The sequence below is a fragment of the Mycobacterium sp. E2497 genome (assembly GCF_001668695.1).
Classification (GTDB): domain Bacteria; phylum Actinomycetota; class Actinomycetes; order Mycobacteriales; family Mycobacteriaceae; genus Mycobacterium.
In genome coordinates, this window is sequence record NZ_LZKD01000122.1 from 1 (window position 1) to 54464 (window position 54464).

A 54464-nucleotide genomic window follows, 5' to 3' on the forward strand; every position below is an offset into this window, starting at 1 on the left:
GTTGTCGAGACTGGACTTGATGAGGGCACGCGCCTGCGGCGCCGTCCGACAGCACTGGGCGAGAACGTCGCGCGCGGCTTCCATCAGGTCGTCGTGGGGAACCATCCGGGCGACCAGACCCCAGTCAACCGCCTCCTCGGCGGACAACACCCGGCCGGTGAACATCAAATCCCGCGTGCGAACAGGTCCGATCACCCTGGCGAGCATGTGGCTGTAATAGGTGTCCGCAATTCCGCGGTACAACTCGGGCACTCGGAACGTCGCCCGGTCGCTGACCACAGCCATGTCACTGCAAAGCGCGATCTGGAGTCCGCCACCCTGAGCGAGACCGTTCACAGCGGCGACGACGGGCTTTGCCGACTGGCGCAGAGTGTCGAACGGTGTGACGTCCATGCCCAACGTCGCGGCGAAGTCCATCCAATTGTCCTCGGCGCCTTGGGCGAGATCGCCGCCAGGGGCGAATACATCGCCTGTGCCGGTGATCAGCAGCCCCGCGAGGTTCTCGTCCGAATTGACCCGCGAGATGGCGTAGCGAATACCGAAGTACATCGCCGGAGTCATCGCATTGCGTGCCGCCGGGCGGTCGAGCACCAGGACCGCGAAGCCACCCTCGCGTTCGAATCTCAGAAAGGGCGTGCCCAGCCAGTCACCGTCAGGCGGGCGGGGGCTGAGTTCGTTGAGTTCGGCCGACATATCACTCCTCGATCGTTGAATTCCGCGTTGGGTCACTTGCTGAAAAACTTCAGCGGTCGCTCGACGAACTCGAACACCACGCCATCCGGTGACCGCAGAAACGCGATGTACAGCCCGTCGATCTTGGTTCCCGGTAGCGGGCACCACACCGGATCACCCACCTGTTCAACCGATTTCGGCACAGCCGCCAGCGCCTTCTCCACGTTCTCGACCCGCAGTGCGCAACGATACAGACCTTGACGGTTGCCGCCCCACGGCACCGGTGCGTCAGTCGCCGTTTCTGGATGCTGGACCACCGTGACGGCGAACCGCTGTCGGTCCTCGGGGAGCGCGAACCGCGCGACCAGACATTCGACCGAATCGGCAGAACCTCTGGGCGCCAATTGGTTAGCCGAAACCGGTACCGTCTTCGGCGCTTCCACTTCGACGAAGCCGATCGCCGTTAAAAACTCGGCGGTGGCGGGGGCGTCAATGGCCATGATCTGCACCCCGGAGAACAGGGCCCCGTCCGACGCATCCAGATCGCCTGGGGCCTGGGCCAACTCGACGACAACTCCGTCGGGATCGAGTGCGAGTACCGATTTCGCGTCCGAGATGAGCCCGTCAACCGGATCGCCGACCGATAGTCCCGAATCGCGCAAGGCCACAATCGCATTGTCCAGATCGGCGACCCACATGAGCGCCGCGCGAATGCCCGGTCTGGTCGGTTCGGTGCGTTCGTCGCGCGCCAGCGGCGGGGATTCGAACTCGATCGCCTCCAGCGCACAGCCGTTGCGTCCTCCCCGCGCATCGTAGAGGAACGCAGTGGAACAGTACGTTTCGTCGTCGATGCCGAGGATGGCGCCGTTGGTTGGCACCGTCGGGTCGGTGCGCATCCTCGCCGACAGTCCCAGAATGCCCGAGTAGAGTCGCTCGGTCGCGTCTAAGGACTCACAGTTCAGATTGACGTGCAGGAATCTGCGGGCCAGGTCATCGGATGCCACTACAGCACAACCGATTTGACTTTGAGATCGATGATGTCGTCCTCGCTGAAGCCCAGCTCGGCCAACAGCGCATCGGTGTGCTCGCCGTGTCCCGGCGCGCATCTCAATTCCAGAGGCGTCTCGTCGAACTGCACTGGGCTGCCCGCGAGCGCGAATTCATTGCCGTTGGCGTCGGTGGTGCGGGGCAGGTAACCGTTGGCCAGCACCTGTGGGTCGTCGTGGATCTCGCGCGCGGTGCGCATCACGTCCCACACGCCGTCGAAGCCCTTGAACGCCCCCTCCCAGTGCGCCAGGTCATGCTGGCCGATCGTCTTTCGCAGTTCGACGATGCACTCGGCGCGGTTTTGGAACCGCACCATGGCGTTGGCGAACCGCTCATCGGCGATCAGGTCGGGCCGCCCGAGTCGCGTGCAGAAGTCGGCCCAGAACCGGTCCGCCTGCAGCAGCACGAAGGCGAGATGGCGCCCGTCGCGCGTCTGGTAGATGCTGGCCACCGGATTGGGCATCTCCGCCAACTGGAACTTCGGGATGTCGTGTCCGGTGATGCCCGCGCCGACGATGTCGGGGCCCAACTGCCAGATCGCCGAACTGAGGAGCGACACGTCCACCACCGACGGCTCCCCCGTGCGTTCGCGCTTGTACAGTGCGCCCACGATGCCGGAGGCGATGGCAAACCCGCCATACACGTCGCCGAATGCGGGCCGCTGCACCGGCGGGTACGAGCCGTCACCGGCGGCGTAGGCCTCGCCGATCCCCCCACGTGCCCAATAGGCGGCCAAGTCGAAACCGCCCTGCGTCGCGAGGTCGCCCTTGGTTCCGTAGCCGTGGCCGCGGGCATAGATGATTTTCGGGTTGCGGGCGCGCACTTGCTCGACGTCGATGCCCATCCGCTGGCGCGAGTCCGGCAGCAGATTCGTCAGGAACACATCAGCGGTTTCGATGAGTTTCATCAACACCTCGAGACCCTCGGGGCTCGACGAGTCCAGGCCGATGCTGCGCTTGCCCCGGTTCGGCTGCTCGATGAAGTGGTTGACGCCCCCGGCGCCCGTGACGATCCCCGAGCTGATCAGCCCGCGCTGTGGATCACCGGTCTCCGGGTGCTCCACCTTGATGACATCGGCGCCCCAGTCGGCGAGCACTGCACCCGCTGCCGGGACGAAGCTCCACGCGGCGAGTTCGACTACGCGAACCCCATTGAGGATGTCGGTCATGCGAGGGGATATCCGATCGTCTTGGTTTGCAGGTACTGTTCGAAGCCCTCGTGGCCGTTCTGGCGCCCGATGCCACTCATCTTGTAGCCGCCGAACGGCGCGTCGGCGCCGTAATACATGCCGGTGTTGATCATCAGCGAGCCGGTGCGGATGCGACGCGCGACGGCCATGGCCCGCTCGGTGGAGCCCATGATGGCGCCGGCCAGACCGTAGCGGGAGTTGTTCGCCAACTCGACGGCGGCGTCGTCGCCGCCCTCGTACGGGGTGATCGAAAGGACCGGGCCGAAGACCTCCTCCTGGAAGATCGTGTGAGCCGGTTCGACGTCCGCAACGACCGTCGGCGCCACGAAGTAGCCGCGGTCCAATCCGTCCGGCACCCCCCCACCGACGGTGACGCGGCCACCCTCGCGCTTGGCGGCCTCGATGTAGTTGAGCACCCGGTCCCGCTGCTTGGCCGACACCAGCGGTCCGCAGAAGGTGTTCGGATCCGACGGGTCACCGACGCTGAGCGCACCGAAGGTGGCGGTGGCCACCTCGACGGCTTGCCCGTACAGCGAGCGCGGCACCAGCATTCGGGTGGCGAGCGCGCAGCCCTGGCCGGAATGCATCAGCGCGCCAATGCATCCGGGCAACGCCATGTCGAGATCGGCGTCGTCGAGCACCAGGTACGCCGACTTGCCGCCGAGTTCGAGCATGTTGCGCTTCATCGTGTCCGCGGACAGGCGCTGGATGAGCTTGCCCACCGCCGTCGAACCGGTGAAGGACACCATGTCGATCCGCGGATCGGTGGCGAGTACCTGAGCGACGTTGTTGTCGGACGCCGCAACGATGTTGACCACACCGGGCGGGATGTCGGTCTTCTCGGCGATGATCCGGCCCCACCGCAGCGCGCTCCACGGCGTCTCGATCGCCGGCTTGAGGACCATGGTGTTTCCGGTGGCCAGAATCTGGCCGACCTTGTTGCTGATGATCTCGAACGGGAAATTCCACGGGGTGATGGCTCCGACCACCCCCATCGCCTCCTTGACGACGACGCGGTTGTACGGAACCCCCATCTTGGCGTCCTGGTCGAGCATCCGCTCCCACGCGAACTTCGAGATGTACTCCGCGGGCCACCTCACCGCGTCGGCCAACGGCCACTCCAGTTGCGCGATATAGGTCATCCCCACCGTCGACCCGACCTCGGCGATCAGTTCGGCGCGGATGTCCTCCTTCTCCTCCTGCAACGCGTTGTGCAGCTGCAGCAGGCAGCGCTTCCGGAATTCGTGGTCGGTCGACCAGTCGGTGCTGTCGAATGCGCGCCGGGCGGCCGCGATCGCCTGTTCCATGTCCTCGGCGCCCGCATCCGTGCAGGTTCCGAGCACCTCTTCGGTCGCCGGGTTGACGTTGTCGACGGTCTTGCCCGTGGACGAGTCCCGCAGCCTGCCGTCAATATAGAGACGAGTTTCAGGGTTGAACTGGACGGTTGTTGCGTCAACCGGCGATGCCGTCATTGGCATTTCCTCCTGCTGGACTGTGGGCGCGGCCTAGTGTACCTCTTATAGATAACTGTTTAGCTGATTCGAGCCTAGGCTGGATCCCATTACTGAACAAGGGGTGCGCAGTGCTTGACGCCGTCGACGACACCGGGAGCGGTGTCGACTACGTGTCGCAGGTCGCGATCTTCCGCCAAGATCTACGCCAGTATCTGCGCAGCCTCGACTGCGCCGACGAATGGCGCGCCGCTGCGTACGCGACCGCCGAGGACGGGCTCGAGCATGATGCGGCGGTAATGGCACGGTTGCACGCCGATGGCTGGAACCGCTACGGCTGGCCCGAGGTGGCCGGTGGCTTGGGCGGCAACGAGATTCACCGTGCCGTCCTCTACGAGGAACTCGCGAACGCCATGCTTCCGATCCCGGCGCAGGCGTGGACCTTGGAGGTGATGGGCCCGGCGATCCTGAAGTTCGCCCCACACCTGGCCGGCGAGTACCTTCCCCGCTACCTCGACGGCACCGAATGGTGGGGACAGGGCTTTTCCGAGCCGGAGTCCGGCAGCGACCTGGCCTCCCTGCGCACCCGGGCGACCGACGACGGCGAGGGGGGATTTGTCGTCAACGGCCAGAAGATCTGGACTTCTCAAGGCGGCACGGCCAAGCGGCTCTGCGTCCTCGTCCGCACCGGGTCGCCGGAGAGCAGACACCGCGGCCTGACGATGATGCTGATCGACACGGACGCACCCGGCGTGACGGTGCGGCCGATCGCGTTGGCCAGCGGGCGGCGCGAACTCGCCGAGGTGTTCTTCGACGACGTCCGGGTGCTACCGGAACGGCTGGTCGGCGAGGTCGGCGCCGGCTGGGCCGTGACGATGTTCCTGATGCAGTACGAGCGCGGCATGTACGGCTACGCGGCGCTGAACAAGGTGCTGATGGAGTTGGGACGGCTGCGCGAATACATGGTCGCCCGTGGGACGGGTTCGGCCGAGCGGGAACGGTTCGCGCGCGTCTATGTCGACGTCATCACGGCGCAGGCGCGTGCCGCCACCACCGTGCGCAAGCTGGCCGCCGGCGAGTCCGTGGGCCCCGAGAGCAGCATCGACAAGCTGCTCTGCAGCGAGGCCGAGCGCGCGGTCAACGACCTGATCCTTGACGTCGCGCGAGACCACATGATGGTCGGCACCGGGGGTGGCACCGCCGAGCTCGACACCGCCCGCGCGGAGTGGTGGTACTCGCGGGCCGCCACGATCATGGGCGGCACCGCCGAGGTTCAGCGCGGGCTCATCGCCGACCACATTCTCGGGTTGCCGAAGGAAAGGCGCGCATCGTGACCCTGCGCATGCGAGGGGCAAATCCAACCGACGAATCGTGGCCCATGATCGAAGAGGCGGTTTTCCGCCTGTTCGAGGAAATCGCGGCCAAGCAGGACCATGTCGCCATCGGTCCGCTGCTGGCCGAGCTCGGCTGGTCGGACATTGAATCCGAATACCCGGTGGACGCGTGTGCGCTGTTGTTCCGGGCGCAGGGGCGGACCCTGGCGCTGACCGACGCGCTGGACCGCGTCATGCTGGCCGAACTGGCGTCGTTGGTGGATTCGCCGGTTGATGCCGTCGTGCTGCCCGCGCTGTCCCACGGGTCCACGCCCAGTTCGAACGAGGGTCACGTAAAAGGCATCCTGCTCGGTCCGCCACGCGGCCGCGTCCTGGTTCCGGTCTCTGGCGCCATGGGAACGGTCTCCGTCGCCGTCGTCGACGCCGACCAGCTGCGAAGTGAACGACTCGACACATTCGACGCAAGTGTGATCTGGAGTCACGTCGAGGGAGCCGCCGACGGCCACCTCATCGAGGCGTCAACCGAGTGGGGCCGCGCGATCGCGGCGGCGCATCGCTCGCTGGCGACCGAACTCGTGGCGTTGGCGGACCAGGCACTGCACATCGCCGTCGAACACGTCAGCGTCCGCGTCCAGTTCGGTTCGCCGATCGGCTCGTTGCAGTCCCCCCGCCATGCCCTGGCGGCTGCCGCGGCCAAATTGGAAGGCGCGCGGGCACTTCTCGAGGACTCGTGGCGCTACGGCGGGGTGTTGTCGGCCCAAGCCGCGAAGGTTGCAGCGGGTCGGGCACACCGCGGCGTCGCCGATGCCGTCTTGCAGGTGTGCGGGGCGGTCGGGTTGACCGCCGAACACGACCTCCATCGATACGTGAAGCGAGGCTTTCAGATCGATGCGCTGTGCGGCTCCTACTCGCAGCTGGAGTCGCTGCTGGGCGACCGCCTGTTCGACACCTTCGCGCCCGGACGCGCCCTTCCCGCGATCATCAACCTGGACTGAGGAATCATGCGCCGCAACATTTTCGACGAGGTACACGACGACTTCCGCGCCACCGCGCGGGAGTTCTTCGAGCGAGAGTGCGTTCCCAACGTGGAGAAGTGGGAACGCGACGGCAAGGTCAGCCGTGAGGCGTGGCTGGCCGCGGGCGAGCATGGTCTGATCGGCTGGGAGTTCGACGAGAAGTACGGCGGACTCGGTGTGAAGGACTTCCGGTTCAACCAGATCATCTCCGAGGAGATGTTCATGACCGGCTCCGTCGGCATCGGCCTCGGTGTCCAGAACGACATCCTGATGCCGTATCTCAACGGCTTGACCACCGAGGAACAGAAGGCGCGTTGGCTGCCGAAGTTCATCTCCGGGGAGTACATCGGTTCGATTGCGATGTCCGAGCCGGCGGCGGGGTCCGATCTTGCCGGCATCAAGACCACCGCCCGCGACGAGGGCGATCACTGGATCGTCAACGGGCAGAAGACGTTCATCAGCAACGGTCTGCTGTCGAAGCTCGTGCTCGCAGCGGTGAAGACCGATCCGGCGGCGGGGCGCAAAGGCATCAGCCTGCTGATGATCGAAGACGGTATGGAGGGTTTTACCCGCGGTCGCAAACTCGACAAGATCGGGCAGTTCTCCGCTGACACCGCAGAGTTGTTCTTCGACAACGTCAGAGTGCCGAAGGAGAACCTCGTGGGGGAGCTGAATCGCGGCTTCTATCATCTGGTGTCCAACCTGCCCTTCGAGCGAGTCGGTGTGGCCTGCTATGCGTTACCCGCAGCGCGGCGAGCACTCGAGCTCACCAAGGCTTATGCACTGGAGCGCACGGCCTTCGGCCAGCCGATCGGTACGTTCCAAGTCAACCGGCACTTCATCGCCGAGATGCAGGTGAAACTCGATGCCGCGCAGACGTATCTCGACCAGTGCGTGCTCGCGGTCAACGAGGGCGCCCTCTCCGACGCCGACGCGGCGGGCCTGAAATGGTGGACCTCCGAGGTGCAGTGGGAGATCCTCGATCGGTGCCTGCAGCTGCACGGCGGCTACGGCTACATCAACGAATACGAGGTGGCGCGGCTGTGGCGTGACTCGCGGGTGCAGCGGCTTTATGCGGGCACCACGGAGATCATGAAGGACCTGATGGGCCGCGCGATGGGCTTTTGACGATGAGCTTGCTCACTGAGGGTGCGCGCTGACGGCTTGGGCAGGCCCGGTCGGCTAACCTTCAAACAGTTAGTTGATTACGACTATCCGTGGAGGGTCGATATGGAGGTCACCAGCCTTCGCGAGCCGAAGATGGCCGATCGCGTGGCCACCGTGCTGCGCAGGATGTTCATCCGCGGCGAGATCGCCGAAGGGACGATGCTCCCCCCGGAGTCCGAACTCATGGAGCGGTTCGGCGTGTCACGGCCGACGTTGCGCGAGGCATTCCGCGTCCTCGAGTCGGAGTCGCTCATCGTCGTGCAGCGTGGCGTACGTGGCGGCGCCCGGGTCACCCGCCCGCGGCGCGAGACGCTTGCCCGTTATGCCGGAGTGATTCTCGAGTACGAGGGCGTGACGCTCAAAGACGTCTACGACGCGCGAATGGCTCTCGAGACGCCGATGGTCGTGCAGCTGGCCAAAGAGCGCAACGCAAAAGTGATCGCGGAGTTGGAGAAGATCGTCGAAGCCGAGGAGCAGTTGAAACCGGGCAGCGATGCCGTGGTCCAACTGACGGACTTCCACGCCGCCATCGCACGCCTGTCGGGCAACAAGACCTTGCAGATCGTCAGTGACATGCTGCATCACATCGTCGAGAAGGCGAATCGCTCGCTGCAGCCCACCGAAGGTGCTCGCGCAGAGCAGGCGGTCCGCCGGTCCGCGAAGACCCACCGCATGGTGCTGGACCTGATCAAGGCGGGCGAGGCCGAGAAGGCCGGCGAGCTGTGGAAGAAGCACCTGCAGAAGGCGGAGGAATTCGTGCTGACGGGTTCCGAATTGTCCACCGTCGTCGACCTTCTCGAATGACGGATGTGAGCCGGGACGCCGGCCATGACATCGAGACTCCGATCCATCTGCTTCGGCGGTTCGGGATCGAGGTATTGATCGCGGATCAGGAGTCCGCCGTCGTGGAGATGTCGATGCCGCTGGCGGGCATGCGCAATCCTTTCACCAATCTGCCGACCATCGGCCCACTCGGCGTGCTCATCGATGCGGTCAGCGGATTGTCCAACCACTTCCGGCATCGCGGCGCCGAGTGGACGGTGTCCACGGAATTGGCCATCGAGCTGAGTCCCGAGGGAAGCGAGCGGGCGACCGCGATCGGCGCTTCCCCCGTCGTCGCGTCCGGACGGCCGCTCGGCCCTCGCGACAGCGGGACAGCGCTTTCGGTGTGCACCCTGACGTGCGACGGCGTTGTCATCGGCGGGGGTACCGTGCGGTCGTACTACGTCGCGCCCGACGCGCTCGACCTGAGCGAGCCGACCGAGACGGTGGCCAAGAGTCACAACACCTCTCTGGCAGAACTCATGGCCGTGGAGCCCCTGCCGCCTGCCGACGCCGTGCGCGTCCTGCGCCAGCACGTAGACCCGTTCCTCAACAACGCCGTCGGCGTCATCAACGGCGGAGTCGCTTCGGCGGGACTCGAATTGGCCGCGTCCGCGGCCGTGAACACCGGTGGTGCGCCGATGCGCACCGCGTCGGTGCGGGTGAACTTTCTGCGTCCGTTCTACGCCGGCGACCGGTCTCGCTACGTAGCGGGGCCGCTGCGCATTGGGCGCAGCACCGCCGTCGCCGACGCACGCGCAATCGGAGACGACGGCAAGCCCGCGCTGACCGCCCGCGTCACCGCCTACCGCTAGCGACTACTTGTCATATTGTCGAGCGTGGGCCCTACGGACGAAAAGTGTTGGAAATGTGTCCATTTCCCCCACGTTCGACGTATTCACGAGCCGGACGAACGGCCCAAGGTGCTCGTGCCCATTTATGACTCACGGCAGTAGCGGCTATTTCTTGGATCGCGCACGGAAGGCGGCGACTCGCTCCTTGAACTCCGGTGTCGAGAACGACGTCAGTTCTTCGGCGAGGGCGTACTCCAGGACACCTTGAGCAGCCCGGGCAAGGTGCATGTTCAGCGCCACCTTCGATGACCGCAGAGCCTGCGGCGGCAGTGCGGCGAACCGCTCGCCGAGTGCCAGCGCCTCCTCGAGCACCGCGTCGTCGGGGACGACCTTGGTGACCAGATTCAGCTTCTCCGCGATCGACGCGGTGATCCGATCACCAAGCAGCACATACTCCTTGGCTTTCATCATGCCGATCAGCAGGGGCAGCATGGCTGCGCCGCCGTCCCCGGCAGTGAGCCCAACGGCGACGTGCGGGTCGGCCAAGTAGCTGTTCTCCCCCATCACCAGCAGGTCGGACAACAGGGCAATCGAACAACCCAGCCCCACCGCCGGTCCGTTGACCGCGGACACCAAGGGCTTCGGAAAGTTGATCACCTCGAGGAAGACGGTGCGGGCCTCGTGGATCTGAAACGCGCGCGCCACCTCGTCTTCGATGAGGCGGCCGAACATCACCATATCCCCGCCTGCCGAGAACGCCTTGCCGACACCGGTGGTCACGACGGCCTTGACGTCGACGTCGGCGTCGAGCACCTTCCAGATGGTGGCGAATGCGTGGTGCACCTCCTCGGTGACGGCGTTGAGCGCCTCCGGCCGGTTGATGCTCACGACGTGAACGTTGCCGCGCTTTTCCACCAGCAGCCATGGGGCGAACTGCTCGTAGCCGGCGAGGGTGGCGATGTCGGAAGCCGTCATGTGATTTCCCGTCAGTCTTTCTTGTTTGAAAGGATGGTCACCGCGGAGACCGCGGTTGGACCGCCGATGTTGTGCGCCAAGGCAAAACGGGCGCCGTCGACCTGATTCTCCGCCTGGCCGCGGAGCTGGTTGAACAGCTCGTAGCACTGCGCGACGCCGGTGGCGCCCGGCGGGTGTCCCTTGGCCTTCAAGCCGCCGCTGGGATTGATCGGTATCGAGCCGCCCACGTAATTCTCGCGCGCCTCGACCAGTTTGTATGCCTCGAACCTACTGGCGAAGCCGAGGTCCTCATAGCTGATCAGTTCCACCCCGGTGAAGCAATCGTGCACCTCGGCCACGTCGATGTCACTCGGCGTCACCCCCGCCATCCGCATAGCCGACTTCGCCGCCCGCACGGTCGGCGGAAAGGTGGTCATGTCCTGCTTGTGCTGATGCATCACCCGATCCATACCGATGCCCACCCCGCGCACCCACACCGGGCGATCCGTGTAGCGATCGACTACGTCCTCGGCAGCCAAGATAACCGCCGCCGCCCCGTCGCTCTGCGGTGTGCAGTCGTAGAGGCCGAAGGGTTCCACCACGATGGGTGCGGCGAGCGCCTTCTCAACACTGATCTCATAGCGCAGTTGGGCTTTGGGGTTTTTCAGCGCATGGAAGTGGTTCTTCACCGCGACCATGGCCATGTGTTCCTTGGTCGCCGGCGACTCGTGCAGATACCGGGTGACGTGCAGCGCGAAGTTCGCAGGAGCCACCAGACCGAGTGGGTAATCCCAGGCGTTGTCGCGGGTCATCGCCGCCCAGTCCCAGAAGGTGGTGTTGGAAGCGGTCTCGCGCACCTTGTCCGCCCCCACCACGAGGACCACGTCGTAGAAACCCGACGCGATGGCCATGGTCCCGTTGCGGATCGCGTCATTGCCTGTGGCACAGGCATTCTCGACGCGAGTGACGGGTATGTCGGTGAGGTCCAGGGTATCGGCGAGGATGCCCGACGGGAAGCCGTCGGTGGTCGAGAGCTCGCCGAACCACGCCGCCTCGATCTCGGACTTCTCGATGCCTTTGTCGACGTTGCCGACGGCTTCGGCGTAGGCCATCGGCACCAGGTCCTTGATGCCGAGTTCGAAATGTTCGGCGAACGGGGTCATGCCCGCACCGACGATGGCGACGTTCCTCATGCCTCGACTCCCGCTCGCTCCGGTCCTCGCTCGTTCCTCGCTGCGATCCTCACTCGCGCTCGTCTTCGGGTCCTCATGCGAGAATTCCTTCCTTGCTACGGCCGGGCCAGAACGCGTATCCGTAGTCGGGTATGCCGGCGCGGATGGCGATTCGTCGCAACACCACCGCACCGGACTGCCCGATCGTCGTCTCCCCCGCGGCAACCCCGGTCACCTTCATCAGCACCCGAACCGGGCTGTCGTCGAGTTGCACGACGGCCAACGAGTATGGGCTGGGGAGATCCGGCACCGGGATCCGAATGGTCGTGTGGGTGTAGACGGTGCCCGTTCGCGGCAACGGCTCCAGCCGGTATTCGGCGGCGAGGACACCGGAATTGTCCACGCGGACGCGGGGCGGGAACTGCGGGGCGGAATCGACGCCGGGCCGTTCGTCGAATATGGCCGCTTCCCAACGGATCTTCGGCTCGAATGCACGGCTGTACGCCGGCAGGGAGATGGGAATGCCCACCCCCTCGGCGATCCGACTGGCGGGAAGCTCGCGAGCGGGCACCTCATCGCGGACAATCCGCGGTCCGGGCGCGCCGCTGAGTTCCGCCACGCTCATCGTCGACTGTTCCGCCGCGAACACCAGGCCGGATGTGCCGCTGCCGATCGCCTCGGCGATCACCCTGATGACCCCGGCGGCCGACACCCCAGGGTCCTCCACGGCCGCCTTCGCGTCGACTTGACGACCGAGTTGCGCGGCCGGAACGCCCGCCACAGCGGCCACGACGGGGACGCCCGCCAACCCGAGTCGGCTCATGGTGCCGCGGATTCCGATCTCACGCTGCAGGCGCGGGTCGGCGTAGGAATGACGCCTGCCGTCGTCACCGCGCGCCACCAGTGGCAGGCTCCTCGTCTGACGCCCGACCACGCACAAAGTGGGTTCGCCGTCGCCGGTCAACACGGCAGCCGCGCCTACCGCCGCGCCGTTGTCGTCGGCCGCAATCACCAGCGTGCCGGGCGACGCCGTCACGATCTGGTCCAGGACAGCCGGCGCGCCGCCGAGCACCTCCGCGATCGGCGTATCAGCCGGCAGTGACAGCGCGGCCAGCAGGACCGCACCGTTGCCGCCTTCGATAAGCGGAAAGTCGCGGGAGACCAGGACCACGCGACGGGCAACAGCATCAGGGTCGGTCGCCCGGCCGGCCGCCACAGCCATGGTGAGCGCGTCCTCGTCTGGTCCCTTGACCCGACGGTCGCCCTTGCACCACGGCGGCGCGTAGGTGCCGATCGAGATGACGTGGGTCATGGTGCCTCGCTCCTGTGCGACGGGGCCGCCGCGGTCGTCCATCGAATGAGATATATAGTTATAGCATTCAACGGTACATGTCCGCGCCCGCCGGGCGAGAGGAGCTCAAGACGGTGGACAGATCGGGTTCTCACACGCTGAAGGACCGCGTTCTGGTGGTGACCGGTGCCAGCCGTGGCATCGGCCGCGCGATGGCGATACGGGCGGCTGCCGACGGCGCCGCCGTTGCTCTACTGGCGAAGACCGATGCCCCGAACGCCAAGCTGCCCGGCACCCTCGGCGAGTCGGCCGACGCGGTTCGCGAGGCCGGCGGCCGGCCATTGCAGGTCGTGTGCGACGTCCGTGATCCGGAAGCGGTGGCAACGGCCGTGGCGGACGTGGCAGAGGCGTTCGGCGGGATCGACGCCGTGGTCAACAACGCGGGCGCACTGGATCTGCGGAACACCTCGAAGCTGCCTGCCAAGAATTTCCGCCGTCTGCTGGAGATCAATGTCGAAGGGCCCTTCGCGGTAGTGCAGGCGGCGCTGCCATACCTGCGGCAGTCCGACAACGCCCACATCGTCAACGTCTCGCCTCCGGTGAATCTCGAGCCACGCTGGGTAGGCGCACACGTCGGCCACACGGTCGGCAAGTACGCCGAAAGCCTGTTGACGCTCGGCTGGGCCGCGGAATTCGCGTCGGTACCCATCGCGGTGAACTCGCTGTGGCCAGCGGTCACTGTGGCCAGCACGGGGATGATCGTCGCGATGGGCGACGGAGTGCGCGCGCAAGCGCGAGACCCACGAATCATGGCCGACGCGCTGCACGCCTTGATCACCCGGCCCGCCGATTGCACCGGCCACTTCTACACCGACGAGGAGGTACTGCGCGAGGAAGGCATCGACGACTTCGCCGGCTATCGACTCGCCGCTCACGAGGATGACCTGGCGCCCAACTTTTATCTGCCGTCCACGCCGCTGCCGACGGTTTAGATTGAACCGTGATTCAATTCGACGCGCTGCGCGCCAACGAACCCGAGCTCGCCAAGCTCCGTGCATCGGTACGGGAGTTCCTGCAGGCTGACCGGGCGGAATACGGCTGGGTGCCCGACGTCGACTCCTGGCTGGGACAGTGGGACGAGGGGTTCAGTGCGCGCCTCGGCGCGGCCGGTCTTGTCGGGCTGATCATCCCCGAGAAGTACGGCGGGCGAGGGATGACCCACCTCCACCGCTACGTGGTGACCGAGGAATTGCTGGCCGCGGGTGCCCCGATCGCCGCACACTGGGTCGCCGACCGACAGGTCGTTCCCGGATTGCTGGCCTATGGCAGCGAGGAGCAGCGCCAGCGGCTGCTGCCACGCATCGCCGCCGGAACTTTCTACTCCTCCATCGGCATGAGCGAACACGGCGCCGGCTCCGACCTCGCAGCCGTACAGACCAAGGCGACCAAGACCGACGGCGGCTGGCTGCTCACCGGTACCAAGGTCTGGACGAGTGGGGCACACCACGCCCATCAGGTTGTGGTGCTCGCCAGGACGAGTCCACCGGACCCGCAACGACGGCACGCAGGCTTCAGCCAGTTCCTGGTTCCCTGTGACGCCGAGGGCGTGCGAATCGAACCGATCTTGCTGATGAACGGCGACCATCATTTCAACGAAGTCGCCTTCGAAGACGTCTTCGTGCCGGACGGCGATGTGCTGGGCGAGGTCGGCAAGGGATGGCACCAGGTGACCGCGGAACTGTCCTTCGAGCGCAGCGGGCCCGAACGGATCCTGTCGACCGCACCGCTGATCATGGCGGCGATCCGGCTGTTGAGCAACTCTGGCGACACCGATGACACCACCGCCGGCATCGTCGGAAACCTTCTGGGACGGCTGATCTCGTTGCGGCAGCTGTCGGTGTGGGTGGCACGCACGCTCAGCGAGAACAAGGACGCGGCGAACCAGGCGGCGCTGGTCAAGGACCTCGGCACCCGGTTCGAGCAAGAGTCGATCGAGGTGATCACCGACGTGCTCGACCAAATGACGCCCACACCGGAACTGGCCGCGCTGACGGCCAGCGCGGCGCTGCACAAGCCTCTGTTCACCTTGCGCGGTGGCACTAACGAAGTGTTACGCGGCGTCGTCGCACGCGGAATGGGGCTGCGGTGACGGCGTTTTCGAAGGGCGTATTCGGCACCGACACCGCCGACGACGAACATGCCGACCTGCGGCAGCTGGTCGACGACATCGGGCGGCGATCGTTCGATGCCCGGATCGGTCAGCGCAGAATTCCCGAGCAATTCGACGCGCAGCTGTGGCGCAACCTCGAGGACACGGGGCTGGCCCGGTTGACGAGCACCGCGGATCTGGGCGCGGGGCCAGCTGAGCTCGCCATCGCACTGTCCGGCATCGCCCGGCACACGGGCGCGGTCCCGTTAGCCGAAACCGACGCTCTGGCAGGCTGGCTCGGAAACCGGGCGGGCATCGAACTGCCGGAAGGACCACTCACCGTCGCGATCGCCGACGCGGACGCTGCTGGGGGGCGCGTCTGCGGAACGGCGAGTGACGTTCCGTGGGCTCGCGCATGCGCGGCTGTGCTGTTGGTCGCGCGAGGCCCCGACGAGGCGCGCGTGGGCGTCGTCGACATCCATGCCGCCCAGCTGGCCGAGGGCCACAACCTGGCCGGAGAGCCACGCGATCGACTGACCTTCGACGTAGCCGCCGGCGAGCTCGCCGTCGTCGAACCGGCCGTCGCCGACGAGTTGTCGCTGCGCGGCTCATGGTGTCGCTGCGTACAGATCATCGGGGCACTCGATGCCGCCGCAGCGATGTCAGTGGCGCACACCGCGGAACGAATCCAATTCGGCCGGCCGCTGAGCAAGTTCCAGTCCGTCCAGCATGCTCTTGCCGCGATGGCCGGCGAAATCGAACGCGCTCGAGCCGCCGCCACCCTGGCCGTCGCGGCCGCCGCCGAATATGGCTTCAGTTGTCGCGAAACCGAATACGCGGTTGCCGTCGCACGCGTGGCCGTCGGACGGGCCGTCACACCGGTCACGACCATCGCCCACCAGCTTCACGGCGCCATCGGCGTCACCGCCGAACATCCGTTGTCGGCCGTGACACTGCGCGCACAGAGCTGGAGCAGCGACTACGGCACCACGGCCGGCTACGCGCGCCGGCTCGGGCGGATGGCCCTGAGCGCTCCCGATCCGTGGGATCTGGTAATCGGCAATTTGTGACCGGTGCAGTCAACTCAGAAGGAGAACCAGTGACAGTCGAGAAATTCAAGGGTGCGTCCGCGATCGTGAGCGGAGGCGCGGGCGGCCTCGGTGAGGCCACGGTGCGGCGATTGCACGCCGAGGGCCTGGGCGTGGTGATCGCCGACTTGGCCGCCGACAAGGGCAAGGCGCTCGCTGACGAGTTGGGCAACCGCGCCACCTTCGTCAGCACGGACGTGACGAGCGAAGACTCGGTCTCCGGAGCGATCGAACAAGCCAACCAACTCGGTCAGCTCCGGTATGCCGTCGTCGCACACGGTGGATTCGGCGTCGCACAACGCATCGTGCAGCGCGACGGCAGCCCGGCCGATCTTGCGGGCTTCACCAAAACCATCGACCTCTATCTGAACGGGACCTACAACGTTGCCCGGCTTGTCGCGGCTTACATCGCGGCGGCGGAGCCGCAGGCCGACGGCGAACGCGGCGCGCTGGTGCTCACGGCGTCCATCGCCGGTTACGAGGGTCAGATCGGTCAAACCGCTTACGCCGCCGCGAAAGCCGGCGTGATCGGACTGACGATCGCCGCTGCGCGCGACCTCAGCTCCGCCGCCATTCGGGTGAACACGATCGCCCCCGGGACAATGAAGACGCCGATCATGGAGTCGGTCGGCGAAGAGGCGATCGCGAAGTTCGCCGCGAACGTGCCGTTCCCCAAACGCCTCGGGGCTCCTGCCGAGTTCGCCGACGCGGCGGTCTTCCTGCTGACCAACGGGTACGTCAACGGTGAGGTGATGCGCCTTGACGGCGCACAACGCTTCACTCCGCGTTGACTTCTCGCGGCCGCCCATTCCCGGGTGCGCCCATCCTTGAATTATCAAAATAGTTGTATATTTCCGCGCCGGGCGCGTAGCATGCTTTCGTGGCGCGGGTCACACCGTGCACGAACCGTGCGGCACGTTCAGGGCAATCGATGGTAACGAGGGGAGCAATTCATGGGCTTGCTCGACGGTCGGGTCGTCTTCATCACCGGCGCGGCCCGTGGACAGGGACGGTCACACGCCGTCATGTGCGCGGAAGAGGGCGCGAACATCGTCGGTGTGGACATCTGCCACGACCTCGACGTCGTGCCCTACAAGCTCGGCACCCTCGAGGACCTGGAGGAAACTGCCCGCCTCGTCGAAAAGACTGGCCAGCAAATGCTTTTCGCGCAGGCCGACGTGCGCGACAAAGCTGCGCTGCAGACGGCCTTCGACACGGGCGTGGAAAAATTCGGCCACATCGACACGGTGATCGCCAACGCGGGAGTCGTCCTCACCAATATCGATGAGGTGGACGCCTCCGAGGCGCTGCGGGTCGGGATCGACATCATGCAAATCGGCGTGTGGAACGCGTTCCAGGTCGCCATCCCGCACATGAAGGAACGTGGCGAGGGCGGCAACCTCGTCGCGACCAGTTCGATGGCGGCGTTACTCGACATGACCGACGGCCGTGGCGGTTCGGACGCCTATGTCATGGCGAAGCTGGCGATCACCGGTTTGGTGCGCGCGTATGCGAATTTGCTCGCAGCCGACCGGATCCGCGTCAACGCTGTTGCCCCGACCAACTGTGTCACGCCGATGATCACGGAGAACCCCGCGCTGTTCAAGGTCATTGAAGCGTATCCGCACCTGGCGAATTCGATGCAGACGGCGCTGCCCGACTTGCCGATGATCGAGCCCAGAGACGTAAGCAACGCCATTGTGTTCCTGATCTCCGATCTGGGTCGGTCGTTCACCGGAAGCCTGCTCAAGGTCGACGCCGGCATGGACGTCCGCCGCTAGGGACGACGTTCGTGGACTACGGAATTCGGGGGAAGTCGGCGCTGGTGGTCGGCGGGAGCAAGGGCATCGGTTTCGAGGTCGCGCGGATGCTTGCGGCCGAGGGGTGTCGGGTTTCGGTGCTGGCGAGGACAAAGGCCGACGTCGATGCCGCCGTGCAAGAGATCCGGCGCGAGGAGGGCGCGGCCGTCGGTGTGTGCGCCGACGTCAGTGAGCCAGAGGCGCTCGACGACGCGATCCGCCACGTCGACAACGAGTACGGGCCGCCGCTGATCGTCATCGGACAAGCCATCTACCAGCGTCCCGGCGACTTCGCCGATATCGAAGACCTGAACGCCTATCGCGAGTCGTTCGAGGCGTACACAATGAGCCAGATCTTCCTGCTCCGCGCGGTCCTCCCCGCGATGCGGGAAGCGGGCTGGGGCCGCTTTGTGCACATCGGTTCCGCGACTGCCAAGGAGCCGACGGGAAACATCCATCATGTGGTCGCCAACGCCACCCGGCCCTCCACGATCGGGTTGCTCAAAACTGTGTCCGACGAGTACGCCCGTTACGGCATCACGGTCAACACCGTAGCCCCGGGGTGGATCGAGACCGACAACGCGATCGCTTATCTCGAGAAGAACATTGGCATCGCCGACGAAAAGCAGCGCCGCGACTTCATGCTGACACAGGCCCGCGTTCCCGCGGCACGAATGGGCAGACCTCGCGAAATCGCGTCACTCATCGCGTATTTGTGTTCGGATGCCGCGGGTTACATCACCGGGGCGTGGATCGAGGTCGACGGTGGACTGCATCGATCGGCATTCTGAGGACGGGAGACGACCATGAGCACCGACCAGCAGGAACGAACAATCGCCGGCGTGGCCAAACTCGAATGGGCGAAACTGCCGATGGGCGCCGACCGCGGAGTCGGCTGGAAGACGGTGCGCGACGCCGGACCCGTGGTGTACATGGACGGGTGGTACTACCTGACCCGACGGGAGGATGTCCTCACGGCGCTGCGCGATCCAGGCACCTTCTCGTCGAAGAAGGCGTTCGACGAGCTGGGCAGCCCCCTGCCACTGGTCCCCATCTCATTCGACCCGCCCGAGCACACCCGATTCCGGAAGATCCTGCAGCCGTTCTTCAGCCCGCACACGCTCAAGGGCATGCTGCCCTCGCTGCAGAAGCAGGCGATCTCCATCGTCGACGCGGCCGCAGGTAAGCACGAGTGCGACGTCATGGCCGATATCGCGATCCCCTACCCGTCGCAGGTATTCCTCACCCTGTTCGGCCTGCCGCTGCAGGACCGCGACCGCCTGATCGCGTGGAAGGACAACGTGATCGCGCTGTCGGAGCTGCCGTCGATGGAGGGCGCCGACCTCGCCCCCGCGCTCGAATTGGTCACCTACGTCTCGGAGGCGATCAACGAGCGCCGCCAGAATCCGGGGAACGACCTGCTATCGCAGGTGCTCACCGGCGACGACCCGCTCGACGACGCCGAAGCGATCGGGCTGAGCTTCCTCTTCGTCCTCGCGGGCCTCGACACCGTCACCGCGTCGATGGGCTTTGCCCTTTTGGAATTGGCACGCAACCCCAAACTTCGGCGGACACTGCGGGACAACCCTGACGAGATCCGTGTTTTCGTCGAGGAGATGGTCAGACTGGAGCCGCCCGCCCCCATCGTGCCGCGAGTGACCACCCGGGAAGTGACGATCGGCGGCGTGACACTTCCGGCCGACACACGGCTGCGCCTGTGTCTGGCGGCTATCAATCGCGACGACAGTGACGAGATCTCGGCCAACGACGTGGTCATGGATGGAAAGATTCATCCGCACTGGGGATTCGGCGGCGGCCCGCACCGCTGCCTCGGCTCCCATCTGGCGCGAATGGAGCTGAGCCTGATCGTCGAGGAATGGCTGAAGCGGGTTCCCGAATTCGACCTGGCCCCGGGTTGCGAGCCCGAGATCGTCTTTCCGGCAAACACTTTCGCGCTCGGCTCGTTATTATTGAGGTACTGACCGGTGGCCACCTCAAACACACCCCACACCGTCGCGGTGGTGTGCGTCGAATGCCAGAACGGTGTGCTCGGACCCGAATCGGTACTCCCGCAGCTCGCCGCGGACAGCGCGGCGCTCGTCGGGAAGCTCAGCCAACTCCTCGACGCTGCGCGGGTATCCGGTGTCAGGGTCGTCCATGCCACCTATGAAGGCACGCTGGGCGGCGGGCACCCGGGTACCGCACGGATTTGGCGGGTACTGGGACCAGCTACTGCGGCATGGGCGCCCGGTTCCTCGGAAACTCAGGTGCTCTCCGAGCTGTTCGCGCCGACCGACCTGGTGCTGCCCCGTCACCATGGCTTGTTTCCCACCATGGATTCCGAGCTGTTGCCGGTCCTCAGGGGTCTCGGCGTGCGGACGATCGTTCTCACCGGTGTCTCGTTGAACCTCGCACTCCCGATCTCGGCCGGACACATCACTCAGGCCGGCTTCGAGCTCGTGGTCCCACGTGACGCCGTTGCGGGTACACCGGCCGAATACGGAGATCAGGTTCTGGACAACACTATTGCTGTACTTGGCCGGTTAACCACCGTGGACGACCTCATCGGAGAATGGGCCGCCGGCACCAGCTGAGCGGTTGAAATGCCTTCTGTGATAAGCCTTTGACTTAGATGGGATCGAAGGCAGAGATCAGCCAGTGGCCGTCGCTCTTGTCGAGAGTCACTCGCACAGCGGACGCGGTATCGGTAGGGGCATCATTGCCGACGGTCACGCTCTGATTGACGAACACCAGGGCTACCGCATGGTTGGGGCTCGCCGACACCGAGGCGGCGGCGGGAACGGTCGCGATTGACGCGATGTGGTCTTTCTTGGCACCGGGTATCACCACGTCGTGGATCAACTGGGCGTAGGAGTCCTTGAATTTCCCAGTGAGCCGGTCGCGGGCGACGCCCAGATCCTTCTCGACGCTGTCAGGCTGGTAGGACAGGATCGCTACGGTGGAATCCTTGGCGGCGGCGACCGACTCGATGCCAGCGACTGCTGATCCGCGGACCCAGGCGTCTTGCCACTTGAGATAACCGGCGGCGCCTGCAATCACCAACGGCAAGAGGGGCAGCACGCTGAAGGCCACCACACGTGACCATTGGATTCGACGCTTGAGCGCCGGTGGTTCAGCGCCTTCCGGATCCTCGGCATCGTCACCCTCGGCGGATTTTTCCGGTGATTCGTCAAGATCTTTGCTCTCGAGGGCGTCTTTAGCGTCACCGGTCTCCTCGGCCCCGTTGATGTCACGATCGGCCTGCGCAGTCGTCTCGTCGGCGACCTCCGCTTCGTCGTGCTCTGTGGCGAAATCGGATTCAACTCGCACTGCGATGCTCCCTTTTCCCATTTGTGACCGTGGTCGTCGCTGTCCGCCGCTCTCCGGATCCCTCATGGCACGAACGCAACGTTGGAGACCTTCGCCTCATTGCCCACCTTCTGGACGGTGATGCGCATCCGCCAGTGTCTGGGGTCCTGCTCTGCTGCACCAAGATTGGAGGTCTTGACCGATACGGCGACCAGCACTTGAGCTTCGTCGCCAGACTGCGATTCCAGGCCCGCTTCGGTGACCGTTCCCACCGACGTCGACTGCGCTTTCTTCACGACGTCCATGAATGGCTGGGATCGATGTGAGAAGTCGTCGTAGAAGGCGCCGGTCGCACTGTCGAGAATCCGCTTGACGTCGGCGTCGGCATGCTGCCAGTCGATCGTGGTCAGGTTCAGAGCGCCTTGCCGCGCAACTCGAATCAGCAACTCCCGCTGCTGCTGGGCCTGATGCGCTTTGTGTTCCTGAAACCCGAACCAACCGGCCAGCGCTCCCAAACCGACGACCGCGACCAAGACCAGGATGACCGCTGAACGCACCGGCGATCTGGGCTTCTTGGTCGATACATCACCTTCGCTGCCGCCGTCGGCCTCGTCACCCTCATCACGAGAGTCATCTTCTGAGGACACCTCATCGCTGTGGTTCTTTCGTGTCGCCGCCTCGGAGACGGGTGCCGCCGCTGAGCTCTCGTCGGCGCGCCCGGACGAATCGGAGGCCGTTTCGGGCGACTCTGTGGTGCTCAGTTCTTCTTGGGTGGCACCAGCATGCTTTGCCATGTTTGCTCCTTTGTGCTGCCACGGGCGAGGTCGCTCTGGGTGTACATGCGCCCATCTGGCCCCATGTACATGCCGGTGGCTGGGTCGTATTGAACTGCGGCAATTGGCGGCGGCAGGGGCCCTGGTGGCGACTGAGGAGGTGCCTGCCCGGGCGGCTCCTCACCCGGTGCGAACTGCGGGACGCCTTGACCGGTATACGTCGCGTTCGGATCCCCCTTCCAGTTGAAGCCGTCGTTGAGGGGGACGTAGGTCTGGTCGCTTTCGCACAGCTTCACTGTCGGGGCCCGCTTGCCGGGGCGGGTCTCGCACGGATAGTTGTGGGCACCACGCACATTGAGCATCGAGTCTTGGGGGACCCGGCAGTAGAAGTCTCCCTTCGGAGCATCCGGGTAGTCCTCGTAGCTTGCCGCCCGTTGCTGCTGGGCCGGCAGGAATCCGGTGGTGCAGGGGGGTGGCCAGTTGAGGTTGAGGTTGAAGCTCAGGAAGGCGCCGTTGTAGGCCTGTTTGGTGTTCTTGTTGGCCACGCCGACGGCCAAGATGTCAGCCGCGCCCTGGGGCAGCTCGACCAGGATCGATTCCAAATTATCCCGGTAGGTGACGCCCACCTGTCCGATACTGACCAGATTGGCCAGCACGATAGGCAGCGTGGGGTTGAGCCGGTCGAACAGCGCCTGGGCCTCAGCGGCCGCTGGACTGCCCTTGCGAATCAGACCGCGCACCGAAGAATCGTTGTCCCGCAGCTCAGAGGTGATAGTCGCCAGGTGGGCGGCCCATGCCTGAATTGCGTCCGCCGAGTCGGTCTGGCTGTCGAGAACCGGCTTGGATTTGTCGATCACGTCGACGATCGCGTCCAGATTCTTGCGGGCATCGATCGACAGGTTCGCCGTCCCGCTCACCAACCGAGACAGTTCGGGGCCGAGCCCGCCGACGGCGACATAGGATTCGTCGACCACCGTTTTCAAGTTGTCACGCGGGATCGCAGTCAAGCCCCGATTGGTTGCCCCCAGCAGGGAGTTGATATCTGGCGGGACGTAGGCGCGGTCGGCCGCGATCGTGTCGCCGCCTTTCAGCGACGGCCCCTGCCCGCTGCGGGGTAGCAGCTCCACATACTGTTCACCGACTGCCGACACGCTGTGCACTTCGGCGCTGAGGTCTGCGGGGACCTTGATGTCCGAATTCAATTGCAGCACAGCCTCAGCACCGCTGTTGGTCAGATGCACCGCCTGCACGCGACCGATCTCGACGCCCCGATACGTTACGTTGCCGCCCTCATAGAGACCACCCGCTTCGGGCAGCTGGAGGGTCACTGTGTAGCGGCCCACTCCGAAAAACACGCTAGGTACCTGCATGAAGGCGAAGAACATGATCGTGGCGGCGGCGAGGCTCAGCGCCGCGAAAACCGCCAGCTGGATCTTGACCCGTTTGGTGAGCACGATGTCACGGCCCTTGGTTGAAGTGGTAGGGAACAACCAGCGGGTTACCGGGGTTGTACGGCCCGCCGCCGGTGCAAGGGCTGGGCATCTGACCAATGGTGCGGCCCCACTGCAGCTCCAGCTCGGTCAGGTTGCACTCAAAGCGTGTTCCGGTAAAAAACGACGCGTCGAGTCGACTCAGGGTCAGGTCGATCACCGCGGTCAAGTTGGCATAGTCGCCACGCAGCCATTTGCTCATGGTGTCTCGGGGCCATGGGAACGTTCCGTAGAAACCGATCGAGCGAGTCAGCGCCGGCCCCGCATCCGCTAGCGACTGCAACACCGGGCCGAGGTCCTTGAGCTCCTTGACCAGGTTCTCCTTGGTTTTGTTCACTGAGTCCGCGGCGAGCGCACCGAATTTGCCTATGTCGCCGAGCGCCTCGGCGAGGTTGTCCCGCTCATGTGCCAGCACGGCCAAGGCGTCCGGGACGGTCTTGAGCGCCTTATCGATCACCGGCTTTTGGTCGGCGAATTGGCCGACAAGATTGTTGAGGCTGTCACTTGCGGCGATGATGTCCGCTTTTTGATCGTTGAGGTAGCCAACGAACTTATCAAGCTGTCCGAGCAGGCTTCTCAAGTCTTGCTCGCGACCGGTAAACGCTGTGCTCAATGACTTTGTGATGTCTTGGAGCTGGCCAAGACCGCCGCCGTTGAGCAAGAGGGAAACCGCGGCCAGTGTGCGTTCGGTCGAGGGATAACTGGTGGCCGACGCCAGCCGAATGAGCGACCCGTCTCTGAGCTTCCCCTGGGGTGGCACGCCGGTCGGTGGCGTCAGTTCGACGTGCACTGACCCAAGTAAGCTGGTCTGCCCGATGGTGGCGCTCACGTTGGCCGGCAGGTCGACGTCACCGTCGATGGTCATCGTCACGAGGGCGTGCCAACCCTGAAGCTCAATGTTGGTGACATTTCCGACCGTGACATCGTTGACCCGAACACGGGAATTCCGCTGCAAATTCTGGACATCGGGCATCTGGGCTTGAATCGTGTAGGCGCCCGGTCCCCGGCCTTTGGTTCCCGGGAGGGTGAACGAGTTTGCGCCACGAAAGTCGCAGCCCGGCAGTGCCGCCAGCGCCAGCGTCGCCACGAGCGCCGTGGCGACGCGCCACCAGTTACGTGATCGACTCACTGTCCACCCCCGGGTGGGACCATCATTCCCCGTAGGCCATCGGCCGGATTGGTATCGACGGGTTGTTTTGTCGGCGGCGCCGCGGGCGCGTCAGGCGCCGGTGGGGCGCCGACCGCGGCCGGCGGGGCGGCCGGATCAGCTGCCTCTGGCGAGTTGGCCGGTGCCGGTGGTCGCGGGGGAACGTAGTCCGGCCGCAGCCAATCCTCGCTGTAGGTGATTTCGTTGGGGCGCGCCGAGGCGCCGACAAACAGATTTTCTCCCAGGGGCGGGAAGTTGTACTGGCGGTTTTTGATGATGGGCGCCAGATACTGCACGCACAGTTTGGCTGACTGCTTGCTGCCCTGACGCGAAGCCGCCTGGATTGCCGAGCACAGGAATTGAATCGGGTTGGCGAAGTTGTTGAGCGCGAGCGCGCCGGTCAGCGTCCCCTGTGCGGGTTGGTAGATGTTCAGGAAGTTCTGGAACGCTGTCGGGGCAACGTGCAGAACTTGTTTGATGTCGTCCAGGCTTTCGTTCAGCGCCCCCGATACCGAGGCCAGCTTGTCCGAGGTCGTGCCCAACGCTTCACGGTTGTCGGCCACGAAGTTTCGGACGTCGTCGGCGACGTCGTCAAGGTCGTGAACCGCATTGCCTACCTGGTTGGGGTCTTCGGCCAGCAGACCGGTGGTCGCGGCCAAATTCTGGTTCAGCTGGCCCAACAGGTCGCTGCTGTCGTGCAACGCGGAGACCAGGATCGACAGGTTCTTGATCGTGCCGAACAGGTCGTTGCTGTGGTCTCCGAGGGCGGAAATCGCCTGCGACAGCTTGATGATCGTGTCGCGGATATCTGGGCCCTGACCGCGCAGGTTGTCGGCCGCGGTATTGATGAACGCCCCGAGGGTGCTGGTTCCGCCCGGCTGGGTGGGCTGCAGGGTTTGGGTCAGCCTTTCGAGCTGCTGGCGAAAGTCGTCGTATTCCACCGGAACAGCGGTGCGTTGCTGGGGAATCACCGCATGATCGGGCAGCACCGAACCGCCGGTGTAGGCGGGCGTCAGTTGAATCGAGCGCGGCGTCACCAATGACGGCGACAGGATTACCGCCTTCGCGTCGGCGGGCACCTTGTATTTGTCGTCATACCAGAAGCTGATCTTGACACCGTTGGGCAAGGGCTCGATTTTGTCGACCTTGCCGACCCGCACCCCGAGAATGACCACGTCGTCGCCACCATAGAGGCCCGTGCTGTTGGCGAAATATCCGGTGACGTAGCTGCGGCCAACACCGGCTGAGCGGGCCAGCGTGACGACTCCGCCGACGAGCACCGCGACCAGAGTGATGGCTACGGCGATCTTGGCCTTACCTGCGCTCACTGTCCACCAACTTCAATCTGGGTCGGCGCGGCCGGAGCCGGGTTCGACTGTCCTTCACCGGGACCCGGCAGCGCAGGGGGGCCCGGCGGCGGGCCGCCGGGTGGCGGCGCAGCGGGCGGCTCCCGATAGGGATAGCAGCCAGGCCCGGGCAACGGCACACCGGACGGACCGCACGAATGATCGTTCGGGTTGCCGGTGATGGCGTCCGGGATGGTCATGCGCGGGTCGCCGCCCTGGCCGGTCCGCGGGAACGGGATCGGCAGCGGCGGAGTGGCCGGCTGCCCGGTCTGGGGATCGGCGCGTTGGGTCGGCAGAAGGACATTGGGGTCCAGCCCGAGATCGGAGAACGCCGCGTCGATGAAGGGCTGCACGAACTGCCCGGGAAACAGGTTGGCCAAGTATGCCTTGAAGAAGGGGCCGGATGAGACCGATTCGCCCAGGCTCAAAGCGTATTTTCCGAGCCCCGTAATCGCCTTCTGCACATTCGCTTTGCGGTTGTCCACGATCGTGAGCACGCCGTTGAGTTTGTCGAGCGCAGGCTTGAGCGTGTTGCGGTTCTCGCTGATGAACCCCTTGAGCTGCCGGGCCAGCGCCGAGAGGTTGTGCGAAATCTGTTCCAGTGAGCGGCTTTGGCTTCGAAGTTGCACCAGCAGGGCATTGGTGTTGGCGACGAGGTTGACGATCTCGTCGCTGCGTTCGGCCAACACCTTTGTCGCTTTATCGGCGTTGGCCAACAAGTTTCGCAGCTCGGTGTCGCGTTCGTCGATCGTCTTGGAAAAGCGAGCCACTCCCTGCACCGCGGCTTTCAGGTCCGGTGGCGTGTCGGAGAATGTGTTGGCCAGCACGGCCAACGAGTTGGACAGCTGCTTGGTGTCCAACCCGCTGATGGTGGTGGTGAGATCGCCCAACGCGTCCGGCAGCTGATAGGGCGAGGTGGTTCTGCCCAGCGGGATCGGGCCGGCCAGTTGCCCGTCCCCGCGGGGGGTGACTTCCAGCAATTTGGTACCGAGCACCGTCCGCAATTTGATGGCCGCCTCGGTGCGGTCACCGAGGCGGACACCGTTGGCGACACTGAATTTGACGAGTACGCGCGGTCCGTCCAAATCCACACTGGACACCTGACCGACCCGGAAGCCCGATACTTGGACATGGTCGCCGGGCAGCAAGCCGCCCGCTTCGGCGAAGTAGGCCGAATACGTCTTGCCGGTGTTGAAGAATGGCAGCTTCTGATAGTTCACCGACAGCAGCATGAGCACGAGGACCGCCGCGAGGCCGGCCGCGCCGATGAGCAGGGGGTTGCGTTCGGAGAAGGGCTTCATTTCGGCGTGCACCGCCCGGTGGCCTGGCCGGCCAGCTTGATGTAAACCGGTTGCCCCCCTTTGCCGTTCACCTTGAGCACGAGGTCGCACAGATAGAAGCTGAAGAAGTCTCCGTACATGCCTTGCCGATTGAGGATTTGGAACGCCTCGGGCCAGGTCTCGAGGTAATGATCGACATAGTCGTGATCGGCCAGTACAAGCGAGGTGGTCCGATCCGCTTCGTGCACTACCTTCGTCAGCGGCGGGCGCGCCTGGGCCAGCAGATCGGCCACCGACGCCGCAGCCGCGTTACCGTATGCCACCCCGTTGCTGATGTCCTGCTTGCGGGCCTTGAGGCCGTCGACCAGTTCAGCCAGCGAGTCGACCGCTTTGCCGAATTGCTTGCTTTGGCCGCCGAGCGATCCGAGGACGGTATTGAGGTTGGTGATGACTTGTCCGATAAGTTGATCGCGGTCGGCCAGGGTGTTCGTCAAGGCGGCGGCCTGGGTGAGAAACGAGCCGATCGTGGTGCCCTGTCCATCGAAGGCGGCGATCAATTGACCGGTCAACCGGTTGACCTGGTCGGGGTCCAGCGCGCGGAACAAAGGCCGGAAGCCGCCGATGAGCGCATCGAGGTCTAACGCCGGCTCGGTGCGACTCAGCGGGATCGTGTCGCCGGGATGCAGGAGCGTGACTCCCCCGGCCCCCTCCTCGAGGGCTACATATCGACCGCCGATGAGGTCAGCGAAGCGAATAGCCGCCCTGCTGCCCTGGGTGAGCACTACCGAGTCGGCCGCTGTGAACTCGACGAGGACCGTGGAGTCGGGCTGGATGGTGATGTTCTTTACCTTGCCAACGTCGACGCCGGCGATGCGAACGAAGTTCCCGTTCTCCAGTCCGGACACGCTGGCGAACTGAGCTTTGTAGGTCTTCTCCGGCTGGAAGCGCAACTGAGCGAAGACGGCGATCAGCGCGAATGCGCCGATCAGGCACACGACCAAGTAAATGGTCAGGCGCCACAGGGCGCCTACCAAGTTCTCTCGCATGTCTAGTTTCCTCGGATCACGTTGGAGCGGGGCGCCTTAGGGCGCTGGGGCATAGGGCGGTGGGGGCAGCGGCGCGCACTCTTGGGTGACGACTCCGCATGTCGGCTGCGACCCGCCCGGTACCGCCGGCACAAACGGCTCGGTCCCTGCCGGCGGCGGACCGGCCTCGCGCGGCCTGCCCGGCGGTGGCGCCGGCGGCAACCCTGGGTACAGCGGGGTGCCGTCGGGCGCGTACTGCGGCGCCCCGTAGGGGGGCGCCCCCGGATAGGGGATGGGGCCGGGCGCCGCGCCACCGGGGTGCCGGATGCTCGGCGGTCGCGGTATCCCGCGGGTGACGGGGAAGTAGTCGACGTACCCGGGGAACCCGATGCCAGGGTTGGGCCGCATATCGAGCCCGCCGCCCCATCCGGTGTTGGTGACCAGGTAGCGCTGCGGCCAGTTCTTATAGACGTCGGGTAGCGATCCACAGCCCGGCTGACCGCCGGGCCCACCTTTAGCGCCGTTGATCGGCAGGTTGTCAGGGAACCGGTAGGCATCGTCGCCGAGCAGCAACGCGACGTCGAGCACGACCGAATATCCGTTATTGCCACCGGCAACGGGCAGGAAATCGTCGAGCACATTCTTCCCGCCGACGATCGTGCAGGTGAGTTCGGGGTTGTACTTCATCAACAGGCGCGTGGTGGATTCCAGCAGGTTGACACCGTGTACGAGGTTGTCCTTATTGGGGCCGATCACGTTGATGCCGGCCCGGGAAAGCCCGCTGACGTTGAGCAGTAGCGCGTCTAGTTGCTTGGCGTCATCGGTGATAGTGGTACTTGTAGTGCTGGCCGAATCCAGAATGGCCACAATGTTTTGCGCTGCCGCGCTGTAGGTGTCGCTGAATCCCTTCAGGGCACCGAAGTCGGCTCGGATCGTCTCGCTGCGAGGATTGACCGCCGACAGCACCTGGTTGAGGTCGGTGGTGGCCTCCCCGATGACTTGCCCTTTGCCGCGAAATCCATCGGCCACGGCGGTGAGGACCGCGTTGAGCTTGGGCACGTCGACCTGGTTCAGCACCGCGACGAGGTTCTGGAATACCGTGTTGGTCTCGACGCTGACGCTGCTCGATGCCACCACGGCCCCCGCCGCCAACCGTTTGGGGCTCGGGCTGTCCGGTGTGAGCAGGTCGACGTACTTGGCACCGAACGCGGTGGTGGCGGTGATCTTTGCCCCGACGTTCGCCGGGATGTATTGCAGCTGTTCGGGATAAAGCTCCAGCTGGAGCTTCACGGGATCGCCGGGCTGAATCGCCGAGACCCGGCCGACCTGCACGCCGCGCAACTTCACCTTCGCGCCAGGTTCCATGACCAAGCCCGCTCGATCGGACGTCACGGTCACACGGGCGTAGGGCCTGAGGTCTCTGTTGAACGCCGCCGTGGTCAGTAAAACCAATCCAATGATGAACGCGAACAGGATGAGGGTCCACAGCGCCGGCGGCAGCCCGGCCTCTCGTCGCTTTCGTCGCATGGTCGTCATAGCCGCTTACCCGGACAGGTGGAAGTTGCCGGACACTCCATAGGCGGCCAATGCCACCGCCAATGTCACCGCGACCGCCACGGTCAGTGAGGTGCGCACGGCGCGACCGACCGCCTCACCGACGCCCGCCGGGCCGCCCGAGGCGTGAAAGCCGTAATACGTGTGCACCAACATGATTACGCTTCCCGCGGCAATCACTTGCAGTAGTGACCAGATCAAGTCGGTGGGCTGGAGATAAGTGTGGAAGTAGTGATCGAACACGCCCGGTGACTGCCCGTACACGAAAATGATCAAGCTGCGGGTGGCGAGATATCCGGACAACGTCGCCATGCACCAGAGCGGGATCACCACCAGCACACCGGCTACCACCCGGGTGGAGACCAAATAAGAGATCGAGTGGATGCCCATCACCTCGAGCGCGTCGACTTCCTCATTGATTCGCATGGCGCCCAGCTGTGCGGTGGCGCCGGCGCCGATGGTGGCCGCCAGGCCGACGTCGGCGATCAGCGGCGAAGCTAGCCGCGTGTTGATGTAGGCGGACGCGAAACCGCTCAACGCCTGCACGCCGACGTCGGACAACGATCGGAAGAGCTGGATCCCCACCAGTCCGCCGGTGGACATCGTCAAGGTCGTGACGATCACCACGGTGCCACCGATCATGGCAAGGGCGCCGACACCCAGGCTCATGTTTGCGATCAGCCGCAGCGTCTCTATTCTGTAGCGGCTCAGCGCTTCCCACAGAAAACCAAGGGCTCGGACGTAGAACGCGGTCTGGCTTCCGAGGCGGTTCCATCCCTCGAAAAGGCGGCCCAACGTGCTTGTCAGATGCGGCAGCCGGCGCGCCGCTGGGGCGGCGCTCACATCGTCGCCTTGTTCGTAATCGCGGTCAGCACCACGTTGATGACAAAGAGCGCCAAGAACGTGTACACCACCGTCTCGTTGACGGCGTTGCCGACACCCTGGGGTCCCCCACCGACGGTGATCCCCTTGTAGCAGGCGATCAGACCCGCGATGAAGCCGAACAACATCGCCTTGGCGAAGGCCACAACCAGGTCGGTCAGACCGACGAGCAACGTCAGGCTGGCCGCATAGGAGCCGGGATTGACGTGCTGAAGGTAGACCGAGAACAAGTAACTGGCGATCAACCCGACGACGGTGATGATCGAATTGACGAGGAACCCGTTCAGTCCGATCGCCAGGACACGAGGCACGATCAGTCGTTGGACCGGGTTGATGCCCATGACCCGCATGGCGTCGACTTCTTCGCGGATGGTCCGGGCTCCCAGGTCGGCGCACATAGCGGTTGCACTGGTCCCCGCGACCACCAGTACCGCCGCTATAGGCCCGATGTACACGACGGCGGCGAGGGCGGAGCCGGCTCCGGAGGCGTCCGCGGCTCCGATCTCGACGAGCAGGATGTTGATGATGAAGATCGCGAGGGCATTGAACGGGATCGACAGGAAGACAGCCGGCAGCATCGACACCCGAGCGACGAACCAGGCCTGATGGATGAACTCGCGCCAGGCAAGAGGCGGACGGAACATCTGGATCAGCGTGTCGAGCGAAAGCGCGAAGAAACTGCCAACCTCGCGTAGCGGCTTGGCGGCGCCAGCCGCCCGCCCGGTCTCGAGGGACGCCAAGATACGGGCCGCACTGGGCGCGGCCGCAATAGGCTCCGTGTCTACCGCTACCACTAGCGTGTTCGCCGATGTCTAGTCGCAGCCAACATTAGACCGTATGAATCCTCCCCGCGGGGGAAAACGTAACCCGCCGCCGTAATGATGTGGCCTACAGCACAGCGGGACGCTACACCATCTCGGTAAGACAGGGCAACAGTGGCGCGTTCGTTTCCAGTAACCACCATGGAGATGATTTGTGCATTCAATAGATTTGCTAACGGTTTCGAGAATTATGTACTGATTGTCGGGCCTCGGAGCAACCGAGCGGGGTCCATCAGTTCGAATACATCCAGCACTACACGTGTGTCCAATGCGTTCACCTGCATGTCCTCGACGACATACCTGATTGACGGAGTGACCCTCTTGAAACCCGCCCCGCTACGGCTCCGCTTCCTTGCGGCGAGCAGCACGGGGCACAGTGAGTTTGCTAAATGGACACCGTTTTCGTTCTCAATTCGAATATGGAAATGCGATTATCGCGGCCGTGAGGCCGTTTGTTGATTTGGATTTGGCAGCTCCGCCTGACCATCAGCCAGCAATACGAACCGCGGAAGGAATCACCGCGTTCGTCGGGGATTTATTATCGCTCAGGACCTGCGGATAAAATCCAATGCAATTTCGCCGATATTCGAGCGGATGTGAGCTCTGGAGAGCGTCGCGGACAAGTTCGGCCAAAATGATGTCGTTATGCGCCAGGACGCCCGCCCTGGCATCCGCCCGGGGGTCAGCAGGGACTGCCCGGCCAAGGCCGACCGCACAGACAGAGCCGTGACCAGTGCTTATGCGGGTCGACATCACTACATACTTCTCATCGGCCGATGCTTCCCCATTGCCCGTGGCTCCAGACGGGACTCGCCCAGTGTGTGACAGCAATTTTTCAACATTGCCTCGAAGTAGGCGGGCAAGTAGTGCGACTCATGTCCGGCCCGGCGGCGCACCGCCGGTTTAGTGCGCTGAGGCGCAACGCGGTCCGCTAAAGAGACAAACCTGCCGGGTAAGACGCTTCAGCAAAACATATATCTATATATCGGTTTAAACGTTTCTCGGCTTTATTGCTGCGTTCGCGGTCGATTCCCAAACGGATGTGTCAGACGCTGAACCCAGCGCGTTGTACCAGTGGCTCGACGGTTGCCAACCGTTAGCTACGCGCGGGAAACGTCGCTGGTACGCGTACCCGAGGACCATTGCCGCATGCCGGGGGAGCGCCCTCGCGGCGGTGGGCCTCGCCTGAAGCGCGTGGTTCAACTAATTGCCCCTGTGTCGCCAGGACTCTGGCCCACCACGAGCCGAGCGGTGCCCGGAGGCCGACCATGATCTGCATCAACGCTTTGGCTTTCGGGTGCAGTTGTGGCCGATCAACCGAACTCGCCGGCGGGCAAGCAGGCCCGTGAGCGGCGGCTCGCCGCAGCCGAAGCGCAGCCGGGTGGGCGACGTCGCCCGCCGCGGGGGCGAGCACCGGTCGGCGGGGTACTACTACTACTTCCCGAGCAAAGACGCGCTCTGGCAAGCATCCTTCCGGCGCACTCTGACGTCCACACTGAATGCGGTTGAAAAGTCCGGGGAGACTGAAGCATCCAGCAGCTGGTCTGAATTACCGGCAGGTGCGCCGTCGCCGGGTTGCCTTGGCTCCCATATGACATAGGGTGACGCATAAGAACCGAACTGAACGAGGTGAGCTGGTGCGAAGGCGGTTTGGCGAAGTGGCCACGGCGCTTCTGGTCGCGACTAGTGTCGGCGCATGCTCGCCGTCATACAACGCAGCCGCACCCGGAACATTGCCCGGCGGGACAGCACAGCTGACGATCAACGATGGAGCTTCCCGCCAGAGCGGCACCGTGACGTGCCTGCCGCTCGGTTGGTTAACCAGGATCACCACCGGTGACACCGCGGAAGGCGTTACGGCGTTCGTTTCCAATGAGAATGCCGTTGGTGCCAGGTCAGTCAACATCAACGATGTCGGCGGCTTCACCGGCAGCTACGTGGAAGGCCTTCAAGGCGAGGCCTACGTGAGCATGACTGGCCACACGTACACCATCCGCGGCACCGCCGAGGGTTTCGACACAGACAAGCCAAGCATCCGGACAACCGGAAGATTCACGATCAAAGTCGCGTGCTAGCGTCGTCCGACCGATCCTCATGTCGATACGAGCTGACCTACGTGTCGCCGTCTTAACGGATTTCAAGCCGAGGTTGTCGCCGGCATGCCGTGCAGCCGAGTTGGCATTCAGGGCGGTGGCGGGGTGTAGTTTGCCGCAGACTTGCGCAACTGCCAGATCAGGTTGGGGCATAGCTCTTGTGCGGCCTGGCTTATCAGATACGTCGCCTGGTATTCATCAGATGTGTTGAAGTCCGCTTTGACGTCTCGGGCGATACTGGCATAGGTGTCGCCTCGGGCGATCTTGTCGCAGACCCCGTGACCATAGGCGATGGCCTGGTCGCCATTGGCGAAGTTGTAGCCGGGCCGAACCGTCACATTGAACAAATACGCCACCGAGTCAGCTCGCGCGGGGGCGACAGCCGCAACACCAGTCCAACCCATCATGGCGAGGACTGCTGTGATGACCGCTCCGGCCGAGCGCTTCCGCCGATTCATCAGGGTAAAGCGTAATACATCTATCTATTTTTGTCGAAGCACGCTAAGTGTGTCTAACCCGCTAGGGGTTACCGGCCAAAATGCTTCGATCACCCCATGGTTCGGCACCCATGATGGGCCTCGGTCGAGCTCTATTCGGGTGGCTGCCCTGGCGGCGGGTACACGCCCCTCAAAATCCACGGTAGCCATCTGATACCGAACTCGAGTTCGTCGCTGGCGTCATAGTCCGGGCTGGGATCTAGTGGAATGTTCTGCCCTTCGGTGCTCGGGGGCGGTTTTCCCCCGCTCCCTTGAGGCTGGCCGTAGACCGCGACCACCACAGTGCGATCCGGGCTGTTCAATGACCAGACCCCCATTTGGCTATTGGCGCAATTCGACATGATGTTGAGGTCGGCGGGGTCGTGGTACCACCGGTTGATCAAGTCGTTGCCGCTGATGGCGATGGACTGGTTGATCGCCACCGTCTCTGCCACCGGACCATTGAACCCAGCCCCGTTAGCCCGGTCTTGCGGGGTGGAACCGTCGGAGCCAATGTCGCCGTCGAGGGCCCGGTTGTTCAGCACGTCCTCGGTATGCCGCTGCGCTGCGAGCTGCAGTTGCGGGCTGATCCTGACGTCGTTTTTGCAACCCGACTGGTGCTGAACCGTGTAGACGTTCGCGACAACACTGTCATTGAGCCGCTTGTTGTTCGGTATCAGCGTGTTGTTGTCGCCGTCCGCATTCGCGATGGGTGGTCCCACCAGCGCCCCGGTGGCTAAAACTACCGCGGCCGGCAGGGACAGGGCCCGATACTGCATGTCCAACCCCCTCATGAACCGGCCGCTCTCGCGACTCTTAAACCGGCTGTGGCAACAGTCATTCGGACCCGTCGACCGTCGTCGCAAGCGCGCTTGCTGACCATCTGATATCGAGCCAATGAACGACCAGACCCAGCCCGGCTGAACGTAGGCTACCCAGAACGCTGCCGCGGCGTCTAGATGCTAATGAGCAAAATATATAGCTGTTAGTCCGCGGTGTGGAGGTTGCTGTCAACCGCTTGGCCAGAGATGCACCGTTGTCGGGGTCAAAAACGCGTGACCTTACGGACGCCGGCCCGCGCAGCGCCCCCGAAGCCATCCGGAAGTGCTGAATGTCTTCGCGGTTGCTTCAGGGTCGAGCCGAGCCATGAGTCACATCAAAGTCGGATCACCGTGCCCTGAGTCAGCACGGCGACGCTCGCGATAGTGAGAATGAACAGGTAGCAGCCCGCTACTAACGCGATGGTTTCCCGCCATAACCCAGCCTTGGTGGCAGGAGGCAAAAAGAACTCGGCGGGCATGTCTTTCATGTTGCGGCGCTTGGACCCAACCAACCTGCACCTCCTTCGACTAGGGGACATATGGGCTTTGCGCACCGAGGAGGGCGCGCAGAGCCAATAGGGGTCCGACGAGAAATAGGAAGAACGTCACCTGAAAGCCGACGAACCAAGCGCCCAAACGCATCAACTCGAATCGCCACCTCGCAGTGGTGACCTCATAGTTGAGACAGTCGTCGAATTCCTCCGCCTTTGTCATCCTTCGCGGTTCGGCCGCCAGCCCTGAGGCGCCGGACACCGCTACCGGAACGGATCGGCGCGACGGGGTTTTGGCCGCCGTGTAACGATCCAGGCCGCAAAACCGTTCCAAATGGTTCAAGCCGCGGATGGGTGGTTTACCGGTCCAATAGGCGATCAGGTTCGGCCATGTGCACATCAGCCCGATGGTCCAGAGCAGTGTGATGCGTCCGCCGCTGTTCCATACCAGCACGGGGCCTATCCCGGGATCGTAGGTCCACCAACCCATGGCCGTGGCCAGACCCTCGACGATGAAGTCCCAGACATAGTTGATCGGAATAGCGAGCACAAGAATGGATTTCAGCATGCTCCAGCCCAGCCGAGACGACAGCCACTGGCTCAGCCAAAGCACAAGCAGCGCGTGCACACCCCAATAGACCGCATAGGCGAACGGCATGAACATCGGGTCACGGGGGGTTTTCAGCGGAAGCCAATCCAACAGGTGGTGCTGAGCGAATGCCGGGCTGTAAAACAACATCTGGCCCCAGTCCCCGACCGTTTCCATCCAGTACACGGCCATGCTGTTGAACAGGAAAAGGAACCCCCAGGTGAGGCGACGCCGTCGAACGACATCGACCACTGCTAGCACAATGAACGCGGCCCCCGCGATCGGGATTACCCAGTTGAAGAACCACACCCCGGTTGGATTCTCAGTCGCCGGCGGGACGAAGTATCCGATTGCGCAGATCATCTCGTGGTGACTCAAACGTCCCAGCGCAGTTGAAGTGAGTCCAGCCCGAACACCTGGCCGCCATGCTCGACAGGTTCGGCCGCGAGTGTGTATTCGGGGATCCGGCGGTGCCATTCCTCAAGCAGAACGACCATCTCCTGTCGAGCCAGGTGAGACCCGAGGCATCGGTGCGGGCCACCACCGAAAGCGATGTGTCGGCTGATCCCCCGGTCCAGGTCGACGCGACGTGCACCGGGGAACATGCGGTCATCACGATTCGCCAGCGCCAGCGGAAAGGCAGCCATGTCACCCGCTTTCACCGGACAGCCATGGAAATCCATGTCCTGAGTCGCTTTCCGTGCTGTCTGCACTATCGGGTAGGCGCGCAGCAACTCTTCGACCGCGTGCGGAATGATGTTGGGCTCGTGGACAATCCGATCCCGGTCATCGAGATGGGTGGCTAAATGCAGCATCGCGTAGGACGTTTGGCTGGCCACAGTGTCAAGCCCGGCCATGAACAGCAGCAATAGGCAGTTCAACAATTCCAGGTCGTTGATCGGCTCCCCGTCGATCTCCCAGTCGATCGCAGTGCTGACAATGTCATGGGCATCGGGGCGACGCTCGGCGCGTCGTTGTTCGATGAGCCCTTGGAAGAAGGCCATGACGTGCGTCATTCCCTCGAGTCGACGCGCGTTGACCTCCTCGCCCACCCCCTCTTGATGCAGGATCATGTCCTCCCACCCGAGGAAGTCATCGAGATGGTCGATCGGCATGCCCATGAGGTCGAGAAACACGATGGACGGAAAGACGCGGGCGAGCTCGGTGACGAATTCGCAACCGCCCGCTGGCTTCAACTTGTCGATCAGCTCGCCGACCAGCCGGTGCTGGGCGTCCTTCATGGCCTTGACGCGGCCAGGCGAGAAGTAGTCGGCCAGCACCTTGCGCCACTTCGCATGGTCGGGGGGATCAATCATGACCGGGATCCACTTGTAGGGCGGTTCCGGCTCGGTGGGCACGATGACGCTGCTTGACCACAGTTCGGGGTGCTGCAGACCGTCCAGGATTGTCGCGTAGTCGGTGAACATCCAGTAGCCGTCGGCTTCGGTGCTGCGCAGTACGGGTCTGACCTCGTCCTGAATCGAGTCGAGAAGCCGGAAGTTGGACAGCGCCGGCGCCGATCGTCCTGCCATCAACGCCACGTTCCTGACTGGGCACGAAGTGGCTGTGTCGTTGTCGGTCATGGCTTCCTCTCGTGACCTTTATGGATGCCTGGCGGCGTGTCGATGGTCGATTGAACGTCCTGCGTCAAATGTGCGGCGAGATCAGTGAGCGCCTCGATCGCCACTGCCACGGACTCCTGGGCCTCCCGGGTCAACCCGAGTCGCTCGCCGCTGGTCGCCGCGATCGCAGGAACGATGAAGGCACGAAACCGCTTGCGGACAGCCGCATCCGAGCGGTCGAGCTCTTGAGCGGCGAGATAGGTCTGCTCGACCAGGAAATCGATGAGCTCGTCGATGTCCAGGTCGGTGCGTATCTCACCACTGCGCTGCCCCTCGCGTAGGGTCGGGGCCATTGCATCGACGGCCACCTGGTGCACGTGTGGGTGGTGGACCGAAGCGGACCCCTGGGCCATGAGCGCCGAGATCGACGGATCCGTTGGGAGCTCACGGGTGGTGTACACCAGGGCGGCCTCGATCTTGGCCAGCACGCCGACCTTTTTGGCCATCAACGCTTCCACGGCCGCTACGTGCCGACGGGCCCGCAGCAATGCAACCTGCACCAACAACTCCGCGACGCTGCCGAGTTGGCGAAACGCCGTGGCCCTGGACACGCCCGCCCGCGTGGCGACGACATCCATTTGCACGGCATTGATTCCGCGTTCTGCGATCTCGGCGTCGGCCGCTCGAATCAAACGATCACGGACGGTGCCATCGTCAGCCGGCACGGCCTCCCCCGGCATCATGTGATGGCTCCGGCGACCTTCAGCTCCATCAGGCGGTCGTCGTCGATGCCCAGTTCACGAACCACGTCATCGGTGTGTTCGGCGAACTGAGGGGCCCGCGTCAGCGCCGTCGGGATGTCGCCGAACTTCACCGGGCTGGCGACCAGCTTCTGTGGATTACCCTCTGCATCAACGATTTCGACGATGAGTCCGTTCGCTAGCAGCGACTCGTCATTGGCCAGCTCCCACGCATCCTGCACCGGTGCCCACTGCCCCGTACCGCGGCTGAGACGTTGGCGGCACTCGGCGTAAGTCTCACCGGCGATCGCACCGCGCACGAGCTCGTATGCCGCTTCATGGTTGTCCAGCATGGATTCCAGCGTGGCGAAGCGCGGATCGTGCGCGTATTCGTCGAGGCCCATGAGACCGCAAAACTCGGGCCAGTACTTCGTCGGCTGAAGCATCGACAGCTGGATGAACCTGCCGTCGGACGTCCGGTAACAACCCGTGAGCGGATTACCCGGCGCCTGGGTCCTGCGTTCGGGTTTCGGCAGTGGACCGCCGGACAGCATCGCCATGTTGACGCTGAATTGGGTGGCCCAAGCGCCAACGGCGAGCAACGACACGTCGAGCACCGATGGGCTACCCGTGACCTGTCGGCGGTATAGGGCCGCGGCCACTCCTCCGGCGATCGACATGCCGCCGACGTTGTCCCCGTAGGCACCGGCGGGCATGAACGGTGCTCGCTCAGCATCGGAAGCCATGACGCCATCGGCACTACCACCGCGCGCCCAAAAAGCCGTCGCGTCATAACCGCCGGTATCCCGGTCGGGGCCTTCCGCGCCGAAACCGCTGCCCGTGACGTAGATGATGTCGGGGTTGACGTCGCGAACGTCGGCGATATCGATGCCCAATTTGTTTCGTACAGAAGGCAAGTAGTTGGTGAGGAACACGTCGCTACGCCGGATCAGCTCCTCGAGCAACTGGCGTGCGTCGGGATTGTCAAGTGCCAAGCCAACGCTACGCTTGCCGCGATTGGGTGCTTCCATGATCGGCGCGAACGACGATCCGGGAACCGTCGCCGCGGCGCCGAGCACTCGCACCAGTCCGCGTTGAGCGTCCCCGGTGACCGGATGCTCGACCTTGATTACATCCGCGCCCCAGTCGGCCAGCACGGCACCCGCGGACGGAACGAAGGTGAACTGGGCAACCTCCAGCACGCGGACCCCATCGAGCGGACCTGATGCCACACCCAACCTCCTGAGATCATTGTCGATCTACGTCGCAAAATTGAGCCGGTGCTAAGCGAATGTATCACTCGGTTGGGGGCGATGGGGAGACTCAGCTCATAATCGGCGCGCTCAGTCGATGATGTCGCGGACCTTGGTCTTCTCGTAGCCCTTCAACATCGCGGCACCCGCCGCCTGCATGTGCCGGCGCCAATGCGCCTCTGCTGCATCGCCCTTGCGCGCTTCCACCAGGTCTGCGAGACGCGTGTAGGACTTGAGCAGCTTTCCGTACTCCGCCGCCGGCACGGTGTTGGTGGGGCTTGCACCCGATATCGCTGTGGCCGTGTGGCGTTCACCGATCTCGTGAAGCATGCCGGCAATGATTCCCAGGGTCGCGTTCCCCGAAAGCTCGACCATGCGCCGATGCAGCTGCGCCGAGGCCTGGGCCAAGGTTCCCGTCTCCCACGCGCGGGGCACGTCGTCTATCAGTCGTCGGAGTTCTTGATGGGCCTTCGTGGTGCCGTCGTCGGCGAGCAACTTGGCGGCCGGTGGCTCGATGGCGGTGCGCGCCGTCATGACGTCCGCGAGTGTCGCGCCCGATAACGCCAACAGCAGCCCCGCCGGTCTGGCGACGATCTCCGGTCCTGGTACCCGCACTCGGGCACCGGTGCGAGAACCACGGCGCACCTCGACGAGTCGCTCGGACTCCAAAACTCGCACTGCCTCCCGCAAAGTCGGCCTGCTGATCTGAAAATGTGCGATCAAGTCCGCTTCGCGCGGCAGGAAGTCGCCGTCTTTGAGCTGTCCGTCCACGACCATCCGCCGCAGGGTGCGTGCTACCAGTTCGGCCGTCTTGGGCGAGCGCACGGCGCCAGGTGCGGCCCCCGCTGAGATCATCGGTGCAAGGGACTCTGGCCGGGACAAGTGCACTCCTCGCTGCGTCAGTTGTTTGACTCAGTAAACCATGTAGTTGGCGTTTCCAGCGCCGATTCTGAGTTCAATCTCAATTGCACATCAGCCGTATGGCCGCGTCGTCGTACCTGGACCGTCTGTGGTTCCCGACCAGGAAACTCGGTGCGGCCAGGAAACTTGTGTCCGGCAGCCGTTTCCGACTCGACAACATGTTGCGCGCCTGGGCGGTGTCGCCGCACACCGCCACCGCCCAGAGCATGTCGTCGGTGACGTGGTTTGCCATCGCATGCGGCTGACCGCTGCGGAAGGCGGCCCGGATTGCGCTCACCTGATCTTCCCAGCCGTGCATCTCCACAAGTGAGTCGTAGGTCCGCACGGTCAAATAGAAAGCTATTTGCAGACGGGCGTCATTGATCGCCCGCTGCGGGTCAGTGTCATCGACCGCGGTGATGAGCCAGCCCCATTTTTTGAGGGTGTCTACCGTGCGTCCTGCGGTGTTGGCGCCCTTAGCCAGTTCGGGATCGACCGTCTCTTCCCACCAGCGGTCGGTAAACAGCCCGTGGCCCAAGACGCCGTCAGCGACCCGTCCCGCGGTGCGAATCATCACCCTGTTGAATGCGCCGATGACGATCGGCACGTCGAGAGGGCCAAGCACCGGCGCGCGAATATCGGCATTAATCGTGTAGAAGTCGCCGTGGTACTCGATCGACTCGCCGTTCTCAGCCCTCAGGAATTTTCCGATGACCTCGATCAGTTCGGCCATGCGGGGTGCCGGATGGTCCGCGGTGACACCAAACCAATCTCGATTCATCCGGGCGGTCCCCGCGCCCAGCCCCAGAAAAACACGGTCTCCCGCCCGCTTTGCCAAATGGCGGATGGACGCGGCGTGGATGAATGGCGACCGGGCGAATGCGTAGGCGATGCCGGGCCCGACCATCGCGGTCGACGTCGAGCGCGTCATTTCTGCGGCGGTTACGTAGGCGCTCAGGTCGGCGAACTCGCCGGCGCAGAAAGCGACTGCTCCAGCGGCCTCCGCTTTCGCCGCGGTCGCCTCGCCGGGCCATGGCAATCCCCATTGCATGCGTCGACTTCCCTCCAAGGCATCAGTGACCAAGTCGGCCGGGCAACTTAGGCATCGGCCGTGCGGTATTTGCCAAAGGCAACCCAGGCAAGCAAGAGTATCAGCAACGTAAGTAACCAAGTTAACTTGGTGTGTGAGTTCTTGGCCGAACCCCGGCCGGGTCGCCGATTCCACGCGACCGCGCCGCCCGGCGTCGAGTCGCCGCAGCTGCAATACAGAGGCCACGCGGAACGGCAGCGGATCCACGCTTCCGAGGACGGTCACTGTGCGCCGCGGCTAATCGCCGTCGAGATCAAGGGGTTGCGCCAAGCCCGCCGCTGGCCTCGCTACCCGGCGTCGGAAACCTGTGCATCGGTGTCGAAGCCGATCCCGCGCCGACCTAGGACTCCTTGGCGACTCCATAACCCTCGCCATCGTCGGCCAGGTAGGTGACGACATACCACCGCCGAGGCGGCTGCACGTTGTTGTCGTATTCCTCGGTCGCGGTTGCGCGCTCGAGCCGAACGTCCGTCAGCTGCGGATGGTGCACGCGGACATAGTCTTCGAGCTCGGCGAGCAGCGCATCGCCCGTCAGCGTCGTGTCCGCGAGTGCCTTCGCCTCGCGCTTGGCCCAACTCACGCGTTACATCTTGCCCCGGCCAATGCGGCCGGCGGCCGACCCGTGGGGTTAGGTTGCCATCCGACCGTCGAGCACGATGCCCAGCCGGACGGCGCCGCCCCTGCGGTGCACGCCCTCGATACGCACCTCGATGTCTGGCCGCCTCGGCTTGCTGGCGGTCGATGTGGCCGGGTTGTCGAAGGTGATCATCGGCGATCTCCTCTCTCGCTAGGCCCCCGCTCTATTCAGGGTGCGACACGTATACCGACTATTGGGGGTGCGACACGATCACGATTAGGGCAAGACGGTGTGCATCAGCATTACGTCGTACGCCGACCACAGCGACAGGTTGAAATACAGGTCGCGCCCCGACGACCACGGGTGGATCATCGGCGCGTAGATGCCACCGGGCATGGAGAACGACGACACCAGCGGTTGCTCCGGGCTCCACGGCCCCTGCGGGGTCGGGGCGGTGCGTGCCACCACGTCGTTGCTGCCGCCGTTGGTGTAAAGCACCAGATACTGCTTGAGGTAGTTGTTGTACTGGGCCGACATCTCGCCCACCGGCCCCGGGAAGATCGGTGTGGCCGCACCCGGATTGTTCGGGACCCAGCGGCCGCCCTCGTCGCCGTTCCAGTACTGGTACTTGGTGAGGTCGGGCAGCTGACCCGGGGGCACGCGCGACAGGAAGGCCGCGCCACCGCGTCCCGATGGGGTCCCGAACTGGTAGAGGTAACCGTCGTTGCCCTTCATGAACGCACCCATCTGGAAGTTCTCGTTGCCGGGAGTGAACCCGGCTCCCGGGATGGCGTCCGCTGAGGCGGTGCGGATCGAGGTGGGAAAGATCCCCCAGTTCTGGCCGTTGTCGTTGGACCGCGCGATCGCCGAGTAGTTCGTCGACCATTCGCCGTCGCGGCCCCACTGCCGGATGGACATGTAGCTCATGTACTGCGTCCGGCCGATCGCGATGCCGGCGGTGGGAATGATCCCGGTCTCGTGGGCAGCCTTGTGGATGGTGTTGACGACCTGCTTGGACAGGCTCGGCGCCCACACCGGTGAACCCGAGTACCGGTCGTTGGGGACGCCTTCGGCGATGTGGATGCCGTGCGACAGATCATGGTCCGAGCTGCGGAAGAGTGTGTTGTAGCGCCACTGCTGGCCCTTGACCTTGCAGTAGCCGAAGGTGTCACCGAAGGCCATCAGCACCTGGCGGTTCGCCGGATCCCCGTTGTCCCAGGCGATTCCGAGGTCGGTACCGGAGATGCTGAACCGCTGCAGAGTCTTGTTCGGGCCGTCGGGCCCGGTCACCCAGTCGACCAGCGACGTCGGCGCCCCCGCGATCGAGGGGGGCGGCGCCGGCGCGGGTTGCGGCGGCGGGACCGGGGCCGCGTTCGGCTGCAACTGACCGGCGTTCGGCGGCTGTGCGCGGCCGGGGGCCGGCGGATTGGGACCGGGCGGTAACACCTCCGCCTGCGGCCTCATCGGGGCGACCTGCCGAGGGATCGCCGGCTTGAGGAACGACGAGATCAGCGGGCCCAGTTTGGGCAGCGGCGCCTGGTCGTTGGCGTGGCTGGGTCTGCGCCCGGTGGGTGGCTGGACGACCGGCTGGGGTGCGGGCATCGCCGGCGGCGCGGCGGGTGGGTCGACGTTCGCTTCCGGCGCGCCGCATGGGGTGGCATTGGCCGACGGTGCGGGACCGACCACGTAGACGAGTCCGACAGCGGCCGCCGACGCCATCGATAGCGACACACTTCGAAGAATCGCCGACATGTAACACCTTTCGAGCGGCGGGACACCGCATTGACGTCCGCAGTTGGCTCATGTGACGATAGTGATCAGCGCGGCAGTTGTGACTAGTGATGCGACGAAAGGTACGCATCCGTGACCGTGTCGCAACGCGGCCGGTCCCCCGTCAGCACCCGCCCGATCGCAGTGACCGCGCAGGCGCGTGCCTGACCGCCACGGAGCATCTCGCCGAACACCGTGCGATGGGCCCCTGGGGCCAGGTACGCTCCCATCCGCCAGCACACCCGTCATCGCCGTCGGCTAGCGCTGCGGCCAACCCCGGCAAACACGGCCCGGCTGCCCGGGTGCGCGGCCCGCCAAGGAGGGCGACCGATGACTGTGCGTAATGATCTGCGCGGCAAGCTGATCCAAAGCCCAGCTTATCTTCGCCGCGTGGTCGCCGCGTCCATGGCGGGCACGGTGGTGGAATGGTACGAATTCTTTCTCTACGGCACCGCCGCCACCCTGGTCTTCAGCAAAGTGTTCTTCCCCCGGGGCGGCAACGAGCTCGACGCGATCCTGGCCGCCTTCGTGACCTATGCGGTGGGCTTCGCCGCCCGCCCCCTCGGCGGCATCGTCTTCGGCCAGTTCGGCGACCGGTACGGCCGAAAAAAACTGCTGCAGCTCAGCCTGCTGCTGGTCGGCGTCTCCACGTTCGCGATGGGCTGCCTGCCCACCTTCGCCCAGATCGGCTACTGGGCCCCGGCGTTGCTGGTGGTGCTGCGCTTCCTGCAGGGCTTCGCCGTCGGCGGCGAGTGGGGCGGGGCGATCCTGCTGGTCGCCGAGCACAGCCCGAAGTCCCACCGCGGGTTCTGGGCCAGCTGGCCGCAGGCCGGCGTCCCCGGCGGGAACATGCTCGCCACCGTGGTGCTGCTGGTGCTCACCTCGACGCTCTCGGATGCGGCGTTCCTGGGCTGGGGCTGGCGCGTGGGGTTCTGGCTGTCCGCGGTCGTGGTCCTGATCGGTTACTACATCCGCACCAAGGTGACCGACGCGCCGATCTTCTACGAAGCGCAGCGTCAGGACGACCGCATCAACGCCAGCCGGCTCGGTGTCGTCGAGGTGCTAAAGCGCTATCCGCGTGGCGTTTTCACCGCCATGGGCATGCGCCTCGGCGAGAACACCATGTACTACCTCGTCGTCACCTTCTCCATCACCTATCTGAAGGTCCACGTGCACGCCGACACCAAGACGATCCTGTGGTGGCTGCTGGCCGCGCACGCCGTCCACTTCGCCGTCATCCCGCTGGCCGGCAGCCTCAGCGATCGATTGGGCAGGCGGCCAATCTATTTCATCGGCGCGCTCTGCGCGTGCACCTGGGGCTTCTTCGCGTTCCCGATGATGAACAGCGGACGCAACGCCGTCATCATGTCGGCGATCGTCATCGGTCTGGTCTTTCACGGCCTGATGTACGCGGTCCAGCCGGCGGCCATGGCCGAGATGTTCCCCACCCGCATGCGGTATTCGGGGGTGTCCCTCGGTTACCAGGTCACCTCGATCTTGGCCGGTTCGCTGGCGCCGATCATCGCGGTTCGCCTGCTCGAGACCTACCGGTCCGCGGTGCCCATCGCGTGGTACCTGGCCGCAACCGCCGCGGTGAGCGCCCTGGCCGTCCTCGCCGCCGCCGAGACCAAGGGCATCGACTTGGCCGCCCTCGACTCCGCCGACGCCCGCAGACAACGGACCGATGCGGCGCTCCGATCGGACGGCAGCGAGCTCGTCGAGGGCGCCATCTGAACCCGTGTGCGACGCCGTCACGCGTAACCCGCATGTTTGTCCGCCGCGGTACGGGGCAATGTTCCATGAGAGGCGCACGCGTCGGCCGGCCTTCGCGTTCGCCTAGGTCCCGTCGGTTCAGCCCGAGAGCCGACGGGGCCGCCCTCATTTTGCGGGCCCTCCTTAACCATGACCCGCTCGCGGATACGACCCAACGACGAGGCCGTCCAGGAGTAGCCTGCGGCGTATGGATGGCTCAGCCGGCGTCTGGATCCTGGGCGGCTGCCAAACCGATTTCGCCCGCAACCTCACCAGAGAGGGCCGCGACTTCGCCGCCCTGACCGCCGAGATCGTCGAGGCCACGCTGGCCTCGGCCAAGATCAACGCCGCCGACATCGAAGTGGTCCACGTGGCGAACGCCTTCGGTGAGATGTTCGCCCGCCAGGGTCACCTCGGGGCGATGCCCGCGACGGTCTGCCCCGATCTCTGGGACACCCCGGCCTCCCGGCACGAGGCCGCGTGCGCGTCGGGCAGCGTCGCCGCCCTGTCCGCGATGGCCGATCTGCGGTCCGGTGCCTATGACACCGCGCTGGTGGTGGGCATCGAGCTCGAGAAGACCGTGCCCGGTGACACCGCGGCGCAACACCTGGGAGCGGCAGCGTGGACGGGTCACGAGGGGGCCGACGCGCGGTACGTGTGGCCGTCGATGTTCGCCGCGGTCGCCGACGAATACGACCGACGCTACGGCTTGGACGACGCACATCTGCGCGCCATTGCGCAGCTGAACTTCGCGAACGCCCGGCGTAACCCCAACGCCCAGACCCGGGCATGGACGGTCCCGGACCCCATCACGGACGACGACACCACCAACCCCGTCACCGAGGGCCGGTTGCGGCGCTTTGACTGCAGCCAAATGACCGACGGTGCCGCAGGATTGGTGTTGGTCGGGGATGCCTATCTGCGCGATCACCCGGATGCGCGCCCGATCGGCCGCATCGAGGGTTGGGGGCACCGGACGGTGGGACTGGGCCTGCGGCAGAAGCTGGACCGAGCCGCGGGGAACCCCTACATCCTTCCGCACGTGCGGGCCGCGGTGCACGATGCGTTGCGGCGCGCCCGGCTGACGCTCGACCACGTCGACGGCTACGAGGTGCACGACTGTTTCACGCCCAGCGAGTACCTGGCCATCGACCACATCGGGTTGACCGGCCCCGGTGAGTCCTGGAAGGCCATCGAAAACGGCGAGATCGAGCTCGGCGGCCGGCTCCCCATCAATCCCAGCGGCGGCCTCATCGGCGGCGGCCACCCGGTCGGGGCCTCCGGCGTGCGCATGCTGCTCGACGCGGCCAAACAGGTCAGTGGCGCGGCCGGCGAGTATCAGGTCGACGGGGCGAGGACGTTCGGCACCCTCAATTTCGGCGGCAGCACCGCCACCACCGTGAGTTTCGTTGTCGCCACGGCGGAAGGCGCGCGACATGGACGTTGAGCTCGTCGGCAAGTTCTTGTCCACACTGCCCGAAGACGACGACCACCCCTACCGCACCGGGCCGTGGCGTCCCCAGACCACCGAGTGGAACGCCGACGACCTCACCGCCGTGGAAGGGCAGATCCCGCACGACCTGGATGGCATCTACCTGCGGAACACCGAAAATCCGCTGCACCCCGCCCTGAAGACGTATCACCCCTTCGACGGCGACGGCATGCTGCACATCGTCGGATTCCGCGATGGAAAAGCCTTCTATCGCAACCGCTTTGTGCGCACCGACGGCTTCCTGGCGGAGAACGAGGCCGGTGAGCCACTCTGGCCGGGGCTGGCCGAGCCCGTGCAGTTGGCCAAGCGCAAGGACGGCTGGGGCGCTCGCACCCTGATGAAGGACGCGTCGAGCACCGACGTCATCGTGCACCGGGGCGTCGCGCTGACCAGCTTCTACCAGTGCGGCGACCTCTACCGCGTCAATCCGTGGTCGGGTGAAACCCTGGGCAAGGAGACCTGGAACGGGCGCTTCCCCACCGAGTGGGGTGTGTCCGCGCACCCGAAGGTGGACAGCAGAACCGGTGAACTGCTGTTCTTCAATTACAGCAAGCGCGACCCGTACATGCGCTACGGCGTGGTCGACGAGAACGGCGAGCTCGTCCACTACGTCGACATCCCCCTGCCCGGGCCGCGGCTGCCGCACGACATGGCATTCACCGAAAACTACGTGATTCTCAACGACTTTCCGTTGTTCTGGGACCCCGTCCTGCTCGAGCAGGACGTGCACCTGCCGGGCTTTCATCCCGACCTGCCGTCGCGTTTCGCGGTCCTGCCCCGCCGCGGCGGAACCGGGGACATCCGATGGTTCGAGGCGGACCCCACGTTCGTGTTGCACTTCGTCAACGCCTACGAGGACGGTGACGAGATCGTGCTCGACGGCTTCTTCGAGGGCGACCCTTCGCCGATTGACAACGGTGGCACCAAGTGGGACAAGCTGTTCCGGTTCCTGGCGCTGGATCGGCTGCAATCCCGGCTGCACCGGTGGCGTTTCAACCTGGCCACCGGCGCCGTGCGCGAGGAGCGGCTGTCGGAGTCGGTCACCGAGTTCGGGACCATCAACCCCGACTACGCCGCAAGCGACTACCGCTACGCCTATGCCGCCACGGGCAAACCGGGCTGGTTCCTTTTCGACGGGCTGGTCAAACACGATCTGCGCACCGGTAGCCAACAGGAATTCTCCTTCGGCGACGGCGTCTACGGCAGCGAGACGGCGATGGCGCCGCGGCGCGGTGCCACCGGCGAGGACGACGGCTACCTGATCACCTTGACCACCGACATGAATACCGACGCCTCGTATTGCGTGGTTCTCGACGCCGCGCGCGTGGCCGACGGCCCGGTATGCAGAATTCAACTGCCGGAGCGCATTTCCAGCGGCACCCATGCGACGTGGGCGCCCGGCGAGCAGCTCCGGCGCTGGGACACCGCGGAGTCGGCGGCGACCGCGGTCGGGCTGTGATGGACGTCCACAAGCCCCGCCGGACCACGCACTGGCCGATGCAGCTGGCGTCGATCGGCGGCATTCGCTTCGCGCGCCGGTCGTCGAACTTCCAAGAGGCGGTGCGGTTTTACCGCGAGCTGGTGGGGTTGCCGCTCTACGAGACGTTCGGCGACAGCTACGGCAGCAACGGCGCGATCTTCGGCCTGCCCAGCTGGAACCTGACCCTGGAGATCGTGGAATCTGTCGAGCCCGTCGCGGTGGACCCCCACGAACAGCTGTGCCTGTACTTCCCCGACCGGCAGGCGCAGCAGGCGGCGATCGTCCGCCTGCAAGCGGCGGGCATCGAACCGGTCGAACAGCATCCGTACTGGGAGGCGACGGGCGCGATCACCTACCGCGACCCCGACGGCCGCGAAATCGTGTTCGCCCCGTTCGTGTTCGGCGTCAACGAGCCCGCCGACAGCTCCGCGTCGGGGACACACGAGTTCCCGTCGCCGTAGAGACCTCAGCGACCGGACCGACCGGAAGCCAGCGCCGCGACGACGGCGGCGATCGAACACACCACCGCACAGACCGCCGCGATCGCGGCGACGTAGAGGCCGTATTGGGCCGACACCGGCGGATTGACGTTGAGCTTGTAGTACCACGCCGTCAGGGCGACGATGAGCAAGGAAATCACCAGCGCCGCAACCGAAGCGAGCCGCACCGCCAGGCCGCGACCCACCATCGCCCCGGTCACCAGCAGCGCCGAGGACAACAGCACGATGAGCTGGCCGGCGCCGAACCCCCGCGGAAGTTCCAAGTTGCCGTGAGCGCCCCCGATGCCGCTGGCCCAGCCCCCGCCGTTGACCGCCGTAGTCAGCCAGGGCAGCCACGCGCTGGCCGAGATCACCAGCGCGAAAAGCGCCACCAGCCAACCAGGGCGCAGCCGGCGAGTCATGTCAGCGAGATTAGCCGACCGGGGACCGGCCCCGTGGGCGTCACGCTAGCGTGGCGCTGCTCGGTCAGCGGTGGCCGCCGCCGGAACCGTTCATGCCGGGGTCGGGCCGAGTGAACACCGTGACGAAGTTCTGCAGCGACGTGTCGATGTCGCCCCGCAGCGCGGCGGCGACGATCATGCCGATCGGCCCGAACAGTGCCGGGCCACCGAGGTGGACGTCGAAGCTGACGACGGAGCCCTCCTCGGCGGGCTGAACTTTGGCCATGAGTTTGACCTTGACGCCACCGACGCCGTCGCCGTTGAGCGTCATGCCCTCCGGTGGCTTGTACCGAACGACCGTCCACCTGATCCGGTTGTACATGCCCTTGACTTCGACGATCGACTCCACGACCGTGCCCTTGTCGATGTCGTCGGGCAGTGTGCTGCGCCACACCCGGTGAATGGTGAGCCAGTCCTTATACCGGGACAGATCCGAGGCATGCTTCCAGGCCACCTCGGGTGGCAGCGGGACGTCGATGGATCCGGAGAGTTTCGCCATGAGCTCAGTTCTGGTTGTCGCCTTTTGCCGCTTGTTCGGCCGCCTTCTTGGCCTCTTCTTGCACTTTGTGGATGGTGTCGGAGTACTTGCCCTGCGTCTTGTCGTCGACGAATTCGCCGGCCTTGTCGATCGCCGTCTCGACCTTGTCGGCGTTCTGCGACAACAGCTCTTTGGCCTTGTCCAGGAATCCCATGTGCCCGTCCTTTCCCCGCCGAAATCCTACTTGCCCGGTGGAACCGCACACGCGGGCGATCGGGCGGTCAGCGCCACAACCGCGGGTGCACGCCCAGGATCCGGGCCCGCATCCACCACATCGCCTCGACGGCGGCGGCGCCCAGCACGCCGATCCCCGCGGCTGTCGACGTCACCACGACATTGGAGGGATCGAGCAGGAACGCCTTGCGGGCCAGCGGGAGGCTGAAGATCACCACGTAGGCCAGGCCGGAGCCGATGACCAGCGCGACCCGCCACCACTGGTAGGGCCGCGCCACCACCGCGAGCACCCACAGCGCCGTCATCAGCAGCGTGATCAGGGCCGCGGTCGACGCCTGCTCCTGTTCCTGAAACGTCGCGTGCCGGCCGTGATAGGCCACCAGGTAGGAGGCGAACGTCGCGGCGCCGACGATCAGCCCGGACGGCAACGCCGAAGTGAGCACCCGCCGCACGAACCCGGGATTGGCGCGTTCGTTGTTGGGGGCCAGCGACAGGATGAACGCCGGGATTCCGATGGTGAACCACGCGGCGATGGTGACGTGGATGGGCTGGAACGGGTACAGCAGGGGGTCGGCCTTGAGCGGCCCGGCGAACAGGCATTCGATGCCCACCAGCAGCGCCAGCAGGACCGAGTAGACGGTCTTGGTCAAGAACAGGTTGGCCACCCGCTCGATATTGCCGATCACCCGCCGGCCCTCGCCGACGACATACGGCAGGGTGGCAAACCGGTTGTCCAGCAACACGATCTGCGCGACGGCGCGCGATGCCGGGCTGCCGGCTCCCATCGCGACGCCGATGTCGGCATCCTTGAGGGCCAGCACGTCGTTGACGCCGTCGCCGGTCATCGCGACGGTGTGCCCGTGCGATTGCAGGGCGTGCACCATCGCCCGCTTCTGGTCGGGCCGCACGCGCCCGAAGGTGGTGTGCGTGTCCAGCGCGTCGGCCAGTTGCGCGGGCCCGGACGGTAGCCGGCGCGCGTCCATGGTTTCACCGCGCAGCCCGAGCTGGTCGGCGACGGCCGCGACGGACACCGCGTTGTCGCCGGAGATCACCTTGACGGAAACCCCTTGTTCGGCAAAGTAATCCAGCGTTTCCGCGGCGTCAGGACGCACCCTTTGCTCGAGGACCACCAGCGCGACGGGGGTGACGCGGCCCGGGGCGTCCGGGTGGTTGACGGCCACGTCGCCGGTGCCCACGAGCAGCACCCGCAGACCTTGCGCGCCGATCCGCTCGGCGCGTTCGGCCGCGGCCGACGCCGGGTCGAGCAGCATATCCGGCGCCCCGATCACCCAGTTGCCGTGGCCGGAGTAGGACACCCCGCTCCACTTGGTGGACGACTTGAACGGCGCGGTCGCCGTGGCGATCCAATCCGGCGGCCGGCGATAGGTCTCGGCGATCGCCTGCATGCTGGCGTTGGGGCGCGGGTCGGCGGCGGCCAGTGCCGCCAGCGCGTCGTCGACGCTGTGCCGCCGTGCCGCTTCGAGTTCCTCGACGCCCGCGACGCGCATGCCGTTCTCGGTGAGCGTGCCCGTCTTGTCCGCGCAGACCACGTCGACCCGCGCGAGTCCCTCGATGGCGGGCAGCTCCTGCACCAGGCACCGGCGCTGGCCGAGCCGGATAACCCCGACGGCGAAGGCGACCGACGTCAACAGCACCAGGCCCTCGGGCACCATCGGCACCAGCGCACCCACCGCCCGCAGCACGGACTGCCGCCAGCCCACGTGGGTGGTGAACAACTGGGTGTAGATCGTCAGCAGTCCGGCCGGCACCAGCAGGTAGGTGATGAACTGCAGGATCCGGTTGATGCCGTTGCGCAGTTCGGATTTGACCAGCGTGAACTTGCTGGCCTCCTCGGCGAGCCTGGCGGCATAGGCCTCCGGTCCCACCTTCGTGGCACGGTAGGCGCCCGTGCCGGCGACGACGAAGCTGCCCGACATCACCGCGTCGCCGACGGCCTTGGTGATGGGGTCGGCCTCGCCGGTCAGCAACGACTCGTCGACCTCCAGGTTGGCCTCTTCGAGGACCTGACCGTCGACGACCACCTGGTCGCCCGGTCCGAGTTCGATGATGTCGTCGAGCACCACCTCGGCGGGCAGCAAGGTGCGGGTCCCGGATTGCCTGCGCACCAGAGGCTTTGCCTGTCCGACGATGGCGAGGGTGTCCAGCGTCTTTTTGGCCCGGATCTCCTGGACCATGCCGACGACGCTGTTGGCTACGATCAGCAGGCCGAACATGCCGTTGATCAGCGAGCCGGTCGCCACCACGATCAGCAGCAACACCCCCAGGATCGCGTTGATCCGGGTGAAGACGTTGGCCCGCACGATGTCCGGGATGCTGCGGGTGGCACGCTCCCGGACGGCGTTGCTCTTGCCTTCAGTGACCCGCTGCGCGACCTCGGCATCGGTCAGGCCCGCGATCATCGGGTGAACGTTCCCAGCTTGTCGGAGTCGTAGTACTCAAGGTTCAGTGTCGGCCCCGCGAATGTTGCCTTGGAAACCGTTCCCGGCGGCGCGTTTTCGTCGGTCAGGGCAAAGGTGAAGGTGTCGCCGTCCCAGTGCGTCAGGGCGACCGTCCGGTTCTTCGGACCCATCGCCAGCTGCAGCGCGCCGTCGTGTTCGGTCACCACGGCGGGTCCCCAGTAATCGTTCCCATAGACCCCGGCGTAGTCGACGAGCGGCCTGGGCGGGGCGGGCCGGGCCGGCGGCTGCTTGCCGACCAGCGAGCCCTCGGGATTGTTGAGCCAGCCGATCGCCTTCTGGTACAGAGCCGCCCAATCCTCGCGGATCTGGCCGTACACGACGAGATCCATGAATTCGGCGGTCAGCGTTTCCGGGATGCCGTAGGGCGCGCCGTTCGTCAGCGCGATGATGCCCAGGTTCTCCGCGGGCATGACCACGAAGTTCGTCGCGGCGCCCAGGTCGAAGGCGCCGGAGTGGCTGTATTGGGTGCGCCCCGAAGAATCGACCGACGCGTTGAAGCCGTATCCGTAGAACCCGGAGCGCGCGTTGGGCGCTTTCGCGGGCGCCGAAACGATCTGCGGGCTGGTGGCGGCCAGCAGGGCTTCCGGTGAGGTGATCCGCCGGCCGTCGTATGTTCCGTTGCCCAGCAACATCATCAGCCAGCGGGCCATGTCGTTGACCGAGGAGCTCACCCCGCCGGCAGGCGACTGCGGGTCCGGGTCCCGCTGAAACCGGGCCTCCCACCTGCCCGCGATCTTGATGTGGTTGACCGCGTGGTTGGGCCGTGCGATGAAATCGGCGAAGCGCGAACTGGTCGACGCCATGCCCAGGGGGCGGTAGAGCGCCTCGTCAGACAGGTCCTCCCACGACTTGCCCGCCGCGGCGGCCACCGCCTCGGCGGCGGCGGTCACGCCATAGTTGGTGTAGGCGTAGCTGATCCGAAAGGGGGCGAGCGGCAGGTACTTCAGCCGTTCGAGGGTCTGCCGACGGTCGTAGCCCAGGTCTTCAAGCTTGTCACCGGCGTGGTCGGGCAGCCCGGAACGATGCGAATACAGGTCTCCGAGGGTCACGTGGCTGGTGACGTACGGATCGCTCAGCGTCAGCCACGGCAACTTGGCCGCCACCGGGGTGTCCCATGCGACGGCGCCGTCGCTCACTTCATGCGCGACCACCGTCGAGCCGACCGATTTGGACACCGACGCCAGCTGGAAGACCGTGTCGGCGTCCACCTTGTTGTCCTGTCCCTGCCCTCTGCTCGCGTCCTTGATGCCGAAACCCTTGGCGTACAGCACCTTTCCACCGTGGACGACGGCCACCGCCATTCCCGGGACGCCGGTGCTCTTCATCAGGTCACCGACCAGGCCGTCGAGCTTTGCCACCGCCTGATCGATGCGCCCCGCCGGGATCGCCACACCGGACACCTCGTTGGGCGGTGCGTCAGAGAGCGCGGACGGGCTGGATACCGGTTGCGCGGGCCCACATCCGGTCATGCCGAGCAGCACGGTGACAGCGGCGGCGGCCGCGCGTTTCGTCATGGCGGAACCCTAGCGCGGCGACGATGCGCGCCGCGTGCGGCGCGAGAAGGAGCCGCGCAATTCAACTCAGCGCGGCGACGATGCGCGCCGCGTGCGGCGCGAGAAGGAGCCGCGCAATTCAACTCAGCGCGGCGAGGTTGCCTGCACCCCGAATCAGAGC

The 54464-nt window shown here is 65.1% G+C and carries 52 protein-coding genes; 18 read left to right on the forward strand and 34 right to left on the reverse strand.

Annotation, left to right across the window (positions count from 1 at the left end):
- The 4 genes from A5713_RS09400 to A5713_RS09415 form a co-directional block, all read right to left on the reverse strand.
- Positions 1-693: enoyl-CoA hydratase/isomerase family protein (locus A5713_RS09400; RefSeq protein ID WP_068094852.1), on the reverse strand; the 693-nt coding region annotated here is incomplete at its 3' end.
- A 32-nt stretch (positions 694-725) separates the two neighbouring features.
- Entirely contained in the window at positions 726-1676 is a 951-nt protein-coding gene (locus A5713_RS09405) for a VOC family protein (RefSeq protein WP_068094855.1), read from the reverse strand.
- Positions 1676-2887, reverse strand: coding sequence for a CaiB/BaiF CoA-transferase family protein (locus A5713_RS09410; RefSeq protein WP_068094858.1), 1212 nt, complete (start codon positions 2885-2887; stop codon positions 1676-1678). The genes A5713_RS09405 and A5713_RS09410 overlap by 1 nt, the downstream gene beginning before the upstream one ends.
- Positions 2884-4380 (reverse strand): aldehyde dehydrogenase family protein, encoded by a 1497-nt coding sequence (locus tag A5713_RS09415; RefSeq protein WP_068094861.1) that lies wholly within the window; start codon positions 4378-4380, stop codon positions 2884-2886. Before A5713_RS09415 ends, A5713_RS09410 begins: the two co-directional genes overlap by 4 nt.
- Positions 4381-4532: 152 nt before the next feature.
- Between A5713_RS09415 and A5713_RS09420 the strand changes: the two genes are divergently transcribed.
- The 5 genes from A5713_RS09420 (at position 4533) to A5713_RS09440 (ending at position 9513) form a co-directional block, all read left to right on the forward strand.
- Positions 4533-5693 (forward strand): acyl-CoA dehydrogenase family protein, encoded by a 1161-nt coding sequence (locus A5713_RS09420; protein ID WP_068094973.1) that lies wholly within the window; start codon positions 4533-4535, stop codon positions 5691-5693.
- A 44-nt stretch (positions 5694-5737) separates the two neighbouring features.
- Complete coding sequence (locus A5713_RS09425; protein ID WP_068094866.1) at positions 5738-6688, forward strand: acyl-CoA dehydrogenase family protein; 951 nt, start codon at positions 5738-5740, stop codon at positions 6686-6688.
- Between the two features lie 6 nt (positions 6689-6694).
- Positions 6695-7837, forward strand: a complete 1143-nt coding sequence (locus A5713_RS09430) for an acyl-CoA dehydrogenase family protein (protein WP_068094873.1) — start codon at positions 6695-6697, stop codon at positions 7835-7837.
- A 102-nt stretch (positions 7838-7939) separates the two neighbouring features.
- The gene (locus tag A5713_RS09435; protein WP_068094875.1) at positions 7940-8680 is read left to right on the forward strand and encodes a FadR/GntR family transcriptional regulator; all 741 of its coding nucleotides are present in this window, start codon (positions 7940-7942) and stop codon (positions 8678-8680) included.
- On the forward strand, positions 8677-9513 hold the full coding sequence (locus tag A5713_RS09440) for a PaaI family thioesterase (protein ID WP_068094878.1): 837 nt from the start codon (positions 8677-8679) through the stop codon (positions 9511-9513). Before A5713_RS09435 ends, A5713_RS09440 begins: the two co-directional genes overlap by 4 nt.
- Positions 9514-9657: 144 nt before the next feature.
- Here A5713_RS09440 and A5713_RS09445 read toward each other — a convergent pair whose 3' ends face one another.
- The 3 genes from A5713_RS09445 to A5713_RS09455 form a co-directional block, all read right to left on the reverse strand.
- Positions 9658-10467, reverse strand: coding sequence for an enoyl-CoA hydratase/isomerase family protein (locus A5713_RS09445; protein WP_068094880.1), 810 nt, complete (start codon positions 10465-10467; stop codon positions 9658-9660).
- Positions 10468-10478: 11 nt separating this feature from the next.
- Positions 10479-11639, reverse strand: coding sequence for a beta-ketoacyl synthase N-terminal-like domain-containing protein (locus A5713_RS09450; RefSeq protein WP_068094883.1), 1161 nt, complete (start codon positions 11637-11639; stop codon positions 10479-10481).
- 73 nt (positions 11640-11712) lie between these two features.
- Positions 11713-12930 carry a Zn-ribbon domain-containing OB-fold protein gene (locus A5713_RS09455; RefSeq protein WP_068094976.1) on the reverse strand — a complete coding sequence of 406 codons (1218 nt, stop codon included), beginning with the start codon at positions 12928-12930 and terminating at the stop codon, positions 11713-11715.
- A gap of 77 nt (positions 12931-13007) precedes the next feature.
- Between A5713_RS09455 and A5713_RS09460 the strand changes: the two genes are divergently transcribed.
- From A5713_RS09460 to A5713_RS09495, 8 genes are all read left to right on the forward strand, one after another.
- Positions 13008-13901, forward strand: a complete 894-nt coding sequence (locus tag A5713_RS09460; protein ID WP_068094885.1) for an SDR family oxidoreductase — start codon at positions 13008-13010, stop codon at positions 13899-13901.
- An 8-nt stretch (positions 13902-13909) separates the two neighbouring features.
- Entirely contained in the window at positions 13910-15058 is a 1149-nt protein-coding gene (locus A5713_RS09465) for an acyl-CoA dehydrogenase family protein (protein WP_068094888.1), read from the forward strand.
- Entirely contained in the window at positions 15055-16128 is a 1074-nt protein-coding gene (locus A5713_RS09470; protein WP_068094893.1) for an acyl-CoA dehydrogenase family protein, read from the forward strand. The genes A5713_RS09465 and A5713_RS09470 overlap by 4 nt, the downstream gene beginning before the upstream one ends.
- A gap of 29 nt (positions 16129-16157) precedes the next feature.
- Positions 16158-16937, forward strand: coding sequence for an SDR family oxidoreductase (locus A5713_RS09475; RefSeq protein ID WP_068094896.1), 780 nt, complete (start codon positions 16158-16160; stop codon positions 16935-16937).
- 162 nt (positions 16938-17099) lie between these two features.
- Positions 17100-17927: a mycofactocin-coupled SDR family oxidoreductase gene (locus tag A5713_RS09480; protein ID WP_068094902.1), complete on the forward strand. Its 828-nt coding sequence runs from the start codon at positions 17100-17102 to the stop codon at positions 17925-17927.
- 11 nt (positions 17928-17938) lie between these two features.
- A complete protein-coding gene (locus tag A5713_RS09485; protein WP_068094905.1) occupies positions 17939-18736 on the forward strand; it encodes an SDR family oxidoreductase in 798 nt (265 codons plus the stop codon).
- A 15-nt stretch (positions 18737-18751) separates the two neighbouring features.
- Complete coding sequence (locus tag A5713_RS09490) at positions 18752-19927, forward strand: cytochrome P450 (protein ID WP_068094909.1); 1176 nt, start codon at positions 18752-18754, stop codon at positions 19925-19927.
- Positions 19928-19990: 63 nt separating this feature from the next.
- Entirely contained in the window at positions 19991-20539 is a 549-nt protein-coding gene (locus A5713_RS09495; RefSeq protein ID WP_369804387.1) for an isochorismatase family protein, read from the forward strand.
- Positions 20540-20573: 34 nt separating this feature from the next.
- On the opposite strand, the gene A5713_RS09500 is transcribed toward A5713_RS09495, so the two are convergent.
- From A5713_RS09500 to A5713_RS09545, 10 genes are all read right to left on the reverse strand, one after another.
- Positions 20574-21275 carry a hypothetical protein gene (locus A5713_RS09500; protein WP_068094914.1) on the reverse strand — a complete coding sequence of 234 codons (702 nt, stop codon included), beginning with the start codon at positions 21273-21275 and terminating at the stop codon, positions 20574-20576.
- Positions 21276-21337: 62 nt separating this feature from the next.
- Positions 21338-22048: an Mce protein gene (locus A5713_RS09505; RefSeq protein WP_068094917.1), complete on the reverse strand. Its 711-nt coding sequence runs from the start codon at positions 22046-22048 to the stop codon at positions 21338-21340.
- Positions 22012-23484, reverse strand: coding sequence for an MCE family protein (locus tag A5713_RS09510; RefSeq protein WP_068094979.1), 1473 nt, complete (start codon positions 23482-23484; stop codon positions 22012-22014). The genes A5713_RS09505 and A5713_RS09510 overlap by 37 nt, the downstream gene beginning before the upstream one ends.
- Before the next feature lies 1 nt (position 23485).
- On the reverse strand, positions 23486-24604 hold the full coding sequence (locus A5713_RS09515; protein ID WP_231980307.1) for an MCE family protein: 1119 nt from the start codon (positions 24602-24604) through the stop codon (positions 23486-23488).
- Between the two features lie 38 nt (positions 24605-24642).
- Positions 24643-25992: a virulence factor Mce family protein gene (locus A5713_RS09520; RefSeq protein WP_068094923.1), complete on the reverse strand. Its 1350-nt coding sequence runs from the start codon at positions 25990-25992 to the stop codon at positions 24643-24645.
- Positions 25989-27311 carry an MCE family protein gene (locus A5713_RS09525; RefSeq protein WP_068094981.1) on the reverse strand — a complete coding sequence of 441 codons (1323 nt, stop codon included), beginning with the start codon at positions 27309-27311 and terminating at the stop codon, positions 25989-25991. The genes A5713_RS09520 and A5713_RS09525 overlap by 4 nt, the downstream gene beginning before the upstream one ends.
- On the reverse strand, positions 27308-28336 hold the full coding sequence (locus A5713_RS09530; protein ID WP_068094926.1) for an MCE family protein: 1029 nt from the start codon (positions 28334-28336) through the stop codon (positions 27308-27310). Before A5713_RS09530 ends, A5713_RS09525 begins: the two co-directional genes overlap by 4 nt.
- 36 nt (positions 28337-28372) lie before the next feature.
- Complete coding sequence (locus A5713_RS09535; RefSeq protein ID WP_068094984.1) at positions 28373-29842, reverse strand: MCE family protein; 1470 nt, start codon at positions 29840-29842, stop codon at positions 28373-28375.
- Positions 29843-29857: 15 nt separating this feature from the next.
- Entirely contained in the window at positions 29858-30712 is an 855-nt protein-coding gene (locus tag A5713_RS09540; RefSeq protein ID WP_068094929.1) for an ABC transporter permease, read from the reverse strand.
- Positions 30709-31395: an ABC transporter permease gene (locus A5713_RS09545; RefSeq protein WP_197516346.1), complete on the reverse strand. Its 687-nt coding sequence runs from the start codon at positions 31393-31395 to the stop codon at positions 30709-30711. The genes A5713_RS09540 and A5713_RS09545 overlap by 4 nt, the downstream gene beginning before the upstream one ends.
- Positions 31396-33230: 1835 nt before the next feature.
- Here A5713_RS09545 and A5713_RS09550 point away from each other — a divergent pair.
- The gene (locus A5713_RS09550) at positions 33231-33647 is read left to right on the forward strand and encodes a lipoprotein LpqH (RefSeq protein WP_231980310.1); all 417 of its coding nucleotides are present in this window, start codon (positions 33231-33233) and stop codon (positions 33645-33647) included.
- A gap of 107 nt (positions 33648-33754) precedes the next feature.
- Here A5713_RS09550 and A5713_RS09555 read toward each other — a convergent pair whose 3' ends face one another.
- The 12 genes from A5713_RS09555 to A5713_RS09600 form a co-directional block, all read right to left on the reverse strand.
- Positions 33755-34123, reverse strand: a complete 369-nt coding sequence (locus A5713_RS09555) for a DUF732 domain-containing protein (protein WP_068094936.1) — start codon at positions 34121-34123, stop codon at positions 33755-33757.
- 131 nt (positions 34124-34254) lie between these two features.
- Entirely contained in the window at positions 34255-34920 is a 666-nt protein-coding gene (locus A5713_RS09560) for a CAP domain-containing protein (RefSeq protein WP_068094939.1), read from the reverse strand.
- A 377-nt stretch (positions 34921-35297) separates the two neighbouring features.
- Entirely contained in the window at positions 35298-35474 is a 177-nt protein-coding gene (locus A5713_RS28700; RefSeq protein ID WP_197516347.1) for a hypothetical protein, read from the reverse strand.
- A gap of 16 nt (positions 35475-35490) precedes the next feature.
- Positions 35491-36405 (reverse strand): spirocyclase AveC family protein, encoded by a 915-nt coding sequence (locus A5713_RS09565; protein ID WP_156751821.1) that lies wholly within the window; start codon positions 36403-36405, stop codon positions 35491-35493.
- Positions 36406-36416: 11 nt separating this feature from the next.
- Complete coding sequence (locus tag A5713_RS09570; RefSeq protein ID WP_068094993.1) at positions 36417-37574, reverse strand: cytochrome P450; 1158 nt, start codon at positions 37572-37574, stop codon at positions 36417-36419.
- Positions 37575-37621: 47 nt separating this feature from the next.
- Positions 37622-38347 carry a TetR/AcrR family transcriptional regulator gene (locus A5713_RS09575; protein ID WP_068094943.1) on the reverse strand — a complete coding sequence of 242 codons (726 nt, stop codon included), beginning with the start codon at positions 38345-38347 and terminating at the stop codon, positions 37622-37624.
- On the reverse strand, positions 38344-39576 hold the full coding sequence (locus A5713_RS09580) for a CaiB/BaiF CoA-transferase family protein (protein ID WP_068094946.1): 1233 nt from the start codon (positions 39574-39576) through the stop codon (positions 38344-38346). The genes A5713_RS09575 and A5713_RS09580 overlap by 4 nt, the downstream gene beginning before the upstream one ends.
- 111 nt (positions 39577-39687) lie before the next feature.
- A complete protein-coding gene (locus A5713_RS09585) occupies positions 39688-40479 on the reverse strand; it encodes a FadR/GntR family transcriptional regulator (RefSeq protein ID WP_068094996.1) in 792 nt (263 codons plus the stop codon).
- A gap of 79 nt (positions 40480-40558) precedes the next feature.
- Entirely contained in the window at positions 40559-41548 is a 990-nt protein-coding gene (locus A5713_RS09590; RefSeq protein ID WP_068094948.1) for an LLM class flavin-dependent oxidoreductase, read from the reverse strand.
- 379 nt (positions 41549-41927) lie between these two features.
- Positions 41928-42167 (reverse strand): hypothetical protein, encoded by a 240-nt coding sequence (locus A5713_RS09595; RefSeq protein WP_068094951.1) that lies wholly within the window; start codon positions 42165-42167, stop codon positions 41928-41930.
- A 48-nt stretch (positions 42168-42215) separates the two neighbouring features.
- Positions 42216-42356: a hypothetical protein gene (locus A5713_RS28245; protein WP_156751819.1), complete on the reverse strand. Its 141-nt coding sequence runs from the start codon at positions 42354-42356 to the stop codon at positions 42216-42218.
- Between the two features lie 84 nt (positions 42357-42440).
- Positions 42441-43916, reverse strand: a complete 1476-nt coding sequence (locus tag A5713_RS09600; RefSeq protein ID WP_068094953.1) for a DUF4185 domain-containing protein — start codon at positions 43914-43916, stop codon at positions 42441-42443.
- 348 nt (positions 43917-44264) lie between these two features.
- On the opposite strand from A5713_RS09600, the gene A5713_RS09605 reads away from it, so the two are divergent.
- The 4 genes from A5713_RS09605 to A5713_RS09620 all read left to right on the forward strand — a co-directional run bounded on the left by A5713_RS09605 (position 44265) and on the right by A5713_RS09620 (position 49119).
- The gene (locus tag A5713_RS09605) at positions 44265-45668 is read left to right on the forward strand and encodes an MFS transporter (RefSeq protein ID WP_068094956.1); all 1404 of its coding nucleotides are present in this window, start codon (positions 44265-44267) and stop codon (positions 45666-45668) included.
- A gap of 226 nt (positions 45669-45894) precedes the next feature.
- On the forward strand, positions 45895-47133 hold the full coding sequence (locus tag A5713_RS09610) for an acetyl-CoA acetyltransferase (protein ID WP_068094959.1): 1239 nt from the start codon (positions 45895-45897) through the stop codon (positions 47131-47133).
- On the forward strand, positions 47123-48637 hold the full coding sequence (locus A5713_RS09615) for a carotenoid oxygenase family protein (protein ID WP_068094962.1): 1515 nt from the start codon (positions 47123-47125) through the stop codon (positions 48635-48637). Before A5713_RS09610 ends, A5713_RS09615 begins: the two co-directional genes overlap by 11 nt.
- Entirely contained in the window at positions 48637-49119 is a 483-nt protein-coding gene (locus A5713_RS09620; RefSeq protein ID WP_067926053.1) for a VOC family protein, read from the forward strand. Before A5713_RS09615 ends, A5713_RS09620 begins: the two co-directional genes overlap by 1 nt.
- Before the next feature lie 5 nt (positions 49120-49124).
- On the opposite strand, the gene A5713_RS09625 is transcribed toward A5713_RS09620, so the two are convergent.
- The 5 genes from A5713_RS09625 to A5713_RS09645 form a co-directional block, all read right to left on the reverse strand.
- Positions 49125-49559: a hypothetical protein gene (locus A5713_RS09625; protein WP_068094963.1), complete on the reverse strand. Its 435-nt coding sequence runs from the start codon at positions 49557-49559 to the stop codon at positions 49125-49127.
- A gap of 64 nt (positions 49560-49623) precedes the next feature.
- The gene (locus tag A5713_RS09630) at positions 49624-50097 is read right to left on the reverse strand and encodes an SRPBCC family protein (RefSeq protein ID WP_067926058.1); all 474 of its coding nucleotides are present in this window, start codon (positions 50095-50097) and stop codon (positions 49624-49626) included.
- 4 nt (positions 50098-50101) lie between these two features.
- The gene (locus A5713_RS09635) at positions 50102-50290 is read right to left on the reverse strand and encodes an antitoxin (RefSeq protein ID WP_067926061.1); all 189 of its coding nucleotides are present in this window, start codon (positions 50288-50290) and stop codon (positions 50102-50104) included.
- A gap of 67 nt (positions 50291-50357) precedes the next feature.
- Complete coding sequence (locus A5713_RS09640) at positions 50358-52730, reverse strand: cation-translocating P-type ATPase (RefSeq protein WP_068094966.1); 2373 nt, start codon at positions 52728-52730, stop codon at positions 50358-50360.
- Positions 52727-54304: a serine hydrolase gene (locus A5713_RS09645; protein ID WP_068094970.1), complete on the reverse strand. Its 1578-nt coding sequence runs from the start codon at positions 54302-54304 to the stop codon at positions 52727-52729. Before A5713_RS09645 ends, A5713_RS09640 begins: the two co-directional genes overlap by 4 nt.
- Between the last annotated feature and the right edge of the window lie 160 nt (positions 54305-54464).

Coding starts and splice junctions, on each gene's coding strand:
- A5713_RS09560 (WP_068094939.1), bottom strand. CDS start 34,920: ATGCAGTATCGGGCCCTGTCCCTGCCGGCCGCGGTAGTTTTAGCCACC.
- A5713_RS09575 (WP_068094943.1), bottom strand. CDS start 38,347: ATGATGCCGGGGGAGGCCGTGCCGGCTGACGATGGCACCGTCCGTGAT.
- A5713_RS09570 (WP_068094993.1), bottom strand. CDS start 37,574: ATGGCAGGACGATCGGCGCCGGCGCTGTCCAACTTCCGGCTTCTCGAC.
- A5713_RS09480 (WP_068094902.1), top strand. CDS start 17,100: ATGGGCTTGCTCGACGGTCGGGTCGTCTTCATCACCGGCGCGGCCCGT.
- A5713_RS09430 (WP_068094873.1), top strand. CDS start 6,695: ATGCGCCGCAACATTTTCGACGAGGTACACGACGACTTCCGCGCCACC.
- A5713_RS09450 (WP_068094883.1), bottom strand. CDS start 11,639: ATGAGGAACGTCGCCATCGTCGGTGCGGGCATGACCCCGTTCGCCGAA.
- A5713_RS09425 (WP_068094866.1), top strand. CDS start 5,738: ATGATCGAAGAGGCGGTTTTCCGCCTGTTCGAGGAAATCGCGGCCAAG.
- A5713_RS09505 (WP_068094917.1), bottom strand. CDS start 22,048: ATGGCAAAGCATGCTGGTGCCACCCAAGAAGAACTGAGCACCACAGAG.
- A5713_RS09455 (WP_068094976.1), bottom strand. CDS start 12,930: ATGACCCACGTCATCTCGATCGGCACCTACGCGCCGCCGTGGTGCAAG.
- A5713_RS09555 (WP_068094936.1), bottom strand. CDS start 34,123: ATGAATCGGCGGAAGCGCTCGGCCGGAGCGGTCATCACAGCAGTCCTC.
- A5713_RS09460 (WP_068094885.1), top strand. CDS start 13,008: ATGTCCGCGCCCGCCGGGCGAGAGGAGCTCAAGACGGTGGACAGATCG.
- A5713_RS09625 (WP_068094963.1), bottom strand. CDS start 49,559: ATGACTCGCCGGCTGCGCCCTGGTTGGCTGGTGGCGCTTTTCGCGCTG.
- A5713_RS09410 (WP_068094858.1), bottom strand. CDS start 2,887: ATGACCGACATCCTCAATGGGGTTCGCGTAGTCGAACTCGCCGCGTGG.
- A5713_RS09630 (WP_067926058.1), bottom strand. CDS start 50,097: ATGGCGAAACTCTCCGGATCCATCGACGTCCCGCTGCCACCCGAGGTG.
- A5713_RS09635 (WP_067926061.1), bottom strand. CDS start 50,290: ATGGGATTCCTGGACAAGGCCAAAGAGCTGTTGTCGCAGAACGCCGAC.
- A5713_RS09565 (WP_156751821.1), bottom strand. CDS start 36,405: ATGATCTGCGCAATCGGATACTTCGTCCCGCCGGCGACTGAGAATCCA.
- A5713_RS09605 (WP_068094956.1), top strand. CDS start 44,265: ATGACTGTGCGTAATGATCTGCGCGGCAAGCTGATCCAAAGCCCAGCT.
- A5713_RS28245 (WP_156751819.1), bottom strand. CDS start 42,356: ATGATCACCTTCGACAACCCGGCCACATCGACCGCCAGCAAGCCGAGG.
- A5713_RS09615 (WP_068094962.1), top strand. CDS start 47,123: ATGGACGTTGAGCTCGTCGGCAAGTTCTTGTCCACACTGCCCGAAGAC.
- A5713_RS09640 (WP_068094966.1), bottom strand. CDS start 52,730: ATGATCGCGGGCCTGACCGATGCCGAGGTCGCGCAGCGGGTCACTGAA.
- A5713_RS09530 (WP_068094926.1), bottom strand. CDS start 28,336: ATGCGAGAGAACTTGGTAGGCGCCCTGTGGCGCCTGACCATTTACTTG.
- A5713_RS09525 (WP_068094981.1), bottom strand. CDS start 27,311: ATGAAGCCCTTCTCCGAACGCAACCCCCTGCTCATCGGCGCGGCCGGC.
- A5713_RS09620 (WP_067926053.1), top strand. CDS start 48,637: ATGGACGTCCACAAGCCCCGCCGGACCACGCACTGGCCGATGCAGCTG.
- A5713_RS09645 (WP_068094970.1), bottom strand. CDS start 54,304: ATGACGAAACGCGCGGCCGCCGCCGCTGTCACCGTGCTGCTCGGCATG.
- A5713_RS09435 (WP_068094875.1), top strand. CDS start 7,940: ATGGAGGTCACCAGCCTTCGCGAGCCGAAGATGGCCGATCGCGTGGCC.
- A5713_RS09490 (WP_068094909.1), top strand. CDS start 18,752: ATGAGCACCGACCAGCAGGAACGAACAATCGCCGGCGTGGCCAAACTC.
- A5713_RS09535 (WP_068094984.1), bottom strand. CDS start 29,842: ATGCGACGAAAGCGACGAGAGGCCGGGCTGCCGCCGGCGCTGTGGACC.
- A5713_RS09600 (WP_068094953.1), bottom strand. CDS start 43,916: ATGTCGGCGATTCTTCGAAGTGTGTCGCTATCGATGGCGTCGGCGGCC.
- A5713_RS09445 (WP_068094880.1), bottom strand. CDS start 10,467: ATGACGGCTTCCGACATCGCCACCCTCGCCGGCTACGAGCAGTTCGCC.
- A5713_RS09440 (WP_068094878.1), top strand. CDS start 8,677: ATGACGGATGTGAGCCGGGACGCCGGCCATGACATCGAGACTCCGATC.
- A5713_RS09415 (WP_068094861.1), bottom strand. CDS start 4,380: ATGACGGCATCGCCGGTTGACGCAACAACCGTCCAGTTCAACCCTGAA.
- A5713_RS09610 (WP_068094959.1), top strand. CDS start 45,895: ATGGATGGCTCAGCCGGCGTCTGGATCCTGGGCGGCTGCCAAACCGAT.
- A5713_RS09590 (WP_068094948.1), bottom strand. CDS start 41,548: ATGCAATGGGGATTGCCATGGCCCGGCGAGGCGACCGCGGCGAAAGCG.
- A5713_RS09545 (WP_197516346.1), bottom strand. CDS start 31,395: ATGTTCCGTCCGCCTCTTGCCTGGCGCGAGTTCATCCATCAGGCCTGG.